We start from the raw sequence: 57,671 nt of genomic DNA, 5'->3' as shown, positions 1-57,671 counted from the left end.
TTTCGTGGAAGAAGCCCCAGGCGTCGTTTTCGTCCTGCTTGACCAGGGCGTCCACGCCCCGGTCCCGGGCACGGGCCAGGGTGTCCGGGGTGACGACGGCGCCGGCGTTGTCCTCGGAACCGTCGATGCCGTCCGTATCGCCGGCCAGGGCCCAGATGCCCTCGGCGCCTTGCAGGGCGATGGCCAGGCCGAGCAGGAACTCGGTGTTGCGCCCGCCCCGTCCGTTGGGATTCTTGAGGGTGACGGTGGTCTCGCCGCCGGACAGCAGCACGCAGGGCGGCTGCACCGGCAGGCCGTGCAGGCGGCTGGAGACGGCCAAGCCGGCGAAGGCCCGGGCCACCTCCCGGGATTCGCCGGCAATGGCGTCGCCCAGGATCAGTGGCGTGACCCCGGCGGCCCGGGCCACGTTGGCGGCGGCGTGCAGACTCAGCATGGGCGCCGCCACCAGGTGGTAGTCGTGGCGGGCCAGGCGGGGGTCGCCGGGCTTGACTGACTCCGACTCGCCCTCGCCGGATTCGAGCAGGGCGCGCACCGCGTCGGGCACGTCGATCTCGTAGCGGCACAGGATGGCCAGGGCATCGGCGCAGGTGGAAGGGTCCGGCACCGTGGGGCCGGAGGCGATCACCGAGGGGTCGTCGCCGACCACGTCGGAAATGGCCAGGGTCAGCCCCGGTGCCAGCGATGCGGCGGCCAGCCGGCCGCCCTTGACCGCCGAAAGGTGCTTGCGCACGCAGTTGATCTCGTCGATGGCGGCGCCGCAGGCGAGCAGTTCCTTGGTGAGGGCCCGCTTGGTGGCCAGGTCGATGCCCGGCAGGGGCGCCGCCAGCAGGGCCGAACCGCCGCCGGAAAGGAGCACCAGCAGCCGGTCGTTCGGGGTGAGGGTCCGCACCAGGGCCAGCATCTCGGCGGCGGCGGCTTCGCCGGCGGCGTCCGGCACCGGGTGGGCGGCTTCCACCACGCGGATGCGGCGGGTCGGCGCACCGTGGCCGTAGCGGGTCACCACCATGCCGGAGAGGCCGGACAGATCGCCGTGCCAGTGCTTTTCCGCCCAGGCTTCGACGGCGGCGGCCATGGCGGCGGCGGCCTTGCCCGCGCCCACCACCACCAGCCGCCCCGAGGCGTGGGCCAGGGCGGTGGGATCGGGCAGGAAGCGATCGAGGAAGGGCGGCAGCACCACCGCCGGGTCGGCGGCGGCCACGGCGGCGTCGAACAGCTCGCGCAGCAGGTCGCGGGGAGAGGTCATGGCAAGGCTCCGGGAAATCGGGTCGGTGGCGGCGCCGGGAGGCATCCGGTTGGAGGGCGGAAGGTGCGGGGAATTCATTGGAATGATGCGGGAAAGCGGACCACCAAAGCACCAAGGACACCAAGGGGCACCACGCAACGACACGGCGACATCGCTTTGCCTTGGTGAAGCGTGGTGCCCCTTGGTGCCTTGGTGGTTCGCCTTGCTTTTACCATGCAGCGGGCAAGGCACGGATGCGGCACCCTCCCCGTTACGCTGTCGGCAACGGGCGATCCCGACGGCGGTAGGGGGCGAACCAGCCCAGGCCGGCCTCGGTGCTGGCAGCCGGCTTGTATTCGCAGCCGATCCAGCCGTCGTAGCCGAGGCGCTCCAGGGTGGCGAAGAGGAAGGGGTAGGCGATCTCGCCGCTGCCCGGCTCGCCCCGGCCCGGGTTGTCGGCCACTTGCAGGTGGCCGATGCGCGGCGCGGCGCCGGCCAGGCCGTATTCCAGGGTGCGGGCCAGGCCATATTCCAGCGTGCGGGCCAGGTTGCCCTCCATGATCTGGGCGTGGTACAGGTCGTACTGGACGCGGACGTTGGCCTCGCCGATCGAATCGAGCAGGGCGAAGGCGGCCCGGGGCGAGTCGAGCCAGTAGCCGGGCATGTCGATGCGGCTGTTGATCGGCTCGATCATCAGGGTGATGCCGTCCGCCGCCAGGACGCGGGCGGCGTGGCGGATGTTGGCCAGGTAGGTGGCGCGCACCGCCGCCGGATCGGCGCCGGCCGGAGGAATGCCGGCCATGGCGTGGAGCCGAGTACAGCCGAGGACTGCGGCGTAGCGCCGGGCCAGGTCCAGGCCGGCGCGAAAATCCGCCTCCCGCCCGGGCAGGGCCGCCAGGCCCCGCTCGCCGCCGGCCCAGTCGCCGGCGGGCAGGTTGAAGAGGGCCTGGGTGAGATCGTGGGCCGTCAGCCGGGCGCGGATTTCCTCGGCGGCGACGTCGTAGGGGAACAGGTACTCGACCCCGGCGAAACCCGCTTGGGCGGCAGCGGCGAAACGGTCGAGAAAGGGCCGGTCGGCGAACAGGAAGGTCAGGTTGGCGGCGAACTTGAGCATGGCGGCTGGCGTGGTCTGAGCGGGCGGCCGCGCCGCCCCCGGCCGGCACGGCAACAGCCGCGGGCGGCACCGGGCGGCGCGAGTCGCTATAATCCCGAGTGTTTTCGTCAACCATCAACGAAGGTCAGGATTAGATCATGGGCAACCGTCTTTCGAAAATCGTCACCCGCACCGGCGATGCCGGTACCACCGGCCTGGGCGATGGCTCCCGGGTGGACAAGGACAGCCCGCGCATCGACGCCCTGGGCGAGGTGGACGAGCTCAATTCCCTGGTTGGCGTGCTGCGCGCCAGCGCCCTGCCCGCCGCCATCGAGGCCCGGGTGCAAGAAGTGCTGTCGGTGGTCCAGCACGACCTGTTCGACCTGGGCGGCGAGCTGTGCATCCCCGGCGCCACCGCCGTGAAGACCGAGCAGGTGGCCCAGCTCGAAGCCTGGGCCGAGGAGTTCAACGCCAGCCTCACCCCGCTCAAGGAATTCATCCTGCCCGGCGGCACCCTCGCCGCCGCCCACGCCCACCTGGCCCGCACCGTGTGCCGCCGCGCCGAGCGCAGCGTGGTCCGCCTGGCCCACCACGAAGCGGTGTCCGACCAGGCCCGCCAGTACCTGAACCGTCTCTCCGACCTGCTCTTCATCCTCGGCCGCAGCCTGAACAAGGAGGCCGGCGGCAGCGACGTGCTGTGGCGCCACAACCGGGGGCATCAGGGCTGACGCGCCCTGGGCGCCGTTCGCTGGCGGCACGGCGCCCGATTTTCCCTGCCCGAGGCGTCGCCGGGAAACGCCCGCTGTGCCCCTGGATGGAGGTCATGTGGGCCCCGATCGAATACTTCCGCGTCCCGCCTCCCGCCTCCCGCTTTCCTTCCTGCTTCCTGCTTCCCGCCTCACCGTTGCCTGCGCCGGACATTGAGTGCCGGCGCCGCCTCTGTCTCTTCTGGCCGAGGCGCGGCATGACCAGCGGGGCGCTCCGCCGTCCGGCGGCGCCATCCCCAAGCCTTCCCGCTTTCCCGACACTCAGGGCAACTCCCCGCAAAGCGGCGCCAATCCCGCATTCCGGCACCCCTGGCCGGAGATCGGCGCGTGGCGCGGCATTCCACGCCCCCTATCCGGAAACCCAATAGGGGCGCGGGGTTTGTACAATGCGCCGCCGCCGTGGGGGCATGGGGAAGTGTTCGGATCGGCACTGCGCCCGCCCTCCCCCCTGCCTCCCTGCCACTCCCGCACCGCCATTCCCGCGCACGGCCGGAATGGGGGCAATTGCCCACCCCAGGAAACCGCCTTGTTCGAACTCCTCAACGTCCTGTACCTCGGCGCCACCGTCGCCGCCCAGAGCCTGACCATCGTCGCCAATGCCACCAGCGACATCCCGTTCCAGGAGGGCGTGCGGGTCTACGCGGTGCGAATGAAGCAGCAGGCGCCGCTGTGGGCCGACCACTGCCTCTACGACGGGGTGATGGTCGAGTTCGCCCGGGACTGGGAAGAGGTGCAGCCCATCACCGGCGTGGTCCAGCCCCCGGCGCCGGACAAGCCCGTGGGCTACGCCCTGATCCTCACCGCGGAAAATTGCCCGGACAAGCCGGAGCACAAGATCTTCAGCACCGGCGAGCGCTTCTTTCCCCTCTTCGGCAGGCGCTACGTGATCCGCGACGGCAACCGCATGGACACCCTGGACTACGCCACGGCCCGGGAGGAGCTGCGCCCGAAATGGATGCCCCAGGTGCTTCGGACCCTGGCCGCCGACGCCGGGAACAACCCGGTCGCCCGGGACTTCCTGGCCGAGATGGAACGGCGCGAACAAGCGGCCGCACCGCGCCAGCAAGGCAGCGCGGCGCCGGAGGCCGCGGCGGACCAGGCGCAGTAAGGGGAACGGAAGAACAGAAGGGGAGAAAGCAGCAGGCGCCCGCCAGGGCGCCTAGAAAGCCGACGACGTCGGCAGTACCGCTGCAATTGGTACGGCCTCGGCGCGAACCACGCCGGCGCCGGGCCGGTTCAGCCGGCGACTTGGGCCAGTACGCCGGGCAGGCTGTTCAGGTAGCCCGGCAGGTCGGCGGCGGCCAGGGGCTTGCTGAAGAAGTGGCCCTGGATTTCCTGGCAGGCCCGGTCGCGAAAGAAACCGGCCTGGTCGGCGGTTTCCACCCCTTCGGCCACCACCTTCAGGTCCATGCGCTGGGCCATGGAGATGATGGCGTCCACGATCACCGCGTCGTCCTTGTTCTCGGTGACCTCGGAGACCAGGGAGCGGTCGATCTTGAGGGTGTCCACCGGCAGGCGGCGCAGCACGTTGAGGTTGGAATAGCCGACGCCGAAGTCGTCCAGGGTGATGCCGACGCCGAGCTTCTTCAGGTCGGAGAGCACCAGCAGGTTGCGTTCCCCGTCCTGCATCAGCACCTGCTCGGTGAATTCCAGCTCGAAGTATTCGCCGGACACGCCGGCCTCGGCCAGGATGCGGGCGAAGTTGGCGGCAAAATCCGGCTGCTTGAGCTGGGCGGCGCACAGGTTGATCGACACCCGCACCGGGGGCAGCCCGGTGCCGCTCCAGACGGACACTTGCCGGGCGGCCTCGGCCAGCACCCACAGGGACAGGGGCACGATGAAGCCGCTTTCCTCCGCCAGGGGGATGAAGTCCCGGGGCAGCAGCAGGCCCCGCTCCGGGTGGTGCCAGCGAATCAGGGCCTCGACGCCGAGCAGGCGGCCGGTGGGGTTGTCCACCTGGGGCTGGTAGAGCAGTTCGAATTCGCCCCGCTCCAGGCCCTGGCGCATGTCATGCTCCAGGGACAGGCGCGACAGGGCGCCGGACTCCAGCTCGGGGCTGAAGAACTGGAAGTTGTTGCGCCCCACGCTCTTGGCCCGGTACATGGCCAGGTCGGCGTGGGTGAGCAGGGTGTCGGCCAGTTCGCCGTCGTTGGGGAAGCAGGCGATGCCCACGCTGGCGGAAATGGACAGGTCGTCGCCCTTGTGGCGGAACGGGCGGGCCAAGGCGGCCACCACCTTTTCCGCCACCCGGCCGGCGTCCTGAGGCGTGCGCAGGGCGGGCAGGAGGATGACGAACTCGTCGCCGCCGAGGCGGGACACGGTGTCCTCGGCGCGCACGCAGGACAAGAGGCGCCGCGACGCTTCCTGGAGCACCTGGTCGCCGACCTTGTGGCCCAGGGAATCGTTCACCAGCTTGAAGCGGTCCAGGTCCGTGAACAGCACGCCCACGGTCTCGCCGGCGCGGCGGGCGTGGATCAGGGCCTGCTCGAAGCGGTCGGAGAAAAGCACCCGGTTGGGCAGGTCGGTCAGGGCGTCGTAGTGGGCCAGGTACTGGATGCGGGCCTCGGCCTCCTTGCGCTCGGAGATGTCGGTCCAGGCCACCACGTAGTTGCTGATGCGACCGTCGGCGTCGCGCACCACGTCCACGCTGCGCCATTCCGGATACAGTTCGCCACTTTTGCGCCGGCTCCACAGTTCGCCGCGCCAGTGGCCGGTGTCGCGCACGGTGCGCCACAGGGCTTCGAGAAAGGCTTCGCCCTCGATGGCGCCGTCCAGGTCGAGCACGTGCAGGCCCAGGACTTCGCTACGCTCGTAGCCGCTGATGCGGGTGAAGGCGTCGTTGGCGTCCACCACGGTCAGGTCGGCATCGGCGATGAGAATCGCCTCGCTGCTGGCGGCGAACACCTGGGCGGCCAGTTTCTGGCGGGATTCGAGGGCGGCGGTATAGGCCAGGGGGCCGAGCACACCGAGCAGGCAGTCGACCTGCACCGGCTTCAACACGTAGCGGTCCACGCCGATCTCGATGGCCGCGATCAGGGCGTCGGCCTCGGAATGGCCGGTGGCGATCACCACCGGCGTGGCCGGGCTTTCGGCCTTGATCGCCCGGGTCAGGGCCAGGCCGTCCAGGCCGGGCATCACCAAGTCGGTGATGACCACGTGGGGGCGATGCTCGCGGAAGCGGGCCAGCCCCTCTTCCCCGTTGCCGGCCTCGATCACCGCGCCGACCCGCTTGGCCAGCGGCAGGGCCAGGGAAGCGCGGATCACCGGATCATCCTCCACCAGCAGCACGGTCAGGGACTGCAATGGGTCGGCCACCGGCGCGATGGCCAGGGGGACCTCGTCGGGGGAGGGTGGGGGCTGGGGAACGGCGTTCATCGCATCAGGAGTGCAGCCGGGCCGGATATAAAGGGCATGATTTTATCCTTTCGACATGTCGCCCGCCAGTCACCCCTGACGAACGGCATAGCCAGCCCGGAATCGTATTCACGCCAGCAGCCAGACCACCGCCGCCAGCCACAGGGCGCCGGTGACCAGCAGGTGGGGGTCGAGGATCTCGGTGGTCGGGTCGCCGCCGCCACCGCGCCGGTGCAGCAGGAACAGGTAGCGGAAGATGCCGTACACCACGAAAGGCACCGTGTAGACCAGGTAGCGGGTGCCGTGCAGGGCCACGGTCTCGGCGCTGACGGTGTACAGGCTGTAACTGACGATGGTAGCGGCGGCGCAGATGGCGATGAGCTGGTCGAGCAGCACCGTGTCGTAGTCGTTGAGCACCTTGCGGTGGCTGCCGGCCTCGTCCTCCAGGGCGTTCAACTCGGCCCGGCGCTTGGCGAAGCCGAGGAACAGGGTGACCATCAGCCCGCACAGCAGCAGCCAGTAGGACGGCACGATGCCGATGCCCTTGGTGCCGGCCAGGATGCGCAGCATGAAGCCGGCGGCGATGATCGACACGTCCAGCACCGGCACGTGCTTCCAGCCCAGGGAATAGCCCAGGTTGAGCCCCAGGTAGGCGGCGATGACCAGGAACAGGGGGCCCGACACGCTGGCGGCCAGGGCCAGGCCGGCGACGGCGCAGGCCAGCCCCAGGGCCAGGGCGGCGCCCGGCTGCACAGTGCCGGCGGCCAGGGGGCGGCGGCGCTTGCGCGGGTGAAGCCGGTCCTGCTCCCGGTCCATGTAGTCGTTGCCCACGTAGATGCTGGACGCCGCCAGGGAGAAGGCGGCGAAGGCCAGCAGGGCGGCGCGCAGCAGGTCCGGCTGGCCCCAGCTGTGGGAGAACAGCACGCCGACGAAGACGAAGCCGTTCTTCACCCATTGCTGGGGGCGCAGCAGTTGCAGGTAGGGGCGGAACATGGTCGGCGCCCGGTCAGCGGCAGGTTTCGCCGGGGAAGTACTTGTCGGCGAAGTAGCAGGCGCTCATCGGCAGATAGGCCGGCACCCGGTACCAGCGGTCCTTGACCTGGCGCAGCACCGTGTCCCGGTAGGGCTCGTAGCGGAAGCCCTGGCCGAGCACCAGATAGAAGGTCACCCCGTCCAGATCGAACTGCTTGAGCTCGACGCGGCGGAAATAGGGGCGGTAGTCGTCCAGGTTGGGCTCGGACTTGCGCACGGTGAGGATGTTCTTGCCGTCCAGCTCGCGGAAGTCGGTGTAAATGTCGTCGTGGCGGGCGTGGGACGAGCCCGGGCCGAAGACGATGAAGTAGCGCTGGGCGTCGTAGCCCAGGGTCACGGCGTTGGAATAGCCATCGCTGGCGAAGACGTAGTCGGCCTCGTAGGGCTTGAGCTCGGCCAGCAGTTCCTGGGACTTCACCGTCAGCACCACCCCGTCGTACCACTTGGTGGACTTCCACCAGCTGATCGGCGCCTCCACCACCACCCCCAGCACCACCATATGCACCAGGGCAAAACCGGCCAGCCAGCGCGACAGCCGGGGCAGGCGCCCGTCGGGCAGGCCGCAGGCGGCGGCCACGGCGAGCAGCGGGGCGAAGGACAGCAGCCAGTGCAGACCGATGGTCTTGCCCACCGACATCAGGCCGAACAGGACGAAGGGAATCAGGGCCAGCCAGTACAGGGCGCGCACCCCGGCGTCGCGCCGCCCGGCCTCCAGCACCGCCCGGGTGTCGCGCCACAGGAAGGCCACCAGGAAGGGGGTGAGCACGTAGAGCAGGGTCACCGCGTAGGTCACCGGGTGCTGCCAGCTGATGCCCGAATTATTGCCCTCGTGGCGGTTGAAGGCGTTGAACATCACGTTGGCCCAGCCGTGGCCCTGGTTGTACCAGATGTTGAGGATCGGCCCGGGCAGGGCGAACAGCACCAGCAGGAACAGGCCGGCCCAGCGCTTCTCGTCGCGGCGCACCGCCACGGTGTGGATCACGTAAGCCACCCCGAGCAGCACGGCGAAGTATTTGGAGAGGAAGGCCAGGGCAAGGAACAGGCCGGCGGCGGCATGGCTCGCCAGGCATTGGCGGCGCAGGCCGGTGACGTAAGCGGTGACCGACAGCACCGACCAGAAGATCAGGGGGATATCGGTGGTGATCAGCACGTTCACCACCGAGGCCGGCATCAGCAGGGTGAACAGGGCGGCGTAGCCGGCCCGCTCCTCCCCCGCCGGCCGGGCCAGGGTCCAGGCGCAGGCCGCCACCGGGATGGGCAGCAGCAAGGCCGGCAGGCGGATGGCCCACTCCGCGTGGGAAATCTTGAGCAGCAGGGCGATCCACCACCCGACCATGGGCGGGTGGTCGTAGAAGCCCCAGTCCGGGCGCACGCCCCACCAGTAGAAATAGGCTTCGTCGCCGGTGATCGGCAGTTTCCACGACAAAAAGCCACGGAATACGTAGAGCAGGACCAGCCCCAGCCAGACGGCCGGAGATGCCAGGGGGTTGGCGGTACGGAATGGAGTGGTCACGGGCGAGGAAGACAGAAACGGGTTCGGACGGGATTCGGATAAACGAAACCGGACCGGGGCGGCCTGCGGTGCAGGTCCGGCCGGTCCGGTCCGCGCTCGCCGCTCCCGGCCGGGCCGGGGAACGGAAAAACTGCGGGATACAGTGCGATGCGGGGTGCTACGGGGTACTGCGCCCCGCCAGCCGGGCGAAACGCCGGACGGCGGAGCCCGTGGGGCAAGATCAGGCGCTCGCCTCCACCAGGCGGCGGGCGCGCACGGCGGCGGCCAGCTGCTCCAGGATGGCGGCGCTGTCGTCCCAGCCGACGCAGGCGTCGGTGACGCTCTGGCCGTAGGTCAGGGCCTGGCCCGGCACGTGGTCCTGGCGCCCCTCGACGATGTTCGACTCGACCATCACGCCGATGATGCGCTCCTCGCCGCCGGCCAGCTGGGCGGCCACGTCGGTGCTGACGTCCATCTGGCGCTTGTACTGCTTGCTGCTGTTGCCGTGGGAAAAATCGACCATCACCCGGGCAGCCATGCCGGCGGCGGCGATGTCCTTGCAGGCCACGTCCACGCTGGCGGCGTCGTAGTTGGGCGCCTTGCCGCCACGCAGGATGACGTGGCAGTCCTCGTTGCCCAGGGTGGAGACGATGGCGGTGTGGCCGGACTTGGTCACCGACAGGAAATGGTGCGGGCTCTGGGCGGCGCGGATGGCGTCCACGGCGATCCGGACGTTGCCGTCGGTGCCGTTCTTGAAGCCCACCGGGCACGACAGGCCGGAGGCCAGCTCGCGGTGCACCTGGGATTCGGTGGTGCGGGCGCCGATGGCGCCCCAGGCGATCAGGTCGGCGGTGTATTGCGGGGTGATGGTGTCGAGGAACTCGGTGGCGCAGGGCAGGCCCAGTTCATTGACGTCGAGCAGCAGCTTGCGCGCCAGGCGCAGGCCCTCGTTGATGCGGAAGCTGCCGTCCATGCGCGGATCGTTGATCAGGCCCTTCCAACCCACGGTGGTGCGCGGCTTCTCGAAATAGACGCGCATCACCACCAAGAGGTCGTCCTGGTGCTGGCGGGCCAGGGGTTCCAGGCGGCGGGCATAGTCCAGGGCGGCGTCGGTGTCGTGGATCGAACAGGGGCCGACCACCACCACCAGCCGGTCGTCGGCGCCGTGCAGGATGCGGTGGATGCCCTGGCGGGCCTGGTAGGTGATCTGGGCCGCCCGGTTGCTCAGGGGGTATTCGCGAAACACGTGGGCCGGCGGTACCAGTTCCTTGATCTCCTTGATGCGGACATCGTCGGTGACCGGCTTGGACGCGTTGCCGGCGGAGGTGTGGGCAAGGGCGGCGGAGTGGAGCGACATGGCGGTGATCCCGGAAAAAAGCGCGTTCTTAGCGAGAACGGCGCGGCGCGAACGGCGGGGAAACGTTCGATTCTACCGGAGCCGGGCGGCCTCGGGGCAGCCCCCCGGCATCGCCGGCCGCCCGGTTCTATACTGCCTCCATGGATCGCCCCGACCGCCGTCCCCCGCCACCGCCTGCCCAAGACCCCGCGGCACCGGCCCGCCCCGCCCCCCGGGGCCGGGGCAGCGCGGCCAACGTCGCCGGCCGTTTCGACGCCTGGCAGCGGGACCGGCCGGACGAGGTGGTGGAAGCCGATCGGGTGGGCCGGGAGCAGGCGCCGGACGAGGCGCCCCTGCTGCCCGACCCGCGCACCCGGCTGCTGATCGACACGGCCCGCACCGTGATTGCCCGCAACGAGTCGCCGGACCTGCCCTTCGACCGATCCATCAATCCCTACCGGGGCTGCGAGCACGGCTGCATCTACTGCTACGCCCGGCCCAGCCACAACTACCTGGGGCTTTCGCCGGGCCTCGACTTCGAGACCCAGATTTTCCACAAGCCGGACGCCCCGGAGCTGCTCGCCGCCGAGCTGGCCCGGCCCGGCTACGCCTGCGCGCCGATCGCCCTGGGGGTCAATACGGACGCCTACCAGCCGGTGGAACGCCAGACCCGGCTGACCCGGCGCATCCTGGAAGTGCTGCTGGCCTGCCGCCACCCGGTGTCCCTCATCACCAAGAGCGCCCTGATCGAACGGGACATCGACCTGCTCGCCGCCCTGGCGGCGGAAAACCAGGTGACCGCCGCCGTCTCCCTGACCGGCCTATCGGCCGAACTGGCGCGCCATCTCGAACCCCGAGCCGCCTCGCCCCAGCGGCGCCTGGCGGCGATCCGCGCCCTGGCCGAAGCCGGCGTACCGGTGGGGGTGTCCTTCGCCCCCCTGATCCCCGGGCTCAACGACCACGAACTGGAAAAGGGCCTGGAGGCGGCCCGCCAGGCCGGCGCCGCCTGGGCCCACTACGGCGTGCTGCGCCTGCCCCATGAGGTGGCGCCCCTGTTCGAGGACTGGCTGGCGCGCCATGCCCCGGGCAAGGCCGCCCGGGTGATGGCGGTGCTCTACGACATGCGCGGCGGCCGGCGCAACGACCCGCGCTTCGGCCACCGCCTACGCGGCCTGGGCCATTACGCCGAGCTGATGGGGCAGCGCTTCCGCCTCGCCCGCAGGCGGCTCGGCTTCACCAGCCCGCCGCCCCTGGATTGCAGCCGCTTCATCCCGCCGCCCCAGCCTCCCCAGGCTGCTGTGCCGCCCCGTTCCGCCGCCAAGCGCCGCCGGGCGAATGGGGAAGATTCGCAACTTTCCCTGTTCTGATGCCGCGAGCATCGCCCCAACCGGTTCCCCTCGGCCGGCTTTCATGCCAGCATGGCCGCCCACCATCACGCGGGGTACGGCCGGCCATGGCGAGCGACGACAGGAAAGCAGCGGGACAGGAACGCCTCCAAGAGGCCAGCCAAGACCGCTTCCGCCTGAGCGAAGGGGAAAAGGAACGGCGCCTGCAAACGGTGCGCGGCGCCCTGGCCCGCAACACGCCGCACACGCCAAACACTGGGGCACGGGCAGGAAGGCCGCCCGGGACCTCGACCCTGGCGGCCCTGTGTTTCGTCCTCGGCCTGGGCGCCCTGCTCTTCGCCTTCTTCCTCTGGCTGGGCAGCCCGGCCGTGCGCCAGGCCGGCGGGCAGATCGAGATCACCGTTCCCGCCGCCCCGGACGGGCACCACTACATCGACGGCCGGATCAACGGCCGGCCGGTCAGCTTTCTCATCGACAGCGGCGCCAGCGTCGTCTCGGTCAGCCAATCCCTGGCCGACCAGCTGGACCTCGGCCCCGGACGCAGCGCCACCTTCATGACCGCTGCCGGGCCGGCGGCCGGCCGCATGGTGGCGAGCCAGCAGGTGTCCGCCGGCGGCATCGGCCCCCTGCCCCTATCGGTCGGCGTCATGCCCGGCAGCCAGCCCATGGCCCTGCTCGGCCAGAATTTCCTGCGCCACGTGGAAGTCGTCCAGGCAAACCGGCGGCTGATCCTGCGCGGCCCTGGCCAGGCCCCGGCCGTATCCCCGGCCCGGGCCCAGTCCACCTGGGTCGCCCTGGGCGGCGTGGCGTTGCTCGCCATCGGCCTGGTGCTGCGGCATCGCGCCGCCTGAGCCTGGGCCGGTTGCCGGGCCAGGCGGCCAGCGGCGATGGGGTCAGCCGAAGGCCCAGCGCCAGGCCCCAGCGACGGACCGCCCGACCCAATTCGCCGCCCGGCGCACCATGGTCCCGGCCCGGTTGGCGAAATAGGCGGCCAGCTTGCCCAGCAGCCAGCCGCGCAGGCCCCAGCCCGTGGCATTCCCGGCCAGAAACGGCAGCCATGGATGGGCCGCGGCATGGCGGGCGACGAGCACGTTCTCGTACCAGTTCATGACGTCGGCGATAAAGCCGGCATCCCTGAACGTCGCCCAGGCGCCCCCTTCGTCCGTCACCAGGATTCGCGCGTAATCGAAGAGGAAGGTCTGGACCAGGTCCCGCAACTTCTGTTGCCGCGCGGCAATCGCCGCGGGCCCGACCGCAGGCACGGCGTTGATCTGGTCCCCCAGGCTCAGCATGGTGTCCACGTAGGCCCGCGTTCTCGCCGAGGCATTGCCCGCGACGCCGCCGGCATCCCGCACCACATTGACATGGTCGCGCTGCCGGCCCTGGGCATCCCAGTTGTGGGCAACGGGGGCGTTCCAGCCAGCCACGCCATGGACCCGGCCATTGACGTTCACCTGGAAGCCGGTGCCCGCCGCATTGCGACGCCGCTCGCGCCGCCTGGCCCGCCGCGAGATCATCGTGTCAGCTAGGTCGTGAACGCCCAGCTCGTGCGCCACCAGGGCGACGATTTCCCCGACGGAGGTGATGTCCAGGTACCACTTCCGGAGGGTGATTTCGATGTCAACACCGATCAGGTTGCTCCGCCTAGTCTCTGCCGGGTTGGGCACATGCTGGTCATCGACATGAACCATCACGTCGACACCTGCGGCGGGGCCCAAGGGCAACCCGGTCATCGCATTGATTAGTTCGTTGAATTTGGTTGCTGTATTTCCGGCCAAGGGCACGAGAGGGTTGGGCCAAGGCATCACCACGCGCTGCGCGACGTGTTGTATCCCATCTACCGACATTGCCTTCAGCATGCCCGGCAAGCCGGCGCGGGGAGTCATCGCCCGATGCTCCCCCGCTTCCGGCCCGAGCCGCTGCGCCACCCGCAGGCCCGCGGCAAGCGCGGCGTCGCCCATGGCATCCGCCTCCCGCTCCAGCCCCGGATCATCGTTCACACGGGCCCCGCCCTTCATCTGGAACGTGGGCTTCACCCGCCCCTGGGCCTGCTGCACCACGTGCCACGCCTCGTGGGGCAGATGCCTTTCCTGCCCCGGCGCCACATGGATGTCGGAACCTTGGGCAAAGGCCAGGGCGCTGAGCTGGGCGGGCTTGTCGGAGTTGTAATGCACCCGCACGCCGCCCATGGAGATTCCGGAAAGGGCCTCGATGCCGGCCTTGAGGGGGTCGGGCAAGCCGGTACGGTTGGGGCTGGCCGCCTCGCTCAAGGGGCTGGAACTGCGTACTTCGCCCCCGACTGCCCCCTCGGCCGTGAAGCGCCTCTGGAGAGGCACTTCCTCGTCGCCTTCGCCCACCCGTTGCGCCGGGAGCGCCTTGGGTTGCAGCGTCTCCTCCTCATCAGCCCCCTGGCGCTGCGCGACGGCCAGCCGTTCGAGGCGGCGGACCTGGGCGCCGGCATCGGCCCTGGCTTGCAAGGCGAGGCCCTGGGGAGATTTCGGGGAAAAGGGGGCGAACTGCGCATCCCCGGCCTGGCCGGCGGCTTGGAGTCTCCGAGCCATGTGGGACTCGGCATCGCTGGAACGACGGTCGGCAAAAGCGCTCATGACAACTCCTTTTGCAGGGTAAGCCAGCCGGACGAGGGCACGCTGCCATTCCGTCGGCAGGCCCGTGGGGCCAATATACCGGCAACATTATGCAAAAAGAGTAATTTTTACTGACTGGCTGTTCCACCGCCGACGAGCATCGCTCGTATCGGCCATCCCGGAATTGCACGGAAAGCCTGCGGCATCGGCGATCGGGGCAGGCACAGCGCAACCCACCCAGGCCGTGCTTATCAAAGCAGACGGAAACGGTGGGGCGAGAAAAGCTCAACGCCCAGGCGGCAAGGCAAACGCTGCATGGGCCACGCCTGCCAGCAAGCAGCCGTGCAGTCCTACCAGCGCCGGTAGGGCCAGCGCGGGAAGGGGGGGCCGTAGAAGGGGTCGCGGCAGACCAGGGTGCCTTGCTGGTAGCCCTGCTGGAAAATCTGCGCCTCGCGCTGCTGGACGTCCCGGCCCAGCTCCTGCTCGCGTTGCAGCAGGCGGCTGGCGCAGTCCGTCTCCCGGGCCGACTGGCGCAGGGCGTAGATGCCCTCCAGCACGGCCACGGGCAGGCCCTGCCGGGTCAGTTCGAGGACCTTGGCCGGGGGCAGGTCCAGGTCGCCGCCGCGCACCCGGGCCTCGCCGACGATCTCGTCCACGCTCTTCTTTTCCTTGACCCGTTGCTTGACCTCGTCCCAGGTCATGGGCGGCTTGGGCGGCACCGGCGGGGGGGCCGGGGCGATCACCGTCTCGGTGCCGGCCCGGGGCAAGGCGGGGGTCGAAGGGGCAGGACTGGCGCAGCCCGCCAGCAGGACCACGCCAAGAACCAGCAGGGGCGCGGCTTTCGCGGCACACCCTCTGGAGATCCCCGACTGGCGCGGGGTTTGGCTGAGCGGGGTGGAATCGGCCATGGCTCAGGCGGTGCCGCCCACGGTCAGGCCGTCGATGCGCACGGTGGGCATGCCGACGCCCACGGGCACGCTCTGGCCTTCCTTGCCGCAGGTGCCGACGCCGGAATCGAGGGCCATGTCGTTGCCCACCATCTTGACGTGGGTGAGCGCGTCGGCGCCGTTGCCGATCAGGGTGGCGCCCTTGATCGGGTACATGATCTTGCCGTTCTCGACCCAGTAGGCTTCGCTCATCGAGAAGACGAACTTGCCGTTGGTGATGTCCACCTGGCCGCCGCCGAAGTTCACCGCGTAGACGCCCTTCTTCACCGACTTGATGATCTCTTCCGGCGACTTGTCGCCGGCCAGCATGTAGGTGTTGGTCATGCGCGGCAGGGGCAGGTGGGCGAAGGATTCGCGCCGGCCGTTGCCGGTGGGGGCGACGCCCATCAGGCGGGCGTTGAGGCTGTCCTGCATGTAGCCCTTGAGGATGCCGTCCTCGATCAGCACGGTGCGCTGGGTCGGGTTGCCCTCGTCGTCGATGTTGAGGGAGCCGCGCCGGTCGGGGATGGTGCCGTCGTCCACCACGGTGACGCCTTTGGACGCCACCCGCTGGCCCAGCTTGCCGGCAAAGGCCGAGCTGCCCTTACGGTTGAAGTCGCCCTCCAGGCCGTGGCCCACCGCCTCGTGCAGCAGAATGCCGGGCCAGCCCGGGCCCAGTACCACGGTCATGGGGCCGGCGGGCGCCGGGCGGGCGTCCAGGTTGGTGACCGCCTGGTGCACCGCCTCCCGGGCGTAGCGGTCGAGCATGGCCTCGTCGAAGTAGCCGTAGTCGAAGCGACCGCCGCCCCCGGCGTGGCCCTGCTCGCGCTTGCCGTTGTCCTCGACGATGACGGTGACGCCGACCCGCACCAGGGGACGCACGTCGGCGGCCAGGCGGCCGTCGGCGCGCATCACCAGCACCACGTCGTATTCGCCGGCCAGGGAGGCCATCACCTGGGTAACCCGGGGATCGCAGGCCCGGGCGAAGGCTTCGAGCCGCTCCAGCAGCTTGACCTTGGCTTCCGCCGGCAGGGAGGCCAGGGGGTCCTGGGCGGCGTACAGGGCGCGGCCGTCCACCAGGTTGCGGCGGCGCTGACCGGCGGCGACCCGCTTGTTCTGGCCGGCGGCGGTGATCGAGCGCACCGCGGCGGCGGCGTCGCTGAGGGCCGCCAGGCCGATGTCGTCGGAGTAGGCGAAGGCGGTCTTTTCGCCGGACACGGCGCGCACGCCGACGCCCTGGTCGATGTTGAAGCTGCCGGATTTGACGATGCCCTCTTCCAGGGCCCAGGACTCGGAGCGGGTGTACTGGAAGTACAGGTCGGCGTCGTCCACGCCCGGCGCGTTGAGCTGGGTGAACACCTTGTCCAGGGTGGATTCGGACAGGTCGAAGGGGGCCAGCAGCAGGCTGTCGGCGACCGCCAGGGGGTTGGCAGCGGCGGTGCGGGTGGCGGTGGCTTTCTTGCTCATGGAAACTCCAGATTCGATTCGGGCGGGATCGCGGATACAGAATCCAGCATCGGGCCCGGAAACAGCTTAGCGCAGGGGCGCGGCCGGCGCGCAACGGTATGTGACGGCGCGACCCGGCAGGCGGCCGCGTGGCGGGAAAAGACTCACAGCACCCGGTGCTTGAGGGCGGGCAGGCTGGCGCGCACCTCGGCCAGATAGGTGGGGTCGAAATCGGCGATCACCACCCCCGGGCCTTTCAGCTTGCGGTCCAGGATGTCGCCCCAGGGGCCCACCACCATGCTGTTGCCGTGGGTCTCCCGGCCGCTTTCGTGGCGGCCGCCCTGGCCCACGGCCAGCAGGTAGCACTGATTTTCGATGGCCCGGGCGCGCAGCAGGATTTCCCAGTGGGCGCGGCCGGTGGTCTCGGTGAAGGCCGCCGGCATGACGATCAGGTCCACCGGCTTGTCGTTGCCATCCACGCCGCCGGCCAGGCGCCGGTACAGCTCGGGAAAGCGCAGGTCGTAGCAGATCGACAGGGCGACCCGGCCGAAGGGCGTATCGAAGGCCACCGGGGTGTCGCCGGCCTCGATGGTGGCGGCCTCGTCGTAGCGCTCGGCGCCCTTCTGGAAGCCGAACAGGTGGATCTTGTCGTAGCGCGCCACCCGCTTGCCGTCCGGGCCGTAGGCGACGCTGCTGTTGCGCATCTTGTCCGGGGCGGAGGCCTCCAGGGGCACCGAGCCGCCGATCAGCCAGATGCCGTGGCGCGCCGCGGTCTCGGCCAGAAAGTCCTGGACCGGCCCGCCGCCGCCCTGCTCGGCGTCCTTCTCCCGGGCCGCCACCTTGTCGGCGTCGGAGGCCCCGATGATTGGGAAGTACTCGGGCAGGGCCACCAGGGTCGCGCCCTGGGCCACGGCCTCGGCCACCAGGCGGCCGGCGGTTTTCAGGTTGTCGGCGACCCGGGGGCCGGACACCATCTGCGCGGCGGCCAGGCGCACCGGCGCGGGGGAAGAAGCGGTGGAAGTCATTTTGCGTCCTTGCTGTCCTTGCTTTCGGCGGAAGGGGCGGCGCCCGGCGCCTCGCCATCGTGGGCGGGGAAGACGGCGGGGCGGCGCCCTTCCTTTTCGACCTTGGGATCAGCCCAGGTTCCGGTCACCCGGTAGTCGAAGGAAAACACCTTTTCGATCGGATTCTGCAACACCTTCTGCGCCAGGTAGGCGGCGGCGCCGATTACCGGGTTGACCACCGCCACCCCCAGGGCCACGGCGTTGGTCAGGGACGGCTGCACCGTCACCTTGAGATTCTGGGTTTCCTTGTCCAGATCCACCTCGCCGCCCAGCTTGATGCGCGCCGCCGGGCCGTCGATGAGCAGGTCGCTGGTGCGCGCCCGGCCCCGGTCCAGGGTCACGTCGCCGCTGATCGACTCGAAGGCGAAGCCCTCAGAGAAGATGTCGCGGAAATCCAGGGTGACGCGCCGCGGCAGGGCTTGCAGCGACAGCAGGCCGAGGAGCTTGCCCGCCCCCGGCTCGATCTTGGCGAACTGGCCCTTCTCCGCCTCCACGTGCAACTGGCCGGACAGGCTGGCCACGTCCAGGTCGGCGGGGCTGCCGACCCAGGACAGGCGCCCGGTCAGCTTGCCCTGGCCGCGCCGCACCGCGTCGGGCTGGCCGAGGCGGGCGAGGAACTTGCCGATGTCGGAGGCTTCCACCGCCACGTCGAGGCGGGTCTCGCCCCGGTCGGCGCCGGCAGGCGGGCGCCAGCGGCCGCTGGCGGCGATCTGGCCGTCGGCGCCGGACAGGGCCAGCCGGTCGATGCGCCAGGGCGGCGCCACGGCGGCGGCCCCGGAGGCGTTTCGGGCCTCGTTGGCGGCGCGCAGGTCGAGGCGGCCGAGGCGCCGGCCTTCATAGACGAAATTCTCGGCGGAAATATCCAGGGCCGGCAGGCGGGTCAGGGCATCTCCCTCGCCGGACAGGGCGCTCTTCACTTCCGACTCGGGCAGGGTGATCTGCTTGAAGCGCCCCACCAGACGGCCGTTGGGCAGATTGGCGCCGGGACCTTCCCAGGACAGCTGGCCGTCCACCTCCTTCGACGACAGCTGGGCGGCGAGGACCGGCGGCCCGTCGCCCCGGCCCGAAACGCCGCCGGCCTGGGGCTGGGCGCGCAGGGTGACGTCGTGGAAGCGCCGGCCGGACAGGATCAGTTCCGGCGTGCGCAGGTTGACCACCGTGGGCAGCGAGGCACCGCCGGCGCCACCATCCTTGTCGTCGTCGGCGAGACGCTTCCACTCGGCCACGTCGAAGCGCGGCACGGCGATCGACACCCCCAGCCCCCGGGCCGGCAGGGTCGCCGCCGCCCCTTCACCGATGGTCACCACGCCCCGCTCCAGGGGAGCGTCGGGGCCGGTGCGCTGCTGCAAGGTGACGCTGGCGACGCGGCCGACCTGGATCTTCAACTGGTCCAGGGGCGTGGTGCCGGGAATCCGGGAGCGCTCCACGTGCAAGGCCAGGACATCGGCGGCGGATTTGTTGAGGGGCGCCGGCAAACTGGAAGCGACGCCCTTCAAGTCGCTGTCCACCACCACCTCGGCGCTGCGCTTTTTCACCCGCACCTCCCCCCGGTAGGCGGCCTGGCCCGACAGGGCGTCGAAGAAGGGGCCCGGCAGCACGTCCTGCCACGCCCGCCGCGCCTCGGCCACGGTGGCGCTGCCGCGGAAGCCGACCCGCACCCGTTCCGCCTCGGAGCGGGCCTCCACGGTCACCGGGCCGCCCATGAACTGGCCGGTGATGGCGCGGATGGAAATGCCCTGGTCGGTAAAGGCGAGCTTGCCGTTGACCCGGGTCAGGGGCGGCAGGCCGGACACCACGGCGAGCTGGTTGTCGCGGAATTCGTACTGACCGGCGACGGTGGTGTCCGTCACCTTGCGCAGGGGCATGCGGATGTCCAGGTCCAGGCCGCCGTTGCCCTGGGCGCGCATGTCCTCGGTGAAGTGGTCGATGCGGTTGCCCACCGGGCTCTGCTCGACGAAGTCGAGGAAGGCGGCGGTGGGGCCCTCGGCCCGGCCCTTGATGACGAGCAGCTCTTCCGGCGCCTCCAGGTCGGGGATGGTCGCTTCCACCTGGGGCAGGCGAGCGGCCAGGATGTGGCCGTCCTTGGCGCGGATGGTCATGCGCTCGCCCTCGAAACGCAGGCTGCCTTCGATGCCGTCGATGGCGGGCCAGCCGTCGGCGTACTCCAGGCGGGCCTGGTGAATGTCGCCGGTGACCAGGAACTGGCCGCCGGCGTTGCCGCGGAAGGGGAAGCGGTCCAGGTCGCCCTTGAGCACGAGCCGGCCGTTGGTGGCGTGGCCGGCGGTGATGGCGCGGCGCAGCCAGACCCGGGCATCCTCGCCGACCGTGTTGGGCAGGTAGCGCCACACCGCGTCGCCCCGGGCCCGAGTCAGCTCGGCCCCCAGGTCGATGACGCCGCCGCCCTGGCCGGTGTAACGGTAGGTGCCCCGGGCACTGCCGGCGGCATCGGCGTTGGCGAAGGCCACTTTTTCCAGGGTCACGCCGACCTGGGCCGGCGCCCCGGCCCGGCGCTCCACGGTCCAGCCAATGGCCGCGCTCAACTGGTCGAAGGCCAGATCCGGATCGGGGAAGACCCGGGGCAGCAGCAGGTGGGCGCCATGGGAATCCAGGGTCAGGCGGCCGCTGTCCTGGCGCCCTTCCATCAGGCCGGACAGCCCGCTGGCGCCGGGCACGGCCCCCAGGGGCGCCATGCCGAGCTGCTCGAAGCGCACCCGGTAGCTGTAGTCGGCGGGGGCCTGGCCCTTGCGGTCGAGGCGCACCTGGGCCTCCCGCAGCAGCCCCCGGGGGCGGGCCTCGTCGAGCAGGGCCAGGGCCTGGTCGGGCAGGGGCAGGCGCCGCGCCAGGCGGGCCAGGCCGTCCAGTTCCAGGCGGCTGGCCGAGGCTTCCAGATAGGTGTCCTGGTCGTCCATGCGCCAGGCCAGGGTGAAGTCGGTGGGCGGGATCACCACCCGGCCGGCGGCGCTTTTGGCGGCGTCATGCTTGCCGCTCTCGCCGCGCTCCCCGGCATCCGGCGCGCTGGCGGCCAGGGTCAGGCCCCGGGCACGCACCTCCTGCAAAGGCAGGCCGTCCCCCAAGCGCCGGTAGCCGATCCGGCCGGCCAGGGCGTCCACGTCCAGGGCCGGCAGCCGGGGACTGACCCGCAGGTCCACCTCCGCCAGGCGCAGGTCGGCGGCGGCGGAGGCTACCGTGCCCCGGTCGAAGTCCAGCCACAAACGCACCCCGCCCCGGCCCCGGTGCAGTTCCAGGGGCAGGTCGAGCCACAGGTTCCAGGCCGCCAGGTCGGTGTCGTCCAGGTTGGCGTAGAGGGTGCCCTTCCAGGTCGACGGCCGGGTCAGGTCCCGGGTGGACAGGTCGCCGCGCACTTCGATGCGGCTCGCCACCCCGGCCGGCGGATCGGCGCGCAGGCCGAAGCGGTGGCGTCCGAAGGCCGACAGGCTGTTTTGCAGGCGCAGATCCACCCCGGCCAGGGCCAGGACCGGGGCGTTGCGCAGCCGGTCCTCCCAGACCAGGCGGGCCTGGCGGATTTCGATCAGATCCTGGGACAGTACCCAGTCGCTGGCGCCGCCCTCGTCGTTGTCGGCAGACACGGGCATGCCCGCCACCAGCAGCTTGCCGTCGGGGTCGCGCTGGATGTGCAGCTCGGGCGCGTCGATGAGCAACCGGTGCAGGTGCAGGGAAAGCAGGGGCAGGGAACGCCAGGCCACCACCGCCTCGACCCGGGGCAGGGTCAGCACCGGCCGGCCGGATTCGTCGGACAGGGTCAGGTCGGACAAGGTCACGCCGGGGCGCAGCCGCTCCCAGCGGGCTTCGATCTTGCCCAGGGTGACCGGACGCTTGAGGGCGCCGGACAGGGCCTGCTCGATCTGGGGGCGGAATTCCTCCACCCGGGGCAGGGCGTAGTAGCGCAGGAACAAGGCCACCGCCGAGAACAGCAGGATCGCCCCCATCGCCGCCCAGTACAGGGCCGCCAGCACACGGCGCATCGCCGGACGGCGCAACCTGGCGGTGCGCCGGTAGACCAGGCGGCGCAGGGCGGCCGGCTGCGGCGAGGGCGCGGAAGCGTCGGTATCGGGGCGGGGATCGGTCACGGTGGAAAAAGCGGGCGGGCTGGGCGGTGGCGGCGAATATGAAGGGCAGATGCGGAACGATCGGGAGGCTGCAGCAAGGCCAGCGGCAATACAGCCTTGAATCTGCGGGGAGCACGCCCTAGGATGCGGCTTTGCTCCGGCGGCACGACCAGGGGCGCCTTATGGCGCTCTCCGCCCCGCCGGCTGCGGCAGCCCGTCGCGGCCGGAGAAGGTTCCCCCAAGCGCCCCGCACCCCGCATCCTGCCTCGCCCTGATCAGTTCTTCATTTTACATGAACCCCACTCCCCTCCCCGTCTCCGCCTCGCTCCCCACCGCGTCTCCGTTGCCCCTCCCCACCGACTGGGCAAGCGCCCGCACCACCGCCGTCGCCCACAGCCGCTTTCTGGAACGGCTGCTGGGCGCCCGCCCGGGCCTGGAGGAGGCGGTGGCCGCCCGCTGGCAGGCGCCCCTCGACCGGGACGCCCTGGCCGAATGGCTGGCTCCCCGCCTGGCGGCGGCGGACGGCGACGACGCCCTCAAGCGCGAGCTGCGCGCCCTGCGCGCCTTCGCCATGGCCCACCTGGCGGTGCGCGACCTGACCGGCCTGGCGCCCCTGGCCGAGGTGGTGGAAACCATGACCTCCCTGGCCGAGGTGACGGTAAACGCCGCCCTGGCCTTCTTCCACGCCGGCCTGGCCGCCCAGCACGGTGAGCCCCGGGGCGCCGACGGCCAGGCCCTCACCCTGGCGGTGGTGGGCATGGGCAAGCTGGGGGGGAGGGAGCTCAACGTCTCGTCGGACATCGACCTGATCTTCGTCTATCCGGAGGAAGGCCAGACCGACAAGGGCCTCGACAACTACGACTTCTTCTCGCGCCTGGGCAAGCGGCTGATCAACGCCATCGACGATGTCACCGGCGACGGCCGGGTGTTCCGCGTGGACATGCGCCTGCGCCCCAACGGCGATTCCGGCCCCCTGGTGTGCTCACTGGATTCCCTGGAAAACTACTTCATCACCCAGGGGCGGGAGTGGGAGCGCTACGCCTGGATCAAGGGCCGGGTGATGAACGACCTGGGCCAGACCTGCCACGCCCAGGCCCTGGCCCAGGTGGTGCGCCCCTTCGTCTTCCGCAAGTACCTGGACTTCGGCGCCATCAACGCCATGCGCGACCTGCACACCCAGATCCGCCGCGAGGTGGCGCGCAAGGACATGGCCGACCACGTCAAGCTCGGCCCCGGCGGCATCCGCGAGATCGAGTTCATCGCCCAGGTGTTCCAGCTCATCCGCGGCGGCCGCGACTCCCAGTTGCAGGTCAAGCCGACCCTGGAAGTGCTCGCCCGCCTGGCCGAGCGCAACTTCCTCAGCCCCGACGCGGTGGCCGAGCTGACCCGGGCCTACGACTTCCTACGCCGGGTCGAGCACCGCCTGCAATGGTTCGAGGATGCCCAGACCCACCGTCTGCCCGGCATCGAGAGCGGCGGCGGCCAGGATCGGGCCCGCCTCGCCGCCTCCATGGGCTTTGCCGGCTGGGACGATTTCCTCGCCGTGCTCGACGACCACCGCCAGCGCGTCTCGCGCCACTTCGAGGCGGTGTTCGCCGACCCGGAAGGCAAGCGCCCCGAGTGCGAGGGCTCGGCGCCCCTGTGGCAGGGCGGCCTGGACGACGAGGTGGCGGCGGCCAAGCTCACTGCTCTGGGTTACCGGCGCCCGGCCGACACCCTGTCGCTGATCCAGCGCTTCCGCGCCGGCAGCCGCTACCAGCAGCTGCCCACCCAGAACCGGGAACGTCTCGACGCCCTGGCCCCGGGCCTGATCGACGCGGCGGCGGCGGCCAGCCAGGTGACCGGCGCCGAGGCCGACGAGACCCTGGCCCGCTGCCTGGCCTTTCTCGAAACCATCGGCCGGCGCGGCGCTTACCTGGCCCTGTTGCAGCAATACCCCCTGGCGCGGCAGAAGGTGGCCGAGCTGATCGGCGCCTCCCACTGGGCGGCGGACTACCTGAACCACCACCCGATCCTGCTCGACGTGCTGCTCGACCCGCGCCTGACCGAGGTGCGTGAGGATTGGCAGGCCGACTGGACCGCCTTCCGCGCCGAGCTGGCGCGCCATCTGGCCGACACCGCCGGCGACGCCGAGCGGCAGATGGATCTGCTACGCGAGGCCCACCATGCCCAGGTGTTCCGCCTGCTCGCCCAGGATCTGGCCGGCCTGCTCACGGTGGAGCGGCTCTCCGACAACCTCTCGCAACTGGCCGACATCCTGGTCCAGGCGGTGTTGGAACTGTGCTGGGGCTTCCTGCGTCAGCGCCACCGGGACAAACCGGCCTTCGCCGTGATCGGCTACGGCAAGCTGGGGGGCAAGGAACTGGGCTACGCCTCGGACCTGGACATCGTCTTCCTCTACGACGACCCGGCCCAGGAGGCCGAGGAGGTCTACGCCCGCCTCGCCCAGCGCATCAACACCTGGCTGTCGTCGCGCACCCCGGCCGGCATCCTGTTCGAGACCGACCTGCGCCTGCGCCCCAACGGCGACGCCGGCCTGATCGTCACCTCCACCGCCGCCTTCCGCGACTACCAGCTCAAGCACGCCTGGGTGTGGGAGCACCAGGCCCTCACCCGGGCCCGCTTCGTCGCCGGCGACCCGGCCCTGGGCGAAGCCTTCGAGGCCATCCGCGTCGAAGTGCTGCGCCAGCCCCGGGATCTCCAGGCCCTGCGCGACGAGGTGGTGGCGATGCGCCACAAGATGCGCGACAACCTGGCCACCGGCACAGATACCGAGTTCGACATCAAGCACGACGCCGGTGGCATCGTGGACGTGGAATTCATCGTCCAGTACCTGGTGCTCGGCTACGCCCATGCCCATGCCGAACTGACCGGCAACCTGGGCAACATCGCCCTCCTGAAGATATCCGCCGACCTGGGCCTGATCCCCGCCGACCTGGCCGAAGGGGCGCGCCGCGCCTACCGGGAATACCGCCGCCTGCAACACGCCAAGCGCCTCAACAACGCCCCCAAGGCGCGCATCGCCAAGGACTCGGTGGCCAGCCACATCGCCGCCGTGACCGCCCTGTGGCAGCATGTCTTCGCCGCGCAATGAACCGTTGCCGCCCCTGTGCGTCCTAATCGAACCGTCATTAAAACCGCGACAATAACCATGAACGCTCCCGCCCATCCCCACGCCCACACCTGGAAGTTCTTCCGCGCCGGCGGCTTCGATCAGGTCCGCCTCGACGCCGCCGCCGACCTGCTGCACCTGGAACAGCTCGACCAGAAGCTGTGGGTCGCCCTCTCATGCCCGGTCAAGGGCCTGGAGTTCGACGAAAAGACCCTGGCCCTGATCGACACCGACCACGACGGCCACGTGCGTGCGCCGGAGTTGATCGCCGCCCTGCACTGGGCCGGCGAGCGCCTCACCGCCACCCACCGGGAACTGCTCGCCCGGGGCGCCGCCCGGTTGCCCCTGGCGGCCATCGGCGACGACGCGGCCGGCGCCCCCCTGGCCGCCGCCGCCCGGCGCATCCTGGCGGTGCTGGGCAAGGCCGACCAGGAGGACATCGGCCTGGAGGAAACCCAGGGCCACGCCGAACTGGTGGCCGGCGCCCCCCTCAACGGCGACGGCGTGGTCACCGCCGCCTCCACCGACGACGAGGCCCTGAAGGCCCTCATCGCCGAGGTGATCGGCAGCGTCGGCAGCACCCCGGACCTGTCCGGCGAGCCCGGCGTCGCCGCCAACCTGCTCGAACGTTTCGTCGCCGACAGCGACGCCTGGCTGGCCTGGCAGCACACCGCCGACGCCGATCCGGCGGTGCGCCCCCTGGGGGATGCCACCGAGGCCGCCTGGGACGCCCTGGAAGCGGTGCGCGCCAAGATCGACGACTGGTTCGCCCGGGTCCGCCTGGCGGCCTACGACGAAGCCGCCGCCACGGCCCTCAACCCCTCCGGCGACGACTTCCGCCTGCTGTCCGCCACCGTCCTTTCCGCCCAGGCCGAAGGCATCGCCGCCCTGCCCCTGGCCAAGGTGGCCGCCCCCGGCGCCGCCGAGCCGGCCCTGCCCCTGGCCGCCGCCCTCAACCCGGCCTGGGCGGAACGCCTGGCCACCTTCGCCGCCCAGGTGGTGGCGCCCCTGCTCGGCCAGCGCACCGCCCTGTCGGCCAGCGACTGGCAGTCCCTCCAGGACAAGCTCGCCCCCTACGGCGCCTGGCGCGCCCAGGCGGTGGACACCCCGGTGGCTGCCCTGGGCCGGGAACGCCTCACCGAACTGCGCGACAGCGGGCTGCGCGACAAGCTGGCCGAGCTGATCGCCGCCGACGCGGCCCTGGCCCCCGAATTCGCCGCCTTCGCCGACGTGGACCGGCTGGTGCGCTACGTGCGCGATCTGGCCAAGCTGGCCCACAACTTCGTCTCCTTCCGCGACTTCTACACCGCCGTCGGCAACGAACGGGCTGCCGAAGTGGCCAACGGCAACGGCAATGGCAACGGGGTGGGCATCCAGCTCGGCAAGCAGCTGCGCGCCGTGTTCCAGGCCGGCACCCTGTTCCTCGACGGGCGCAGCTGCGACCTGTGCGTCAAGGTGGACAACGCCGACAAGCACGCCGCCACCGCCACCCTGTCGCGCCTGTGCCTGGTCTATTGCGAGTGCGTGCGCAACGGCGAAAGGATGACCATCGCCGCCGCCTTCACCTCGGGGGATTCGGACCAGCTGATGGTGGGCCGCAACGGCGTGTTCTACGACCGCAAGGGCCGGGACTGGGACGCCGTGGTGGTGAAGATCCTCGACCACCCGATCAGCCTGCGCCAGGCCTTCTGGCAGCCCTACCGCAAGGCCGCCAAGGCGGTCAGCGACGCCGCCCAGAAATTTGCCGCCACCCGTGCCCAGGCCCGGGACAATCAGATGGCCGCCACCGCCGTGGCCAACACCACCAAGACCCTGGAAGGCGGCGCCCCGCCGGCTCCGCCGCCGCCCCCGGCCTTCGACGCCGCCAAGTTCGCCGGCATCTTCGCCGCCATCGGCCTGGCCATCGGCGCCGTGGGCACGGCCATCGCCACGGTAATCACCGGCTTCCTCGGCCTCAAGTGGTGGCAAATGCCCCTGGCCGTCGGCGGCATCGTCCTGCTCATCTCCGGCCCGGCGGTGCTGCTGGCCTGGTTCAAGCTGCGCTCCCGCACCCTGGGGCCGATCCTGGATGCCAACGGCTGGGCGGTGAACGCCCGGGCCAAGATCAATATCCCCTTCGGCACCTCCCTCACCCAGCTGGCCAAGCTGCCCGAGGGCGCGGAACGCAGCCTGTCCGACCCCTACGCCGAAAAGAAGCAGCCCTGGGGCTTCTACCTGTTCATGCTGATCGTCGCCGGCGCCCTGCTCTTCTGGGTGGCGCGCAGCCTGAGCGGCGGCTGATCGACGCCGCGACAAACGAAGAGGCCGCTGGGAACACCAGCGGCCTCTTTGCTTTGGCGGCGGCACCGGCCACCGGGCGGGCGCCTACAACCGGCGCAGCCGCTCCCCGGCCGCGGCCAGGGTTTCTTCCTTCTTGGCGAAGCAGAAGCGCACCACGCCGTCGTTGCGGCCGTTGGCGTAGAAGGCCGAGACCGGGATCGCCGCCACCCCGGCCTCCCGGGTCAGCCATTCGGCGAACTGGGCTTCGGGCAGGTCGGAAATTTTGTCGTAGCGGGCCAGTTGGAAGTAGGTGCCGCGGCAGGGCAAGAGTTCGAAGCGGCTGCCGTCGAGCTGGGCGCGGAAGAAGTCGCGCTTCTGCTCGTAGAAGTCGGCCAGGCCCAGGTGGCGGCGCGGCTCCTGCATGTATTCGGCGATGCCGTACTGGGACGGGCCGTGCACGGTGAACACGTTGAACTGGTGCACCTTGCGGAACTCAGCCATGAGGGCCGCCGGGCCGTAGCAGTAGGCGATCTTCCAGCCGGTGATGTGGTAGGTCTTGCCGAAGCTGGAGACGATCAGGGTGCGCGCCGCCAGGGCGTCGTGGCGGGCCAGGCTCTCGTGGCGCACGCCGTCGAAGGTGATGTGCTCGTAGACCTCGTCGGACAGCACCACGATGTCGCTGCCATCCACCAGGGCCGACAGCTCGGCCAGGTCCGCCGGGCCCATCAGCGAGCCGGTGGGGTTGTGGGGCGAGTTGACGATGATCATGCGGGTCTTGGCGGTGATCGCCTGCTTCACCGCCGCCCAGTCGTAGCTGAACTCGGGAAAGGTCAGGGGCACGGCCACGGCCTTGCCGCCCACGGTCTCGATGGCCGGCACGTAGGAGTCGTACACCGGCTCGAAGACGATCACCTCATCCCCTGGCCTGACGAAGGCGGCGATGGCGGTGAACAGGGACTGGGTACCCCCGGCGGTGACGGTGATCTCGCTGTCCGGATCGTAGGCCCGGCCATAGAGGGCCTGGACCTTGGCGGCGATGGCCTGGCGCAGCGCCGGCAGGCCGGCCATGGGCGGGTACTGGTTGTGGCCCTCGCGCATGGCTCGCTCCACCGCCTCGAACAGGGCCGGCTCGGCCTGGAAGTCGGGAAAGCCCTGGGACAGGTTGATGGCCCCCACGTCCGCGGCCAGCTTGGACATGACGGTGAAGATGGTGGTGCCCACCTGGGGCAGCTTGGAGGTAAAGGAAACCGGAGTGGCGATCATGGTCGGTGGTCGGCGGCGACACAGGACGGACGAAGGCTTGGACTATGCCACAATCGCCCCCCGGGAGTCCCGCCGCGGGGCCCGGCGCCATTCCGCTGCCATGCCCTGGTGCGACGGCCCGCCCTTCCCGCGTCCCGGGCCGCCGGCACGGCTACTGCCGTGATGCGCCGGCGAACCCCCTGGTTCATTGCGCCACCCGCCGCCGCTTTCCCGCCCCGTTTTCCAGTTTTCGCAGCCCGTCACCGATGCCCGCCACTGCCGCCCCCGCCACGTTCTCCTCCCTGCGCCCTGCCCCCGCCGGCCGGGCCGTGGAGATTCTCGACCAGACCCGCCTGCCCTTCGCCAAGGCGTGGATTCCCCTGGCCCACCGTGACGATGCGGCCCACGCCATCGCCGCCATGCAGACCCGGGGGGCCCCCCTGATTGGCGCCGTGGCCGCCTTCGGCCTGGCCCTGGCGATGGCCGAGGACGCCTCCGACGCGGCCCTCACGGCCTCCACCGCCCTGCTCGCCGCCACCCGGCCCACGGCGGTGAACCTGGCCTGGGCCCTGGCCCGGCTGGAAGCCCTGTTGCGCCCCCTGCCCCCGGCCGCCCGGGCCGAGGCGGCCTGGGTGGAAGCCTGGGCCATCGCCCACGAGGACGCCGCCCAGTGCGCCGCCATCGGCACCCACGGCGCGGCGCGGCTGCTCGCTGAAATCAGCGGAATCGACGCCTCCTCCGGAAACCCAATAGGGGCGCGGACCTTGGCCCAGGCCGGCAGCGCCGCTACCGCCACGGCAGCGCCCCGCCCCCTCAACATCATGACCCACTGCAACGCCGGCTGGCTGGCCACGGTGGACCACGGCACGGCCCTGGCCCCCATCTACCGGCTCCACGCCGACGGGGTGCCGGTGCACGTCTGGGTGTCGGAAACCCGGCCGCGCAACCAGGGCCTGCTCACCGCCTGGGAACTGGCCGAGCGGGGCGTGCCCCACACGGTGATCGCCGACAACGCCGCCGGCCTGTTGATGATGCAAGGCCGGGTGGACGCGGTGATCGTTGGCGCCGACCGCATCGCCGCCAACGGCGACGTGGCCAACAAGGTCGGCACCTACCTCAAGGCCCTGGCCTCCCGGGCCCACGGCGTGCCCTTCTTCGTCGCCGCCCCGGTGTCCACCCTGGACTTTGCCTGCCCGGCGGGCAGCGCCATCCCCATCGAGGAACGGGCCGGCGACGAGCTGCGCCAGGTGCCGGGCCGGGACGATGCGGACCGGCCGGCCACGGTGCGCCAGCTGCCGGCGGAGCGGCCGGTGGCCAATCCGGCTTTCGACGTCACCCCGGCGGCCCTGGTGACGGCCCTGATCACCGAGCGGGGCGTCTGCCCGGCCAGCGGTGCCGGGCTGGCCACCCTGTACCCGGAGCGGGCCGGCGCCCTGCCCCGCTGAACCCCGCGCCAGCAAAGGATCTTCAGGCAGCCACCCTGAAACCCCGCGCCAGATAAGGACTTCCAGCCATGCCCCACCAAGACCCGCGCCCCGCCTTGCTTTGCGCCATCCAGTGTTTGGTCGGGATGCGCCTGACCCCGGGCACCTCGGGCAACCTGTCGGTGCGCGGCACCTGGCGGGATGACCTCGGCAGCGCCCCCCGGCCCGGCTTCTACATCACCCCCACCGGCATGGCCTACGAGGGGCTGACGGTGGACGACCTGCCCTTCGTCGGCCTGGACGGCACGGTGCGCGGCCGGCGCAAGCCCAGTTCGGAATGGCGCCTGCACCGGGACCTCTACGCCGCCCGGCCCGAAGCCCACGCGGTGCTGCACGCCCACTCCACCGCGGCAGTGGCCCTGGCCTGCCTGCGCCGGGAGATTCCGCCCTTCCATTACATGATCGCCCGCTTCGGCGGCGACACGGTGCGCTGCGCGCCCTACGCCACCTTCGGCACCCAGGCCCTGTCCGACGGGGTGGTGGCGGCCATGGCCGGCCGGCGTGGTTGCCTGATGGCCAACCACGGCATGGCGGTGATCGGGGAAAGCCTGGACCAAGCCCTGGACCTGGGGCTGGAACTGGAAGTGCTGTGCGAGCAGTACGCCCGGGCCTGCCAGCTGGCCGCCGCCCTGGGGGCCGCCGGCCCGGTGCTGCTCGGGGCGGAGGCGATGGCCGAGGCCCTGGCCGCCTTCGGCGACTACGGCAAGCAGGCGTGAAGGGAGAACGGGGTAGGCAGGCCGCATCCTGCGTTTCCGGAGACCCAGCTTGCATCCCCCCTCCGGGCCTAGGCGGAGGCCGAGCGGCTTAGGCTAGGCCGGCGCGATGTCGGCCACGACGTAGCCGTTGCGCCCCGCTGCCTTGGCCCGGTACATGGCCTGGTCGGCGATGTGCAGCAGGGTATCCACGTCCCGGCCGTGGTCGGGGAAGAAGACCACCCCGACGCTGGCGGAGATTTCCAGGTGCAGGCCGTTCACGTCGAAGGGACGCGCAATCTCGGCCACCACCCCATCGGCGACGCGGCGCACGTCCGCCGCCCCGGCCACCCCGGCCAGCAGCACGACGAATTCATCCCCCGCCAGGCGCGCCACCGTATCCGAGCCGCGCACCAGGGCGTTGAGGCGCTGTGCCACCAGGACCAGCAAGGCATCCCCCACGGCGTGGCCGTAGGTGTCGTTGACCGGCTTGAACCGGTCCAGGTCGACGAATAGCAGCCCCACCTTTTCCGCGCTCCGCTCGGCCACCGCCAGGGCCTTGTCCAGGCGGTCCTGGAACAGGCGCCGGTTGGGCAGTCGGGTCAGGGCGTCGTGGTTGGCGCCGAACCACATTTCGTTTTCGGCGTGCTTCTTCTCGGTGATGTCCTGGTAAAGGGCCACGTAGTGGGCCACCTGGCCGTTCTCGTCGCGCACCGCGTCGATGGAGGCCCACACCAGCAGCGCCCGGCCGTCCCGGTGCCGGTTCCACACCTCGCCCTGCCAGTGGCCCCGCTCCGCCAGGTCGCGCCACATGGCGCGGTAGAACTCCCGGTCGTGACGGTCGGAACGGTAGAAGCCGGCGCGCCGCCCCAGGGCGTCGCGCTCGCCGTAGCCGTAGAGCTCCTCGAAGGCCGGGTTGATGCGCACGATGGTGCCGACCTGGTTGGTGACCACCACCGCCTGGGCCATGGACTGGACCACGGCGCTGCCCAGGCGCGCCTCCAGGGCCCGGTCCATGAGGGCGGTGACATCGGCGAAGGAGGCCAGCACGCCGCCCCCCGCCTCCCGGGGCAGCAGCCGGGTGGACAGGTTGAGCCAGACCCGGCTGCCGTCGGCCCGGACGAACCCCAGGGTGGCGTTGGCCTGGGGGGCGCCGGTACGCAGGGCGATGGTGGTGGGCAGCTCGTCCACGCGGCACTCGCGGCCGTCGGGGTGGATCACCTGCCAGTCCTCGCTCAGGGCCGACAGCCCCACCAGGCGGTCCTCGTCCATGGCCAGGATGCGGCAGGCGGCCCCGTTGGCGGCGCGGATGACGCCCGCGGGGTCGATGCGCATCACTCCCTCGGCCATGGCGTCCACCACGCTGGCGGCCATCAGTTCGCTGCGCACCAGCTCGCGCAGCATCCGGGAACGGCGCCTCACGTCGCGCAGCAGGAAGCCCACCCCGGCGAACATGCCCAGCAGGGGCAGCCCGGCGATGAGGACGTAGGAGCGCTCCAGGGCGCCCTGGTGGCGCCGCAGTTCGTGGCCATCGTTTTGCAGCAGGATGGTGAAGGGGTAGTCGCGCAGGGTGCGCCAGGCCAGCACGCCGTCCCCCCGCAGTTCGGCGCCGGTGGGGCGGCCGGCGGCCGGCCGCATGATCTCGGGCGGAAGCTGTCCTGGCGGCTGGCCGGCGTTGCCGTTGGCCACCCGTCCGTAGCGGTCGAGCACCACCAGCCGGTCCGCCGGGTCCAGATCCACGAAGCCCCCCAGCTTGTTCAGGTAGTCGGGATAGACGATCAGGCAGATCACGCCCAGCAGCGTGCCCCGGCCGTCGAGCAGGGGCCGGGCGAAGGGCAGCACCATGCGCCCGGTCAGGCGGCTGGGGGCGACGCCGCCGACGTAGAGCAGGTTGGCGGGGGTCTGCTGGAAGAAGCGGAAGTAGTCCCGGTCCTCGACATTCAGGGGAGCCTGGCGGGAGCGGGCGGCAAACCCGGGGGCGTCGTAGAACGCCACCACGCCATGGGCGTCCACCACCGCCACGCTCACCTCGTAGCCGCGCAGGCTGCCGTAGCGCAGCCGGGCGATGCTGGCGGGAAAGCCGGCCCGGTCGTCCTGCCACTCGTGCTGAAGTATCTGCAACTGGGCGTCGAACAGCTCCACCTGGCGGGCCATGGCCTGTTCATAAGCCCGGGCCTTGGCCGCCGTGGCCGCCGCCAGGGTGTGAGCCTGTTCCTGCCGGTTGAAATGGATCTGGGCCGCCAGGGCGCCCATCACCACGGCCAGGAACAGCAGGGCCGTGCCGTGGATCAGACGGCGCGAGCGGGTTTCTTGTGCGGCGATGTCCTCTTCACCACCCACCGAACTCGGCATGGCGTCCGGGGCGGACCGGGGCCGCCCCGCCTCCTTTGGCGTTAGTTGCTGCCGGAGAGCGTCTCCAGCAGGGTCAGGGCACGCACCGAATCGTCCTCACCGTAACCGGCCCCCACCAGGGCGTTGAACATCTGGGCGGTGGCGGCGGTGCTTGGCAGGCACAGACCCAGTTCGTGGGCGCTCTTCATGACAATGTTCAGGTCCTTCTGGTGCATCCAGGCCTTGAAGCCGGGCTTGAAATTGCCGTCGAGCATGCGCTTGCCGTGGTTTTCCAGAATCCGGCTGTAGGCCGAGCCGCCCATCAGGGCCTCGCGCACCTTGTAGGGATCGACGCCGGCACGGCGGGCCAGGGAAAAGGCCTCGGCGGTGGCCATGACGTGGACGCCGGTGAGTATCTGGTTGCAGGCTTTGGTGATCTGCCCGGCGCCGGACGCCCCCACATGCACCACGGTCTTGCCCATGGCCTCGAAGGCCGGCCTGGCCTTGGCAAAACCGGCTTCGGAGCCGCCCACCATGATCGACAGGGTGCCGGCAATGGCCCCCACATCGCCGCCGGACACCGGGGCATCGAGGAAATCCACGCCCCGGGCGGCCAGCTTCTCGCCGATGGCCTTGGCAGCGGAAGGGGCGATGGTGCTCATGTCCACCGCCACCAGGTCGCGCCGTCCGGCGGCCTCGGCCCCGGCGGCGACGCCGTTTTCGCCGAGCATCACCTGTTCCACATCGGGGGCATCGGCCACCATCGAGATGGCCACCTCGGCGCCACCCACGGCCTCGGCCGCGCTGGCGGCGATCTTGGCGCCTGCCTCGGCGAGGGGCGCCATGGATTCGGCGCGGCGCGCCCACACGGTGACGTCGTGGCCGGCCTTGAGCAGATTGAGTGCCATGGGGCGGCCCATGATGCCCAGACCGATGAATGCGATTTTCATTGTTCTACTCCGTTGGGTGGAAAACCCAGTTTATCAATCAGCGTAGACATTTCTCCACTGTTTTAGGTCATTCGGACCACCGCCATTCCCCGCACCGCCTCCACTCCTGGCGTTCCCGCCCCTTCGTCCGCGAAAAAACCCACACACGCCACGGCCAACAGATTTAGTTTACCCATCTGAAATAACCATTCGCAATGAATGCAATCCAACGAATGAAAAGCAATCGTTAAATCAGTAGAAATAGAAAAAATGACCTATTAAATGAGTAAAATAGAATATCAATGTCAGATACCTGACAAAAACAAAAACAGAACCAACGGATTCACCATCCCATAAACAACAAGGAAACCGCAATGCAGAACCTCTCGGTAAAAGCCCGCCTCATCGGCGGTTTTTCCCTGATCATCTTGCTGCTGGCCGCCGCCAGCACCTTCGCCATCCTCAACATGCGCGCCCTGGCCAACGACATCCACACCATCGTCGGCGAGTACCAGGTGAAAACGGCGATCGCCAACGAGATCATCACCGACCTACTGCAGCGCGCCCGCCACACCCGTTCGATCCTGGTGTTCACGCAAAAAGAAGAAATCGACAGCGAGATCGCCCAGGTCGAGAAATACCGGGATTCCACCGCCGGCCAGATCGCCAGGCTGGAAGCGGCCATCGGCAGCGACGAAGAACGGACCCTGTTCGCGGCCCTCCAGGCCGCCCGCCAGCCCTATATGGATTCCGAGGGCCGCTACCTCGGCCTGGTCCGCAGCGGCAAGCGCGAGGAAGCCTACGACCTGCTCTTCAAGGAAACCCGCTTCCTTCAGGAGGCCTACGTGGCCAAGACCCGCGACCTGGTGAACTACGAGGAAGCCCAGGCCACCCGCTTCGGCAGCGACGCCGAAACCGCCGTCCGGCACCAGATCGCCGTGCTCGTGGCCATCAGCGCCCTGGGGGCGCTGGTGGCCGCCGCCGTCGCCACCCTGATCATCCGCCAACTGCTCGCCAACCTGGGCGCCGAGCCGGCCGAGGTGCGCCAGGTGGTGGGACGCATCGCCGACGGCGACCTGACCCAGCCCCTGGCCCTGCGCAATGGCGACCGTTCCAGCCTGCTGGCGTCGGTGAAGGTGATGCAGGAACGGCTGCGCGAACTGGTGGGCCGCATCCACGGCGATGCCGACGCGGTGAGCGGCGCCGCCGGCCAGGTGACCCTGGCGGCGGGCGAAGTGTCCACCGGGGCCGCCAAGCAAAGCGAAGCCTCGTCGGCCATCGCCGCCTCGGTGGAGGAAATGACCGTGAGCGTGCGCACCCTGGCCGACAACGCCGGCGAGGCCCGGGAGCTGGCCGAGGAATCGCGCCGCCTGGCGGACGAGGGCAGCCAGGTGATCGAGGCCGCCTTGGGCGACATCGTGCGCGTGGCCGACACGGTGAAGAACGCCGCGACCATCGTGCAGCAGCTCGGCGAGCAGTCTCAGGAAGTGTCCCAGGTGGTGACGGTGATCCGCGACATCGCCGACCAGACCAACCTGCTGGCCCTGAACGCCGCCATTGAGGCGGCCCGGGCCGGCGAGGCCGGCCGGGGCTTCGCCGTGGTGGCCGACGAAGTGCGCAAGCTGGCCGAGCGCACCAGCCAATCCACCAGCCAGATCGCCGACACCGTGACCCGCATCCAGGACGGCACCCGGGACGCGGTGGCCAGCATCGAGGTGGGCGTCAGCCAGGTCGAGGAAGGGGTGGTGGAAGCCCGTCAGGCCGGCGATGCCATCGGCCAGATCCGCGCCGGGTCGGACCGGGTGCTGGCGGTGATCGGCGAGATTTCCTCGGCCCTGGCCGAGCAGAGCACCGCCGCCAGCGAGATCGCCCGCAACGTGGAGGCCATCGCCCAGATGGCCGAGGAAAACGCCGCAATGGTGAAGAGCGCCGAAGATTCGGCCAGTGCCCTGGGGCAACTGGCCGGTTCCCTGCGCCAGACGGTGGGCGCCTTCCGGGCTTGACCGACCCAGGGCCGAGAAAGGGCGCGGGCCTCCCGGGAGACCCGCGCCCTTGTTGCGTCTACGCCGCCTGCGCCGGGTTTGCGGCCGACAGCCTAAGCGTCGTGGGACTCAAGCCGCCTCCACGCTGCGCGCCAGTTCCGGCGCCCGTTCGTTGAGAAAGTCCAGGAAGGCCCGGGCCAGGGGCGAGAGCTGCTTGCCCTCGGGGTAGACCACGTGCCAGCGGCTGGGGATGGGCAGTTCCGCCACGTCCAGCACCGCCACCCCGGATTCGTCCGGCCGGGGGCCCAGGGCGTGGCGCGATAGGATGGCCAGCCCCAGGCGGCCGGCCACCGCCTGCTTGATGGCCTCGTTGCTGCCCAGTTCGAGCCGGGCGTCGAGGCGCACGCCCCGCTCGGCGAGAAACGAATCCACCGCCAGCCGGGTGCCGGAGCCGGCCTCGCGCTGGATGAATTCCTCTTCCGCCAGATCGGCCAGGGTGAGGCGCCGCCCCACCCAGGGGTGGGCCCGGGGCGCCAGGGCTACCAGGGGATTGGCCAGGAAAGGCTGGCGCCGCACCGGCGGCTGCTCCGGGGGCGAACTCATCACGTACAGGTCGTCGGCGTTGTCCTTCAAGCGCTCGATCAACGCCGCCCGGTTCTGCACCGCCAATGCCACTTCCACCCGGGGGTGGCGCTGGCGGAATTCGCCCAGCAGGCGTGGCATGAAGTACTCGGCGGTACTCACCACCGCCAGTTTCAGGCGCCCCTGGGTCAAACCGCGCCGGGCGGCGATCTCTTCTTCCAGGCGCTCCAGGGTGCCGGCCACTTCGTCGGCGCTGGCCAGCAGCACCTCGCCGGCCTCGGTGAGATGAAGGCGGCGCCCGATCACCTCGTAGAGGGGCAGCCCCACCTGGTCGGTGAGCTGGCGCAGCTGGGCCGACAGGGTGGGCTGGGTCAGGCAGAGCCGCTCCGCCGCCCGGGAGATGCTGCCCTCCTGGGCCACGGCGGCGAAGAGGCGGAGTTGGTGCAAGGTCAGACGCATGGCAGGGCAGATGGAAAAGTTCGGCGAATCCCCGGATTCTACGCAAGGCAATACGCGCCCGCCGGCCCGCACCCCGCTGCGGAGCCGCAACGCGGCTAGCTACCGATCAACCGGCGGCCAGCTGCTTTTCCAGGCGCAGCAGGGCCTCCGGCGGGCCTGACAGGAGCAGCACGTCGCCCCCTTCCAGGGCCAGGTCGGCGGCCGGGTTGTCGATGCGCACCTCGCCGCGCTTGACCCGCTCGACCCGCACCGGGCTGCCGGCGGGCATCACCTCGCCCAGGGCGCGGCCCACGGTAGCGCTGCCGGCCTCCACCACGAACACGCTCTTTTCCTCGGCCAAGCGCTTCATGCGGTCCTTCTCGCCCCGGTAGTAGCTCTTCAGCTTGCCGTAGCGCTCGGCCCGGGCGGCGCGCACCTGGCCCACCGCCCGCTCCACCGGCACCCCCAGCTCGGCCAGGGTCTGGGCGGCCATCATCAACCCGCCTTCGAGCACTTCCGGGATCACCTCGGTGGCCCCCAGGGACTTCAGGTGGTCGATGTGGGAATCGTCGGCGGAGCGCACCACCACCGGCATGTCGGGACGGGCGTCCCGGGTGTGGAAGAGGACCTTCTCGGTGGCGGACAAGTCGTTGTAGGTGATCACCACCGCCCGGGCCCGTTGCAGGCCGGCGGCCATCAGCACTTCGAGCCGGTCGGCGTTGCCGAACACCACCCGCTCGCCGGCCTTCTGGGCCTGCTCGATGCACACCGGGTCCACGTCCAGGGCGATGAAGGGAATGTCCTCGGCCTCAAGGAAGCGGGCGATGGTCTGGCCGCTGCGGCCGAAGCCGCAGACGATGACGTGGTTCTCCACGTCCATGGCCCGGGCCGCCACGTCCTGGACCATCTTGGCGCGCTGGGCGAAGTCCTTGGCCGACAGGCGCTTGCCCAGCCGGCCCGCCCGGGCGATCAGGAAGGGGGCGAGGAACATGGAGAGCAACAGGGCCGCCGTGGTCACCTGGAAGACGTCACCGGGCACCAGGTGCAGGTCGAGGCCCAGGGTGAGCAGCACGAAGCCGAACTCGCCGCCCTGGGCGAGCTGAATGGCGGTGCGCACCGCCGTATCGGTGGAGTTGCGCATCGTCGCGCAGAGCAGCAGCACCACCCCGCCCTTGCCGAGGATCAGCAGGGCCAGGGCGATCACCACACTGCCGATGGACTGGGCGACGAAGGCCAGGTCGAGCTGCATGCCCAGGGTGATGAAGAACAGGCCGAGCAGCACGTCGCGGAAGGGCCGGATGTCGGCTTCCACCTGGTGCCGGTACATGGTCTCCGAAATCAGCATGCCACCGACGAAGGCGCCCAGGGCCAGGGACAGGCCGGCGGCGGCGGTGAGAAAGGACAGGCCGACGACGATCCACAGCACGTTGAGCATGAACAGCTCGGGAGAGCGCTGGCGCACCACGGCGTCGAACCAGCGGTGCATCAGCTTCTGGCCGAGAAAGATCATCGCCACCAGCACCAGCCCGGCCTGGAGCATGGCCAGGGAGAGGGAGGCGATCAGGCCGGAAGTCTTGGTGGCCAGGGCCGGCAGGGTGATCAGCAGGGGCACCACCGCCAGGTCCTGGAAGAGCAGCACCGCCATGGTCTGGCGGCCGGCGTCGGAGTGCAGCTCCAGCCGCTCGGACAGCAGCTTGCTGACGATGGCGGTGGACGACATGGCCACCGCCGCCCCCACGGCCACGCCCTCGCGCCAGCCCTGGTGGTAGAAGAAGCGGGCCACCGCCACGGTGCCAACCAGGGTCAGGATGACCTGGCCGCCGCCCAGGCCGAACACCAGCCGGTGCATGGCCTTGAGCTTGCCCAGGCTGAATTCCAGCCCGATCGAGAACATCAGGAACACCACCCCCAGCTCGGCCAGCACGTCGATCTGGTGGTTTTCCGGAATCAGGGCAAGGCCGTGGGGGCCGACCAGGATGCCGGCCGCCAGGTAGGCGAGCAGGGGCGGCAAGCGCAGCCGCAGGGTGAAGGTAACGAACAGCACCCCCACCGATAGAAGGATCAGGGCGCCGCGCAGGCTTTCCACCGCCGTTCCTTACAGCAGCTGGAAGGCGACGATGGCGACGAGGGTCGGCGGCAGCGCGGCCAGGAACAGGCCGAGGGGGTGCACCGACTCATCGTGGAAGTGGCCCTTGAGGATCGAGAACCCCGCCGGGTTGGGCGCGTTGGCGATGATGGTCAGGCCGCCGCCAGTGACCGCACCGGCCACCAGGGCGTACTTGTAGGCATCGTTCACCCCATCCACCAGGGAGCCCAGGTAAGTCAGGGCGGCGTTATCGGTGATGGCGGTCAGGGCGGTGGAGCCGTAGTACAGGGCCACCGGCGAAAGTCCGGCAAGCACTTCCTGGAGCCACCACTTCTGCATGCCCCCCAGGGCCACCAGGCCAGCCAGGAAGAAGGCCACCATCAGGCCCTCGCGCAGGATCAGCCGGTCGTGGTGGCGCTTGTAGGCCTGGGCGATGCCGAGGAAGAACAGGAACAGGCCCATGAACACCTTGGGGTGGTGGGCGGTCAGCACCACGCCGGCGAGGAACAGGAGGTGCAGGACGACCATCGCCAGGGGCATCGGCTCGTCGCTGTCCTTCTGGACCGGCGCCGCCACCTTGCGCAGTTCGCCGGCGAACAGCAGGGTCGCCGCCAGGGCGTTGACCACCACCGCCAGCCAGGCCTTCCAGCCGAAGTGAATGAACATGTGGGCCAGGTCCCAGTTCCACTTGGAGGCCACCATCAGCACCGGCGGCGCAGCGTAGGGCGTGAGGGTGCCGCCGATGGAAACGTTGACGAACAGCACGCCGATGGTGGCGTACTTGAGCCGGTTGGAGATGCCTTGGGCGTAGAAGCGGTCACGCAGCATGAAGGCCGCCAGGGTCATGGCCGCCGGTTCGGTGATGAAGGAGCCGAGCAACGGCACCAGGGACAGCACCACGAAATAGAAGGCCATCTGCCGCGGCATGGGCAGCAGGCTGGCGTTGATCTTCACGCACCAGGAGGCGAAGCGCAGGATCGGCCGGCTGGCGGCGATCACCATGATGACGAAGACGAACAGGGGCTCGGTGAAGTCCTGGCCGTCCAGGTAGGCCACCGCCTCGTGCCAGCCTTCGTGGAAGGCCAGCACCACCACCAGCACCATGGCCCAGAAGCCGAACACCGCCTCCACCTCGCCGAGCAGGTGCCAGATGCCGGCATGGCGCGGCTGGGCGTGGGCCAGCCGCTCGAAGAACTTGGTGGAGAAGGTATGGATGACCGCAATCGCGAACAGGGCGGCGGCGATGATCTCGAGAGTCGTCGGCACGGTGGTCATGGGGAAGCGCTGGGGAAGGACGGGGCGGGACGGGCAAGCGCCCGAGGAACGGCCCCCTGCCGCGGCGGACGGAGGCGCTCCCTCTATTTACGGGATTTTTACACAAAGTCCCGGCCGCGCCCCCATGACGGGGTGAAAAACGATGACAAAAAAATAGGCCGGCCCGGTATGGCACCGGCCGGCCTGGCGGGATGCAGGGCGCAGGACCTTACAGGTCGTCGCCGTTCCCGGCCAATGTGACGGCGGAGGTGAGGTCCTGGCCCGACTGGCTCTGCATCAGGCCGGTCAGTTCGGACAGCAGCAGGGACAATTGCAGGCGCTTGGCCGGCGTGAGCGCGGCCAGGGCATCGGGCAGCACGCCGCGCAGCGGCTCGGGGGCCCTGCCCAGGGCGGTGGTGCCGGCGTGGGACGGGTACAACTCCACCACCCGCTGGTCCCGGGTGGAACGGCGCCGCTCGATGAAACCGGCGCGGCTCAGGCGATCCACCAGGTTGCTGGCGGTGGTCTGGTGCACCGCCAGGGCCTTGGCCAGCTCGCCGACCTTGATGCCGGGCTGGCCGGCGATCTGGGCCAGGGCCCACAACTGGGCGCCGGACACGCCACAGGCTTCCTCGACGCTCTGGAAATGGCGCTTCACGGCGCGGAAGATCAGCCGAAACTGCTGCAGCACCTCGACTTCGGACGGAACACCGTCAGGGCTCAGCGCTTCGGGCAAGGGAACGGGGAGCGGCGAATTCACGGACGACACCTGGTTGTTTTTAGGAGAGTTTTGGAACTTAGCACCGCCTTAATATTTGCCACCATGGCAAATCTCACGGTCAGCTGAAAGTCATAGACGTTTCAGGAAAAAGACATGCGGGATTTGCTCCAGATCAAAAACGGCGATCAACCGGAACCGTGGCGAACTTGTCTTCCGGCGGCCAGTCTGAATGGGAGAAAGAATCGGAAAAGGCCGCAAGCCGAAAGCCAACGCCACGGCCCATTTCCGACCGCACATCCCCTTTATCCGCTCTCCCCTATCCCGGTACCGTCCCGGTGGAGTCGACCATGTCCGCCCCCTTCGTCAGTCACGCCCCCTACCCCAGCGCCGCGCCCATGCCCGCGGCGGTGCGCTGGCTGGGATTCGGCGGGCTGTTCCCCTTTTTCGCCATGCTGATGGGGCTGGCCCTGCTCGGCGACCAGTTCCGCGGCATCCTGCTGTTCGCCCTGGTGGGCTACGGCGCCGTGGTGCTGACCTTCGCCGGCGCCCTGCACTGGGCCTTCGCCCTGACCGCCACCGACCAGCCCCAGGCCCGCACCCGCCTGCTGGTGTGGAGCGTGGTGCCCGCCCTGTGCGCCTGGGTCGCCCTGGTGCTGCCCGCCGGCTTCGATCTGATCCTGCTGGTGGTGATGTTCTGGGTACACTTCATCGTGGACCTGATCTGGGCCCGCCGCCTGGGGTTGCCCGCCTGGTACCTCACCCTGCGTACCGCCCTGACCATCGGTGCCACCCTGGCCCTCACCCTGGCGATCGCCCTGATGCTGCTCAACCCGGGATCGGCGCCGGACCTGGTGCCGGCCCAGACCACCTGCCCGGCACCGGCCAACGGCACGATCATCTGACCCTGGCCGCGCGGCCTCTGGAAACGAAAAGCCCCGGCGGGCAACCACCCGCCGGGGCTTTTCGTTGGCGGCCTGCCGAAGCATGCCGCGTCGGGATCAGGTAGCGGGATCAGGCGCCGCGGATCAGCACCAGATGCACCCGGTAGGGGCCGTGGGCGCCCAGCACCAGGGTCTGCTCGATGTCGCCGGTGCGGGACGGGCCGGAAATGAAATTGACGGCCCGGGGCGGCTGGCCGCCGGGGGCCTGCTCGCCCATGCGGGCAAAGGCGGCCTCCATGGTCGGCACCAGGCGCGAGGCGGGCACCAGGGCCACGTGGGTTTCCGGCAGCAGGCTGACGGTGGCCGGGGAGCCCGGGGCCGAAAGCAGCATCAGGGTGCCGGTCTCGGCGATGGCGCAGAAGCAGCCGGTGATGCCGAGCAGGTCGGCGTCCCGGGCCTCCCGGGGCTCCACCGCCAGGCCGGCGGTACTCCACGGCAGGGCCGCCAGTTCGGGTGCGATCACCCCGCGCGTGCCCAGCCCCTTCTCCGCCAGATAGGCTGCCACGGCGGCCGGCACCTCGCCCCAGCCGCCCACCTCGACGACGGTGGAGGCCATCTGCTCGGCCTCGCTGCGGAAGCGGGCCAGCATACCCGCCGTGTCATCGGCCAGGGGCGGTGCCGTGGGCGCCACCACCTTGCCGAGGCGGGCATCGACCGCCTCGCGGCGGCGGGCCACGGCGGCGGAATCGGCACCCAGGGTGTCGCGCAGGCGGGAAAGAATGGAGTCCCGGGCAGCAGCGCGGGCGGTGGGATCGGTAAGGCTCATGAAGACAGGATCACGGAAAGGAAATGGCCCGGCAGGCGAAATAGGCAAAATCGGCAGAATCGGTGACGGAGGCGGAACAAGCGGGGCGGCCCCTCGGCTCAGGCGACCCGGTTGCGTGGCTCGCCCCGGGCGAAGGCCTCGACGTTGTCGATCAGCTGATCGGCCAGGGCCTGCATGGCCGGGGCGCTGGCCCAGGCCACGTGGGGCGTGAGGATGAAGTTGGGCAGGGCCAGGACGTCCGGTGCCAGCAGCGGGTTGTCGTCCTTGGGCGGCTCCTCGGTGAGCACGTCGAAACCGGCGCCACCGATGGTGCCGGCGCGCAGGGCGGCAGCCAGGGCGGCCTCGTCCACCAGCCCGCCCCGGGCGGTGTTGATGAGCAGGGCCGTGGGCTTCATCGCCGCCAGTTCGGCCGCGCCGATCAGGTGACGGGTGTCCGGCGTCAGGGGGCAGTGCAGGGAAATGGCGTCGCTCTCGGCGATCACCCGGTCGAAGGCGGTGTAGCCGGGACGCACCGTGGCCGCGCACTTGCGCTCGGCCTTGAGCACGGTCATGCCCAGGGCCTCGGCCAGGCGGGCGAAGCCATCACCCAAGTCGCCCGAGCCGATCACGCCCAGGGTCTGGCCGTGCAGGTCGCGGATCGGGTGGTCGAAGAAGCAGAACTGGTCGGAACGCTGCCAGCGCCCGTCCTGCACGCTGGCCCGGTAGGCCACCAGGTTGCGCGACAGGGCCATGAGCAGGGCCAGGGCGTGCTCGGGCACGGTCTGGCGGGCGTAGCCGCGGATGTTGGAAACGACGATGCCGCGGGCCTGGCAGGCGGCCAGGTCCACGTTGTTGGTGCCGGTGGCGGCCACGGCGATCATCTTCAGGTCCGGCAGCCGGCCGATCAGCTCGGCGGTGAACGGCAGCTTGTTGACGATGGCGATGGTCACGCCGGCCAGCCGGGCGTCGAGCTCGGCGGGCACGGTGCGGGGATATTCCACCCAGTCGTGGGGAAACGCCGGGCGGCGCACGTCCGCCCGGATCGATTCCCGCTCGAGATACGCGATGCGGTGCATGGCGGCGAGCCCGGGATTACTTTTCGAGCAGGCTGCGCAGCATCCACGCGGTCTTTTCGTGGAGCTGGATGCGCTGGGTGAGCAGGTCGGCGGTGGCTTCGTCGCTGGCCTTGTCGACCACCGGGAAGATCGCCCGGGCAGTGCGCACCACGGCTTCCTGGCCGGCCACCAGCTCCTCGATCATCTTCTCGGCCTTGGGCACGCCCTTGGGCTCGGGGATGGAGGACAGCTTGGCGTACTCGGAGTAGGTGCCCGGGGCGGGGAAGCCCAGAGAGCGGATGCGCTCGGCCACCAGGTCCACGGCCAGAGCCAGTTCGTTGTACTGCGCCTCGAACATCAGGTGCAGGGTGTTGAACATGGGGCCGGTGACGTTCCAGTGGAAGTTGTGGGTCTTCAGGTAGAGCGTGTAGGTGTCGGCGAGGAGCTTGGAAAGGCCCTCGGCGATTTTCTTGCGGTCCTTCTCGGTGATGCCGATATCGATCTGCATGTTCTTCTCCTTGCGTTGGGAACAGTCGGGTACGGACGGACTACTGCATGTGCATCGTGCCCCGGATCGGGCGGGCGGCCAGGCCACCGCGCCGGCCCGGGGCAACGGAATCATCCTGCCACCAAACGGTCGCCGAGTATTTGCCGAAGTTTGACCGCCAGGGCCTCCTCCCCGGCGAACAGCACCCGGCCCACCGCGCCGGAGGCGGCCAGGGCCGCCACCAGGGCGTCGTCGCCGTGGACCAGGTTCACCGCCCCGTCGGGCAGGCCGGCCCGGGTGGACAGCTCGGCCAGGGCCACCGCCGCGGAGGGGCCCCGGGGACTGGGCTTCAAAATCACCACCCCGCCGAAAGCCAATACTGGCGCGGACTTTGCCACCAGCCCCTCGAAACACCGCGTGGAATCTGCCAGTACGGCCACCACCTCTGGAGATTGGCTCTCCGCCTGGGTTTCCAGGGTGCCGGCCGCGGCGCGCAGGGCGGCGACGGCGGCGGCCACTTCGGCCTGGGCAGCCTCCGGAGCGGCACCGGTGTCCTCGGCAATCAGCTTGGCCAGATGTCCGACGTAGGTGGCCACCTGGTCGGCCAGGGCCGTGAGGCGGGCGCCCCGCTCCGCCGGCGCAGTGGCTGCCCAGCCGGGCAGGGCCCGGGCGGACGAGGCCGCCGCTTCGGCCAGCTCGTCGGCGCCGCCCAGGGGCACCCGGTAGCGCACCTGGCCGCTGGCGTCGGCCAGGTCGTAGAAGCCGGGGGTGACGGTAAGGAAGGCGCGTCCGCCGATCCAGAGCGGCAGGGCGGGGGCGTCGGAGGAAATCTTCATGCGAAAGGCCTGTGGTTGGCGCCGGCCGGGCCGGCGGCGGTCGATCGGAATCGTGTCGGTGGCGAGTATCAGCGGCGGCGGGCAGCGCGCTGGGCGTACAGCTCGCGGAAGGTCTTGCCCTCGGGGGCGGGGAAATCGCGGCCCTTGGTCCATTCCGGCACCATGGTGAGCACCTGGATGCGGTCCTTGCCGCCGGCCAGCCACTTCAGGTAGCGGGTGGCGATCCGGGCGCCGAAGGCGTACAGGCGCGGATTGCGCGCGGCGAAGCCCCACAGTTTGAGGGCGCGCCGCTCGGCCTTGGCCGTGGCGGTACCGACACCGGTCTGCACCTGCTTTTCGCGCAGCTTGCGCAGCAGCTCGGGCAGGGGAATCTTCACCGGGCAAACCACGCCGCACTGGTTGCACAAGGTGGCGGCGTGGGGCAGGTCCGGCGCCTTGTCGAGGCCGGTGTACAAGGGCGTCAGCACCGAGCCCATGGGACCGGGGTAGACCCAGCCGTAGGCGTGGCCGCCGATGGTCTGGTACACCGGGCAGTGGTTCATGCAGGCGCCGCAGCGGATGCAGCGCAGCATCTCCTGGAATTCGGAGCCGACCAGGCCGACCCGGCCGTTGTCCACCAGGATGTAGTAGAGGTGCTCCGCCCCGTCCCGGTCGGCCTCGGACTTGACCCCGGTGAGCAGCGACACGTAGTTGGAGATGGTCTGGCCGGTGGCCGAGCGGGGCAGCAGGCGCAGCAGGGCGGCCAGGTCGTTGAGGGTGGGAATGACCTTTTCCACCCCCACCACCGCCACGTGCACCTTGGGCATGGTAGTGACCATGCGGCCGTTGCCCTCGTTGGTCACCAGGGCCACCGAGCCGGTTTCGGCCACCAGGAAGTTGCCGCCGGTAATGCCCATGTCGGCGGAGACGAAGTGGCTGCGCAGCACCTCCCGGGCTTCCCGGGTCATCTCGGCGATCTCGGTCTTGCGCGGCTTGTGGTGGTGCTGCTCGAAGAGGTCGGCGACCTCTTCCTTATTCTTGTGGATGGCCGGGGCGATGATGTGGGAGGGCGGCTCCTTGGCCAGCTGGATGATGTACTCGCCCAGGTCGGTCTCGATCGAGGCGACGCCCACGGCCTCCAGGGCCTCATTCAGCCCGGCTTCTTCCGAGAGCATGGACTTGGACTTGATGGCCTTCTTCACCCCGTGGCGCTGGGCGATCTCCACCACCAGGCGGCTGATCTCGGCGCCGTCCCGGGCCCACAGCACGGTGGCGCCACGGGCGGTAGCGTTTTGCTCGAAGGTTTCCAGCCACACGTCCAGATTGTCGAGCACCTCATCGCGGATGCCGCGGCCGACGTCGCGCAGGGCCTCGAAGTCGCCGCCCTCGGCGTCGAAGCGCGCCACGGCCCGGGCCCGGCCGCCGACGAAGAGGCCCTTGGCGGTCTTCAGCTTGCCTTGCAGGGAACCGTCGATGGCGCGCTCGGAGGCGCGCTGCTTGAATTCGATGGAGCGCACTTCCACGGTCAGTTCTCCCCGCCGTTGCCGGTGCCGGCCAGCACCTCGGCCACATGCAGCACCCGGGTGGTCTCGTCGCCCATGCGGCGCAGCTTGCCCTCGATGTGCAGCAGGCAGCCCAGGTCGCCACCGACCACGGCATCGGTGCCGGCGGCGCGGATGTTGTTGCACTTGCGCTCGCCGATGGCCGCCGAGACGTCGCCGTACTTGATCGAGAAGGTGCCGCCGAAGCCGCAGCACTCCTCGCAGGCCTCCATTTCGCTGAGGGTCAGGCCCGGCACCTTGGCCAGCAGGTCCCGGGGCTGGGACTTGATCTTGAGGCTGCGCAGGCCGGTGCAGGAGTCGTGATAGGTGACGCTGCCGTCGAAGCGGCCGGGCACGGCCTCGACCTTGAGGACGTTGGCGAGGAAGTCGGTCAGCTCGAACACCTTCGGCGCCAGGGCCTCGGCGCGGCGGCGCCACTCGGAGCCTTCGGCAAACAGGCCCGGGTACTCGCTGCGGACCTGGTCGGCGCAGGAGCCGGAGGGGGCGACCACGTAGTCGAAGCCTTCGAACTCGGCGATGGTCTTTTGCGCCAGCTGGGTAGCCAGGGCGCGGTCGCCGGAGTTGAAGGCGGGCTGGCCGCAGCAGGTCTGGGCGGCGGGAACCGTCACCTCGCAGCCGGCGGCTTCGAGCAGGTCCAGGGCGGCAAAGCCGATGCGGGGACGCATCAGGTCCACCAGACAGGTGACGAAGAGGGCAACACGCATGGGGTAGAATATTGCGACGCACAAGCCTGCCCCAGCGGGAGGCCGCGCGCCGATTTGGCAAAAAACCGATTATAGTTCCGCGCGCACTGTTTCGCTCTCCTCGGAAAGCCGCACCAGTGCTTGCAAACGCTTTTTTTGACCCCCCGCAGATTTCACGGAAAGAACATCCATGGCCGAAAGGCAGGAAGGGAAGAATTCGATTCAGGTGATCGAGCGCATGATGGCGCTCCTCGACGCCCTGGCCGATTCTCCCGACGCGGTCAGCCTCAAGCAGCTGGCCCAGACCACCGGGCTGCACCCGTCCACCGCCCACCGCATCCTGGCCGCCATGACCGGCTCCCGCTTCGTCGAGCGCCACGATCCCGGCGCCTACCGGCTGGGCATCCGCCTGCTCGAACTGGGCAACCTGGTCAAATCGCGCCTCAACCTGCGCGAAGTGGCCCAGCCCTTCATGCAGAGCCTGCACGAGCAGGTCGGCGAGAGTATCAACCTGGGCATCCGCCACGAGGATGAAATCGTCTACATCGAGCGGACTTCCAGCGGCCGTTCCCTGATCCGGGTGGTTTACCTGGTCGGCGGCCGGGCGCCCCTGCACCTCACCTCCGCCGGCAAACTGTTCCTCGCCGAGGACGGCCTGCAAAAGGTCAAGGATTACGCCAAGCGCACCGGGCTGCCGGGCAAGACCGCCCACTCCCTCACCTCCCTGCCCGCCCTGGAGAAGGAGCTGGACTGGATCCGCCGCCACGCCGTCTCGTTCGACAACGAGGAGGCCGAGGTCGGCCTGAAGTGCGTGGCCGTGCCGGTGCGCGACGACGAAGGCCACCTGGTGGCCGGCCTGTCCGTCTCGGCCCCCACCGAGCGCCACAACGCCGACTGGATCGACCTGCTGCGCACCACTGCCGACGACATCTCCCACGCCCTGGGCTACGTCAAGCCGCGCAAGTAAGCCGCCGCCAGCACCATGCGAAACGGGCGCCCCAGGGCGCCCGTCGTTTTTTGCGGCCTGGCGCGGCTACTTGTTGTGGCTGTACATGAACTGCTCGATGGCCGCGTCGTTGAGGCTGAACCAGGCCTGCTCGTTGCGGCGGAATTTTTCCCACTCGGCGAAGATCTTCTTGAAGGCCGGGTTACGCGCCGCCTCTTCGTTGTAGAAGTCGAAGGCGGCCTTCTGGGCGGCCACCATGATCTCGGTGGAAAAGCGCTTGAGCTGGACGCCGGCCTTGAGCAGCTTGGCCAGGGCCAGGGGGTTCTTGGCGTCGTACTCGGCCAGCATGTGCATGTTGGCTTCGGCGCAGGCCACGTCCAGGGCGTACTGGTAGGTCTTGGGCAGCTTCTCCCATTCCTTGGCGTTGACGATCAAGGTCACCTGGGCGGACGGCTCCCACCAGCCCGGGGCGTAGTAGTACTTGGCCACCTTGTAGAAGCCGAGCTTCTCGTCGTCGTAGGGGCCGACCCACTCGGTGGCGTCGATGGCCCCCTTCTCCAGGGCGGCGTACACGTCGCCGGCCGGAATGTTCTGGGGCACCGCCCCCAGCCGGGAGAGGACCTCGCCGCCCAGGCCGGGGATGCGCATCTTGAGGCCCTTGAGGTCGGCCAGGGAGTGGATCTCCTTACGGAACCAGCCGCCCATCTGGGCTCCGGTGTTGCCGCAGGGGAAGTTCACCACGCCGTAGTCTTTGAACAGCTCGCGCATCAGTTGCAGCCCGCCGCCGTAGTACATCCAGGCCATCTGCTGACGCGGCGTGAGGCCGAAGGGCACCACGGTGTCGAAGGCGAACGCCCGGTTCTTGCCCACGTAGAAGGAGCTGGTGGTGTGGCCGCACTCCACGGTGCCCTGCTGCACGGCGTCGAGCACCTGCAAGGCCGGCACGATCTCGCCGCCGGCGAAGACCTGGATCTTGAAGCGGCCGTCGGTGAGCTGGGCCACCCGGTTGGCCACCATTTCGCCGGCGCCGTAGATGGTGTCCAGGCTCTTCGGGTAGCTGGAGGCGAGGCGCCACTTGATGGTGGGTGCGCTCTGGGCCAGGACCGGCGCAGAGGCGGAAACGCTGGCCGCCCCGGCGGCCAGGCCGAGGCTGGACTTCTTGAGAAAATCGCGGCGTTGCATGGGGGATGTCTCCTTCTTGGTCTAGAAATGACGAAGCCGCGGCACAAGGCCGCGGCTTCGCTGGAACGGAGTGGCCGGAGCCTGGGCCGGTCAGGCCCGGGTCGCCTTGCCGGCGCTGGATTCCATCCAGCGCTTGATGCGGTTGGCGTCGCCGATGCGGGTGAGCTTGCCGGAAGAATCGAGCAGCACGATGGCCACCGGGCGACCGGCCACGTGGGCCTGCATCACCAGGCACTTGCCCGCTTCCTGGATGAAGCCGGTCTTGGACAGGCCGATTTCCCAGCTGTCGCTCTTCACCAGGGCGTTGGTGTTGTTGAAGGCCATGGGCCGCCCGCCCAGTTCCACGGTGGAACCCGGCGTGGTGGAGAACTCGCGGATCAGGGGGTAGTGGTGGGCCGCCGACACCATCTTGGCCAGATCCCGGGCGGTGGACACGTTGTTGGCGGTGAGACCGGTGGGGTCTTCGAAGCGGGTGTGGGTCATGCCCAGGGCCTGGGCCTTGCGGTTCATGGCCGCAACGAAGGCCGGGGTGCCGCCCGGGTAGTGGCGCGACAGGGAATGGGCGGCGCGGTTTTCCGAGGACATCAGGGCCAGCAGCAGGGCCTGCTCGCGGCTCAACTGGGTGCCGACGTGAAGGCGGGAACGGCTGCCCTTAAGGGTGTCCACATCCTCTTCGCTGATGGTCAGGATTTCATTCAGGTTGGGCTGGGCGTCCAGGGCCACCATGGCGGTCATCAGCTTGGTGATCGAGGCGATCGGCACCACCGTGCCGGCGTTCTTCTCGAATACCAGTTCGCCGGTGGTCAGGTCCTGCACCAGGGCGGCGCTGGACTGGAGGCCCAGGGCGCGGGTGGAGCCGACCCAGTCGTTGGGGTCGGCCATCGAAACCTTATGCACGTGCTTGCGCACCGCCGGCTTGGCGGCGGGGGCTTTGGCGCTGGCCTTGACCGCCTTGGGCTTGGCGGCGGCAGTGCTCTTGGCCGCCGGCTTGGCCTTTTTCTTGGTGGCGTGGGTGGGGGCCTTATCTGCGGCCGCGGCCAGGACAGCCGCAGGGGTCGCCAGGGCGGCGACGGAAACCATCAGGGAGGTGCACAGCCAGGCACGAAGAGAAGGGGCGGGCATCGGTACTCTCCGGGGCGGGACTAGAAGCAATCCCGGGTCGAAACAGGGTGAAAACGGGGGTGAAAAAGTACGTTGTAACGGGGTGCGGTGCGACGGCGCCAACACTACGCCACAACGGCAACAATCTGGCGCAGGATTCTACGCCAGTTTATCAGCCGAACCCGGTAAATCAAGAAAAATAAGGGGATAGGCTATCAACCTAATCCCCTTTCTTGAGTCAGTCTCCCCGCCGTATCAGCGTGTCATGCCCGCATCCACCACCGTCAGGGCGGTCATGTTGACGATGCGCCGCACCGTGGCCGTGGGGGTCAGGATGTGCACCGGCTTGGCGGTGCCGAGCATGATGGGACCCACCGTGAGGTTGTCGCCGGCCGCCACCTTGAGCAGGTTGAAGGCGATGTTGGCGGCGTCCAGGGTCGGCATCACCAGCAGGTTAGCCGAGCCCTTGAGTCGGGAGTTGGGGAACACCCGCTGGCGGATCTGCTCGTCCAGGGCCGCGTCGCCGTGCATTTCGCCTTCCACCTCCAGGTCCGGGGCGCGTTCGCGCAGCCGGCCCAGGGTCTCGCGCATCTTCAGCGAGGTGGGGGAATCCTCGGTGCCGAAGGAGGAATGGGACAGCAGGGCCACCTTGGGCGCCACGCCGAAGCGGCGGATTTCCTCTGCCGCCAGCAGGGTCATGTCGGTGAGCTGTTCGGCGCTGGGGTCGTAGTTCACATAGGTGTCGGCGATGAACACGGTGCTGCTCGGCAGGATCAGCAGGTTCATGGTCGAGTAGCGCTGCACGCCCGGGGCGTAGCCGATGATGTTCTCGACGTAGTAGCGGTGCAGGTCGGGCTTGCCGAAGGTGCCGCAGATCAGGCCGTCGGCCATGCCCAGGCGCACCGCCAGGGAGCCGGCCAGGGTCAGGCGGCGGCGCACCTCGCGCTTGGCGTAGTCCACCGACACGCCCTTGCGCTCCATCAGGCCGTGGTACTCGCGCCAGAAGTCTTCGTAACGGGGGTTGTTGTCCGGATCGAGGATGTCGAAATCGACGCCGGCGCGGATGCGCAGGCCGGCGGCCTCGATACGGGCGTTGATCACCGCCGGGCGGCCGATCAGGAGCGGTTGGGCGATGCCCTCTTCGCGGATCACCTGGACGGCGCGCAGCACGCGCTCGTCCTCGCCCTCTGAGAAGGCGATGCGCTTGGGCTCGCGCTTGGCGGTGGCGAACACCGGCTTCATGATCAGGCCGGAATGCCAGACGAACTCGTTGAGGCTCTGCACGTAGGCGTCGAAGTCCCGGATCGGCCGAGTGGCGACGCCCGAATCCATAGCCGCCTGGGCCACCGCCGGGGCGATCTTGACGATCAGGCGGGGGTCGAAGGGCTTGGGAATCAGGTACTCGGGACCGAAGCCGGAGACCTTTTCGCCGTAGGCGGCGGCAACGATTTCGCTCTGCTCGGCCCGGGCCAGTTCGGCGATGGCTCGCACGGCGGCCAGCTTCATCTCTTCGGTGATGGTGGTGGCGCCCACGTCCAGGGCGCCGCGGAAGATGAAGGGGAAGCACAGGACGTTGTTGACCTGGTTCGGATAGTCGGAACGGCCGGTGGCGATGATGGCGTCGTCCCGCACTTCCTTCACCAGGTCCGGCAGGATTTCCGGAGTCGGGTTGGCCAGGGCCAGGATCAGGGGATTCTTGGCCATCTTGGCCACCATCTCCTGCTTCAGCACGCCGCCGGCGGACAGGCCGAGGAACACGTCGGCGCCTTCGATGACCTCGCCCAGGGTACGGGCATCGGTCTTCTTGGCGTAGCGGGCCTTGATCTCGTCCATCTCTTCGACCCGGCCTTCATAGACCACGCCCTTGATGTCGGTGACCCAGATATTCTCCACCGGCACGCCCAGCATCACCAGCAGGTCCAGGCAGGCCAGGGCGGCGGCGCCGGCGCCGGAGGTGACCAGCTTGATCTGCTTGAGGTCCTTGCCCAGGTAGGTAAGGCCATTGAGGATGGCGGCGCCGACCACGATGGCGGTGCCGTGCTGATCGTCGTGGAAGACGGGAATCTTCATCCGCTCGCGCAGCTTCTTCTCGATGTAGAAGCACTCGGGCGCCTTGATGTCTTCCAGGTTGATGCCGCCGAAGGTGGGCTCCAGGCTGGCGATGGTCTCGATCAGCTGGTCCGGGTCGTTCTGGGCGATTTCCAGGTCGAAAACATCGATGTTGGCGAACTTCTTGAACAGCACGCCCTTGCCTTCCATCACCGGTTTGGCGGCCAGGGGGCCGATGTTGCCCAGGCCGAGCACGGCGGTGCCGTTGGTGATGACCCCGACCAGGTTGGCCCGGGCGGTGACGGTGGACGCTTCGGCCGGGTTGGCGACGATTTCCTCGCAGGCGGCCGCTACTCCCGGGGAGTAGGCCATGGAAAGATCGTACTGGTTGGTCAGCTGCTTGGTCGGCGTGACAGAAATCTTCCCGGGCTTGGGATTGCGGTGGTAATACAGGGCGGCGTCGCGCAGTTGATCCTTATCCATGATCCAGTTCCTCTGGTGCGGTGTGGTGGAAACGAAACGGCGGGCTTTCGTGGCGGGAAAGGCGTTTTCCCCCTGGCCGGGCCCGTCTTTTTATTTCGCCTGATGAATTGTCATTCCGGATTATAGCAATACGATTGCAGAACAAGCGCCCACGCGGCCACCCGCTACGCAGGGCGCCTCACCGGGTGTCTTTCGGGGCGTCTTTCGGTAAAACGGCCGGAATGGCATAATTACGAGCTTTCCCGCTCCGCGCGGCCGTGACGACGGCACCCGCCTGCAGCACGCCAGCGGCGCCGGACTCACTGTCCAGATTCGCCCAAAGCATGTCGTCTCGCAACCACTGCCCGCTTCACCACGCCCCGCTGCCGGGAGCGAGGGAGTGGAACGTGCCGGCCACATGCCTCCCCTGCCCCACGACACACACGCTGGGCACGCCGCACACGCCACAGACCACCGCGACGCCCCGGGCAAAAAACGGGACTCCGGCAGCAGGCCGAAAACCGACCCGTGGCATACCCGCCGCCCGCACGATCCCCTCGCCGTTCCGCCCCCTCTTCTGCTGCACCCCTGGCCGCGCCGCCCCTGACGCAGCCCCCCGCCTCCCGGGCATAAACGCCCACCCCCGCCCTTCCCTCCCGATTCCGCACCAGCCCTGCCGCGCAACGGCATCGCTGCGGAGCCCCGGGGAAATGGCCATAATTATTAATTTTGCCCCCCCCAGCACTTCCGGCTTTCTTCTTTTCATCCTTATAGCCACAGGCACTTTTCCGAGGAGACATTTCCATGGTGCAACTGAACGCCCCCGCCTACGTGAAACACGAGCGGCTCAAGCAGTGGGTCGCCCAGATCGCTGAGCTGACCCAGCCGGAGGCCATCTATTGGGCCGACGGTTCCCAGGAAGAGTACGACCGCCTGTGCGCCCAGATGGTCGAGGCCGGCACCCTGATCAAGCTCAACGAGGCCAAGCGCAAGAATTCCTACCTGGCCTTCTCCGACCCCTCCGACGTGGCCCGGGTCGAGGACCGCACCTACATCTGTTCCGCCAAGAAGGAAGACGCCGGCCCCACCAACAACTGGGAAGACCCGGCCAAGATGCGCGAGACCCTCAACGGCCTGTTCAAGGGCTGCATGAAGGGCCGCACCATGTACGTGGTGCCTTTCTCCATGGGCCCCCTGGGTTCCCCCATCGCCCACATCGGCATCGAGATCACCGATTCCCCCTACGTGGTCGTCAACATGCGCACCATGACCCGCATGGGCAAGCCGGTGTTCGACGTGCTGGGCGGCGACGGCGAGTTCGTGCCCTGCGTCCATACCGTGGGCGCCCCTCTGGAAGCCGGCCAGAAGGACTCCCGCTGGCCCTGCAACCCGGACGTGAAGTACATCGTGCACTACCCGGAAACCCGGGAGATCTGGTCCTACGGTTCCGGCTACGGCGGCAACGCCCTGCTCGGCAAGAAGTGCTTCGCCCTGCGCATCGCCTCCAACATGGCCCGCGACGAAGGCTGGCTGGCCGAGCACATGCTGATCCTGGGCGTGGAATCCCCCAAGGGCGAGAAGACCTACGTGGCCGCCGCCTTCCCCTCCGCCTGCGGCAAGACCAACTTCGCCATGCTGATCCCGCCCAAGTCGTTCAACGGCTGGAAGATCACCACCATCGGCGACGACATCGCCTGGATCAAGCCGGGCAAGGACGGCAAGTTCTACGCCATCAACCCGGAAGCCGGCTTCTTCGGCGTCGCCCCGGGCACCTCGGAAAAGACCAACTACAACGCCCTGGCCACCCTCAAGGAAAACGTCATCTTCACCAACGTGGCCCTGACCGACGACGGTGACGTGTGGTGGGAAGGCCTGACCAAGGAAGCCCCGGCCCACCTGGTCGACTGGCAGGGCAAGGACTGGACCCCGGAAGACGGCAAGGCCGGCCGCAAGGCGGCTCACGCCAACTCCCGCTTTACCGCACCGGCCAGCCAGTGCCCATCCATCGACGCAGCCTGGGAAGACCCTGCCGGTGTGCCCATCTCCGCCTTCATCTTCGGGGGCCGCCGCGCCACCACCGTGCCGCTCGTCTATGAAGCCTTCAACTGGGACTTCGGCGTATACCTGGCCTCGACCCTGGGCTCCGAAACCACCGCCGCCGCCTTCGGCGCCCAAGGCGTGGTGCGCCGTGACCCGTTCGCCATGCTGCCCTTCTGCGGCTACAACATGGGCGACTATTTCGCCCACTGGCTGAAGATGGGCCGCAGCATCGAGCACGCCCCGCGCATCTACTGCGTCAACTGGTTCCGCCAGAACGAAAAGGGCGAGTTCCTGTGGCCCGGTTTCGGCGACAACATGCGCGTGCTGGAATGGATCGTGGACCGGGTCCACGGCCGCGTCGGCGCCAAGGAAACCCAGCTCGGCTGGATGCCCAAGTTCGAGGACATCGACTGGAACGGCCTGGAGTTCTCCAAGGACGACTTCGAGGCCCTGACCAAGGTCGATGCCGAGGCCTGGCGCACCGAGGTGGAATCCCACAAGGAATGGTTCGCCAAGTTCGGCGACCGGCTGCCCAAGCAACTGGCTCTCAAGCGCGAACTGCTCGAACTGGCGTTCAAGCCCAAGGCTGCTTAAGCTCGTAGCCATCCCGACAGGCCGCCCCGCTCCGGGGCGGCCTTTTTCTTTCCATGCACGGAACGTCCATGACCGCCCCCCGCCCAAGCACCGCCCCGCGTCCCTCCCGGCGCGCCGAGGAGATCGCCCCCTTCCACGTCATGGAGCTGATGGCCCGCGCCAACGCCCTGGAAGCCGCCGGCCGCGACATCGTGCACATGGAGGTGGGGGAGCCGGACTTTCCCACCCCGGCCCCGGTGGTCGATGCCGCCCGCGATTTCCTCGCCGGCGGCCACGTGCACTACACCTCGGCCCTGGGCCTGCCCCAACTGCGTGAAGCCATCGCCGGCTTCTACCGGGAGCACTATGGCATCGCCCTGCCCGCTTCCCGGGTGGTGGTCACTTCCGGCGGCTCCGGCGCCCTGCTGCTGGCCCTGGGCGCCCTGGTCGATCCCGGCGACGAATGGCTGGTGACCGACCCGGGCTATCCCTGCAACCGCCACTTCATCCGCAGCTTCGAAGGTCAGGCCACGTCCATCGTGGTGGGGCCGGAAAGCCGCTTCCAGCCCACGCCGGAGCAGGTGGCCGCCCACTGGGGCGAGCGCACCCGGGGCGCCCTGTTCGGCTCCCCGGCCAACCCCACCGGCACCGTGCTGCGCGGCGACGAACTGGCCGGACTGACCCGAGCGGTGGAATCCCGGGGCGGCACCCTGATCCTCGACGAGATCTACCACGGCCTAACCTACGGCGTTGCCGAGGAAAGCGTGCTCGCCTACTCGGACCAGGCGTTCGTCGTGCAGAGCTTTTCCAAGTACTTCAACATGACCGGCTGGCGGCTCGGCTGGCTGGTAGTGCCGGATGCCTTCGTACGGCCGGTGGAAAAGCTCGCCCAGAACCTCTTCATTTCGCCGTCGACGCCGGCCCAGCACGCCGCCCTGGCCGCCTTCCTGCCGGAAACCCGGGCCATTCTGGAAGAGCGCCGCGGCGAGTTCGCCCGACGCCGCGACTTCCTCCTCGGCGAGCTGCAACGTCTCGGCTTCACCGTACCCGCCCAGCCGGAAGGAGCGTTCTACATCTACGCCGACATCTCGGCCTTCAGCGACGACAGCTTCGCCTTCGCCGGCCGCCTGCTCGACGAAGCCGGCGTGGCCGCCACGCCGGGCATCGACTTCGGCAACGCCGCCCCCCGGCGCTACATGCGCTTCGCCTACACCACCAGCCAGGAGCGCCTGGCCGAGGGCATGGCACGCCTGGAGCGCATGCTCGGCCGCTGACACCGCTGGTCACCGACCGCCAGTCATCACCCGGCGCATCAACGCGCCGACCGGCCCGGACGACCATCGCCCACAGACGCGTACCCGGCGGCAATCGAACGCCCACCGCCGTTGCGGGGCTGCCCCATGCTTGCCAGCCCCCTGGATAAGCAGATGCACCGTGGGCGGTCCTCCATGAGGCGAGCGAGTCTTCGCGCAAAAAAAAGCGCCGCCGACCCGGAGCCCGGGCGGGCGGCGCCGATGCGGGGCACCGGAATTACTTCGGCCGGGAACCGCTCGGGAAGGGCCAGGCCGCCGCCGGATTGAGGGCGGACTTGAGACCCGGCGTGGCCGCAGTCGACGGCGTCGCCGGGGTGGCGGCTACCGGCGTGGTCACCAGCTTGGCGGCAGGCACGGCGGCTGGCTTGGCCGGAGCCTTGGCCGCGGCGGGCTTGACCGCGGGCTTCTTGGCGGCAGCCTTGACCGGAGCCGCAGCCTTTGCGGCAGCGGGCTTCGCCGCGGCCTTAACCGGGGCCTTCGCAGCAGCAGCCTTGGGCGCAGCTGCCTTGGCGGCGGGCTTCGCCGCAGCCTTGGCCGGAGCCTTCGCCGCAGCAGCCTTGGGCGCAGCCACCTTGGCGGCGGGCTTTGCCGCAGCCTTGGCCGGAGCCTTTGCAGCGGCGACCTTGGGCGCAGCCGCCTTGGCGGCGGGCTTCGCCGCAGCCTTGGCCGGAGCCTTCGCAGCGGCGACCTTGGGCGCAGCCGCCTTGGCAGCGGGCTTTGCCGCGGCCTTGGCCGGGGCCTTCGCAGCGGCGACCTTGGGCGCAGCCGCCTTGGCAGCGGGCTTTGCGGCGGCCTTGGTCGGGGCCTTCGCAGCGGCAGCCTTGGGCGCAGCCGCCTTGGCAGCGGGCTTTGCCGCAGCCTTGGCCGGAGCCTTC

40 protein-coding genes and 1 pseudogene (1 of these 41 cut by a window edge) are annotated in these 57,671 nt (G+C 69.6%); 13 read left to right on the top strand and 28 right to left on the bottom strand.

Translation table 11 applies throughout. The annotated features are described in order from the left end of the window. Positions 1-1,243: the 5' portion of a glycerate kinase type-2 family protein gene (locus V7Z98_RS10030; RefSeq protein WP_334157852.1), read on the bottom strand. 71 nt of this gene lie to the left of the window's left edge; the window shows 1,243 of its 1,314 coding nt (coding positions 1-1,243); its start codon is at positions 1,241-1,243; its stop codon lies beyond the left edge, outside the window. Between the two features lie 250 nt (positions 1,244-1,493). After that, positions 1,494-2,336, bottom strand: coding sequence for a 2-oxo-tetronate isomerase (gene otnI, locus V7Z98_RS10025; protein ID WP_334157851.1), 843 nt, complete (start codon positions 2,334-2,336; stop codon positions 1,494-1,496). A gap of 137 nt (positions 2,337-2,473) precedes the next feature. Here otnI and V7Z98_RS10020 point away from each other — a divergent pair, with 137 nt between their 5' ends. Beyond that, positions 2,474-3,043 carry a cob(I)yrinic acid a,c-diamide adenosyltransferase gene (locus V7Z98_RS10020; RefSeq protein ID WP_293265460.1) on the top strand — a complete coding sequence of 190 codons (570 nt, stop codon included), beginning with the start codon at positions 2,474-2,476 and terminating at the stop codon, positions 3,041-3,043. Positions 3,044-3,608: 565 nt separating this feature from the next. Beyond that, positions 3,609-4,190, top strand: a complete 582-nt coding sequence (locus V7Z98_RS10015; protein WP_334157850.1) for a hypothetical protein — start codon at positions 3,609-3,611, stop codon at positions 4,188-4,190. A 128-nt stretch (positions 4,191-4,318) separates the two neighbouring features. Here V7Z98_RS10015 and V7Z98_RS10010 read toward each other — a convergent pair whose 3' ends face one another. From V7Z98_RS10010 to aroG, 4 genes are all read right to left on the bottom strand, one after another. Next, on the bottom strand, positions 4,319-6,457 hold the full coding sequence (locus V7Z98_RS10010) for a putative bifunctional diguanylate cyclase/phosphodiesterase (RefSeq protein WP_334157849.1): 2,139 nt from the start codon (positions 6,455-6,457) through the stop codon (positions 4,319-4,321). A gap of 108 nt (positions 6,458-6,565) precedes the next feature. Beyond that, entirely contained in the window at positions 6,566-7,429 is an 864-nt protein-coding gene (locus V7Z98_RS10005; protein ID WP_334157848.1) for a decaprenyl-phosphate phosphoribosyltransferase, read from the bottom strand. Positions 7,430-7,442: 13 nt separating this feature from the next. Continuing rightward, positions 7,443-8,981, bottom strand: a complete 1,539-nt coding sequence (locus V7Z98_RS10000; protein WP_334157847.1) for an ArnT family glycosyltransferase — start codon at positions 8,979-8,981, stop codon at positions 7,443-7,445. Between the two features lie 220 nt (positions 8,982-9,201). Next, the gene (aroG, locus tag V7Z98_RS09995) at positions 9,202-10,317 is read right to left on the bottom strand and encodes a 3-deoxy-7-phosphoheptulonate synthase AroG (protein WP_334157846.1); all 1,116 of its coding nucleotides are present in this window, start codon (positions 10,315-10,317) and stop codon (positions 9,202-9,204) included. Positions 10,318-10,457: 140 nt separating this feature from the next. Between aroG and V7Z98_RS09990 the strand changes: the two genes are divergently transcribed. Together V7Z98_RS09990 and V7Z98_RS09985 are read left to right on the top strand one after the other, a co-directional pair. Then, positions 10,458-11,663: a PA0069 family radical SAM protein gene (locus tag V7Z98_RS09990; RefSeq protein ID WP_334157845.1), complete on the top strand. Its 1,206-nt coding sequence runs from the start codon at positions 10,458-10,460 to the stop codon at positions 11,661-11,663. 86 nt (positions 11,664-11,749) lie between these two features. Continuing rightward, the gene (locus V7Z98_RS09985) at positions 11,750-12,493 is read left to right on the top strand and encodes a retropepsin-like aspartic protease family protein (RefSeq protein ID WP_334157844.1); all 744 of its coding nucleotides are present in this window, start codon (positions 11,750-11,752) and stop codon (positions 12,491-12,493) included. Positions 12,494-12,535: 42 nt separating this feature from the next. Here the strand turns inward: V7Z98_RS09985 and V7Z98_RS09980 are convergent, their stop codons facing one another. The 5 genes from V7Z98_RS09980 to V7Z98_RS09960 form a co-directional block, all read right to left on the bottom strand. Continuing rightward, the gene (locus V7Z98_RS09980) at positions 12,536-14,248 is read right to left on the bottom strand and encodes an eCIS core domain-containing protein (RefSeq protein WP_334157843.1); all 1,713 of its coding nucleotides are present in this window, start codon (positions 14,246-14,248) and stop codon (positions 12,536-12,538) included. Positions 14,249-14,577: 329 nt separating this feature from the next. Next, complete coding sequence (locus tag V7Z98_RS09975) at positions 14,578-15,135, bottom strand: hypothetical protein (protein WP_334157842.1); 558 nt, start codon at positions 15,133-15,135, stop codon at positions 14,578-14,580. A 3-nt stretch (positions 15,136-15,138) separates the two neighbouring features. Continuing rightward, a complete protein-coding gene (gene tldD / locus V7Z98_RS09970; RefSeq protein WP_334157841.1) occupies positions 15,139-16,620 on the bottom strand; it encodes a metalloprotease TldD in 1,482 nt (493 codons plus the stop codon). Positions 16,621-16,763: 143 nt separating this feature from the next. Then, a complete protein-coding gene (locus tag V7Z98_RS09965; RefSeq protein WP_334157840.1) occupies positions 16,764-17,624 on the bottom strand; it encodes a carbon-nitrogen hydrolase family protein in 861 nt (286 codons plus the stop codon). Further along, positions 17,621-21,751 carry a YhdP family protein gene (locus V7Z98_RS09960; protein WP_334157839.1) on the bottom strand — a complete coding sequence of 1,377 codons (4,131 nt, stop codon included), beginning with the start codon at positions 21,749-21,751 and terminating at the stop codon, positions 17,621-17,623. Before V7Z98_RS09960 ends, V7Z98_RS09965 begins: the two co-directional genes overlap by 4 nt. Before the next feature lie 271 nt (positions 21,752-22,022). Here V7Z98_RS09960 and glnE point away from each other — a divergent pair, with 271 nt between their 5' ends. Both glnE and V7Z98_RS09950 read left to right on the top strand, forming a co-directional pair. Next, a complete protein-coding gene (glnE, locus tag V7Z98_RS09955) occupies positions 22,023-24,824 on the top strand; it encodes a bifunctional [glutamate--ammonia ligase]-adenylyl-L-tyrosine phosphorylase/[glutamate--ammonia-ligase] adenylyltransferase (RefSeq protein WP_442951828.1) in 2,802 nt (933 codons plus the stop codon). A 57-nt stretch (positions 24,825-24,881) separates the two neighbouring features. After that, positions 24,882-27,122 (top strand): hypothetical protein, encoded by a 2,241-nt coding sequence (locus tag V7Z98_RS09950; RefSeq protein WP_334157837.1) that lies wholly within the window; start codon positions 24,882-24,884, stop codon positions 27,120-27,122. Between the two features lie 84 nt (positions 27,123-27,206). Here V7Z98_RS09950 and V7Z98_RS09945 read toward each other — a convergent pair whose 3' ends face one another. Continuing rightward, positions 27,207-28,364, bottom strand: coding sequence for a pyridoxal phosphate-dependent aminotransferase (locus V7Z98_RS09945; protein WP_293265437.1), 1,158 nt, complete (start codon positions 28,362-28,364; stop codon positions 27,207-27,209). Positions 28,365-28,609: 245 nt separating this feature from the next. Between V7Z98_RS09945 and mtnA the strand changes: the two genes are divergently transcribed. Further along, positions 28,610-29,788, top strand: coding sequence for an S-methyl-5-thioribose-1-phosphate isomerase (mtnA, locus tag V7Z98_RS09940; RefSeq protein WP_334157836.1), 1,179 nt, complete (start codon positions 28,610-28,612; stop codon positions 29,786-29,788). Positions 29,789-29,856: 68 nt separating this feature from the next. After that, entirely contained in the window at positions 29,857-30,543 is a 687-nt protein-coding gene (locus V7Z98_RS09935) for a class II aldolase/adducin family protein (protein WP_334157835.1), read from the top strand. A 93-nt stretch (positions 30,544-30,636) separates the two neighbouring features. Here V7Z98_RS09935 and V7Z98_RS09930 read toward each other — a convergent pair whose 3' ends face one another. Further along, positions 30,637-32,871 carry a sensor domain-containing diguanylate cyclase gene (locus V7Z98_RS09930; protein WP_293265431.1) on the bottom strand — a complete coding sequence of 745 codons (2,235 nt, stop codon included), beginning with the start codon at positions 32,869-32,871 and terminating at the stop codon, positions 30,637-30,639. Positions 32,872-32,912: 41 nt separating this feature from the next. After that, positions 32,913-33,800, bottom strand: a complete 888-nt coding sequence (locus tag V7Z98_RS09925) for an NAD(P)-dependent oxidoreductase (RefSeq protein ID WP_293265429.1) — start codon at positions 33,798-33,800, stop codon at positions 32,913-32,915. 353 nt (positions 33,801-34,153) lie between these two features. On the opposite strand from V7Z98_RS09925, the gene V7Z98_RS09920 reads away from it, so the two are divergent. Next, positions 34,154-35,782, top strand: coding sequence for a methyl-accepting chemotaxis protein (locus V7Z98_RS09920; protein WP_334157834.1), 1,629 nt, complete (start codon positions 34,154-34,156; stop codon positions 35,780-35,782). A 108-nt stretch (positions 35,783-35,890) separates the two neighbouring features. Here the strand turns inward: V7Z98_RS09920 and V7Z98_RS09915 are convergent, their stop codons facing one another. The 4 genes from V7Z98_RS09915 to V7Z98_RS09900 all read right to left on the bottom strand — a co-directional run bounded on the left by V7Z98_RS09915 (position 35,891) and on the right by V7Z98_RS09900 (position 40,881). Continuing rightward, complete coding sequence (locus tag V7Z98_RS09915; RefSeq protein WP_334157833.1) at positions 35,891-36,790, bottom strand: LysR family transcriptional regulator; 900 nt, start codon at positions 36,788-36,790, stop codon at positions 35,891-35,893. A gap of 118 nt (positions 36,791-36,908) precedes the next feature. Then, positions 36,909-38,867 carry a cation:proton antiporter domain-containing protein gene (locus V7Z98_RS09910; protein WP_293265423.1) on the bottom strand — a complete coding sequence of 653 codons (1,959 nt, stop codon included), beginning with the start codon at positions 38,865-38,867 and terminating at the stop codon, positions 36,909-36,911. A gap of 9 nt (positions 38,868-38,876) precedes the next feature. Beyond that, a complete protein-coding gene (locus V7Z98_RS09905; protein WP_334157832.1) occupies positions 38,877-40,142 on the bottom strand; it encodes a putative Na+/H+ antiporter in 1,266 nt (421 codons plus the stop codon). A gap of 208 nt (positions 40,143-40,350) precedes the next feature. Beyond that, a complete protein-coding gene (locus tag V7Z98_RS09900; RefSeq protein WP_293265419.1) occupies positions 40,351-40,881 on the bottom strand; it encodes a MarR family winged helix-turn-helix transcriptional regulator in 531 nt (176 codons plus the stop codon). A gap of 308 nt (positions 40,882-41,189) precedes the next feature. Here V7Z98_RS09900 and V7Z98_RS09895 point away from each other — a divergent pair, with 308 nt between their 5' ends. Further along, positions 41,190-41,744, top strand: coding sequence for a DUF3429 domain-containing protein (locus tag V7Z98_RS09895; RefSeq protein ID WP_293265417.1), 555 nt, complete (start codon positions 41,190-41,192; stop codon positions 41,742-41,744). A 109-nt stretch (positions 41,745-41,853) separates the two neighbouring features. Here the strand turns inward: V7Z98_RS09895 and V7Z98_RS09890 are convergent, their stop codons facing one another. From V7Z98_RS09890 to V7Z98_RS09865, 6 genes are all read right to left on the bottom strand, one after another. Beyond that, positions 41,854-42,549 carry a LutC/YkgG family protein gene (locus tag V7Z98_RS09890; RefSeq protein WP_334157831.1) on the bottom strand — a complete coding sequence of 232 codons (696 nt, stop codon included), beginning with the start codon at positions 42,547-42,549 and terminating at the stop codon, positions 41,854-41,856. A gap of 98 nt (positions 42,550-42,647) precedes the next feature. After that, on the bottom strand, positions 42,648-43,604 hold the full coding sequence (locus tag V7Z98_RS09885) for a D-2-hydroxyacid dehydrogenase (RefSeq protein WP_334157830.1): 957 nt from the start codon (positions 43,602-43,604) through the stop codon (positions 42,648-42,650). A gap of 16 nt (positions 43,605-43,620) precedes the next feature. Then, complete coding sequence (locus tag V7Z98_RS09880) at positions 43,621-44,091, bottom strand: Dps family protein (RefSeq protein WP_293265411.1); 471 nt, start codon at positions 44,089-44,091, stop codon at positions 43,621-43,623. 110 nt (positions 44,092-44,201) lie between these two features. Next, on the bottom strand, positions 44,202-44,906 hold the full coding sequence (locus tag V7Z98_RS09875) for an aldehyde dehydrogenase family protein (protein ID WP_334157829.1): 705 nt from the start codon (positions 44,904-44,906) through the stop codon (positions 44,202-44,204). Positions 44,907-44,974: 68 nt separating this feature from the next. Continuing rightward, positions 44,975-46,408 carry a LutB/LldF family L-lactate oxidation iron-sulfur protein gene (locus tag V7Z98_RS09870; protein WP_334157828.1) on the bottom strand — a complete coding sequence of 478 codons (1,434 nt, stop codon included), beginning with the start codon at positions 46,406-46,408 and terminating at the stop codon, positions 44,975-44,977. A gap of 2 nt (positions 46,409-46,410) precedes the next feature. Next, the gene (locus V7Z98_RS09865; RefSeq protein ID WP_293265405.1) at positions 46,411-47,151 is read right to left on the bottom strand and encodes a (Fe-S)-binding protein; all 741 of its coding nucleotides are present in this window, start codon (positions 47,149-47,151) and stop codon (positions 46,411-46,413) included. Between the two features lie 169 nt (positions 47,152-47,320). On the opposite strand from V7Z98_RS09865, the gene V7Z98_RS09860 reads away from it, so the two are divergent. Next, complete coding sequence (locus tag V7Z98_RS09860; protein ID WP_293265403.1) at positions 47,321-48,097, top strand: IclR family transcriptional regulator; 777 nt, start codon at positions 47,321-47,323, stop codon at positions 48,095-48,097. 66 nt (positions 48,098-48,163) lie between these two features. Here V7Z98_RS09860 and V7Z98_RS09855 read toward each other — a convergent pair whose 3' ends face one another. From V7Z98_RS09855 to V7Z98_RS09845, 3 genes are all read right to left on the bottom strand, one after another. After that, positions 48,164-49,258, bottom strand: coding sequence for a TRAP transporter substrate-binding protein (locus tag V7Z98_RS09855; RefSeq protein ID WP_334157827.1), 1,095 nt, complete (start codon positions 49,256-49,258; stop codon positions 48,164-48,166). A 90-nt stretch (positions 49,259-49,348) separates the two neighbouring features. Beyond that, positions 49,349-50,380 carry a D-alanyl-D-alanine endopeptidase gene (gene pbpG, locus V7Z98_RS09850; RefSeq protein ID WP_293265399.1) on the bottom strand — a complete coding sequence of 344 codons (1,032 nt, stop codon included), beginning with the start codon at positions 50,378-50,380 and terminating at the stop codon, positions 49,349-49,351. A gap of 234 nt (positions 50,381-50,614) precedes the next feature. Continuing rightward, entirely contained in the window at positions 50,615-52,891 is a 2,277-nt protein-coding gene (locus tag V7Z98_RS09845; protein ID WP_293265397.1) for an NADP-dependent malic enzyme, read from the bottom strand. Between the two features lie 783 nt (positions 52,892-53,674). Here V7Z98_RS09845 and V7Z98_RS09840 point away from each other — a divergent pair. Both V7Z98_RS09840 and V7Z98_RS09835 read left to right on the top strand, forming a co-directional pair. Beyond that, on the top strand, positions 53,675-55,504 hold the full coding sequence (locus tag V7Z98_RS09840) for a phosphoenolpyruvate carboxykinase (GTP) (RefSeq protein WP_334157826.1): 1,830 nt from the start codon (positions 53,675-53,677) through the stop codon (positions 55,502-55,504). A 68-nt stretch (positions 55,505-55,572) separates the two neighbouring features. Beyond that, positions 55,573-56,757, top strand: coding sequence for a pyridoxal phosphate-dependent aminotransferase (locus tag V7Z98_RS09835; RefSeq protein WP_334157825.1), 1,185 nt, complete (start codon positions 55,573-55,575; stop codon positions 56,755-56,757). 256 nt (positions 56,758-57,013) lie between these two features. Here the strand turns inward: V7Z98_RS09835 and V7Z98_RS09830 are convergent. Further along, positions 57,014-57,671 (bottom strand): annotated as a pseudogene (locus V7Z98_RS09830) (hypothetical protein); the annotation flags it as partial.

The sequence above is a fragment of the Oryzomicrobium sp. genome (genome assembly GCF_036820405.1).
GTDB lineage: Bacteria > Pseudomonadota > Gammaproteobacteria > Burkholderiales > Rhodocyclaceae > Oryzomicrobium.
Note: the sequence above shows the minus strand (reverse complement) of the source record. Positions and strands in the feature narration are given on the sequence as shown.

Coding starts and splice junctions, on each gene's coding strand:
- mtnA (WP_334157836.1), top strand. CDS start 28,610: ATGCCCGCCACTGCCGCCCCCGCCACGTTCTCCTCCCTGCGCCCTGCC.
- V7Z98_RS09865 (WP_293265405.1), bottom strand. CDS start 47,151: ATGCGTGTTGCCCTCTTCGTCACCTGTCTGGTGGACCTGATGCGTCCC.
- V7Z98_RS10005 (WP_334157848.1), bottom strand. CDS start 7,429: ATGTTCCGCCCCTACCTGCAACTGCTGCGCCCCCAGCAATGGGTGAAG.
- V7Z98_RS09945 (WP_293265437.1), bottom strand. CDS start 28,364: ATGATCGCCACTCCGGTTTCCTTTACCTCCAAGCTGCCCCAGGTGGGC.
- V7Z98_RS09925 (WP_293265429.1), bottom strand. CDS start 33,800: ATGAAAATCGCATTCATCGGTCTGGGCATCATGGGCCGCCCCATGGCA.
- V7Z98_RS09890 (WP_334157831.1), bottom strand. CDS start 42,549: ATGAGCCTTACCGATCCCACCGCCCGCGCTGCTGCCCGGGACTCCATT.
- V7Z98_RS09840 (WP_334157826.1), top strand. CDS start 53,675: ATGGTGCAACTGAACGCCCCCGCCTACGTGAAACACGAGCGGCTCAAG.
- V7Z98_RS09855 (WP_334157827.1), bottom strand. CDS start 49,258: ATGCAACGCCGCGATTTTCTCAAGAAGTCCAGCCTCGGCCTGGCCGCC.
- V7Z98_RS10010 (WP_334157849.1), bottom strand. CDS start 6,457: ATGAACGCCGTTCCCCAGCCCCCACCCTCCCCCGACGAGGTCCCCCTG.
- V7Z98_RS09860 (WP_293265403.1), top strand. CDS start 47,321: ATGGCCGAAAGGCAGGAAGGGAAGAATTCGATTCAGGTGATCGAGCGC.
- glnE (WP_442951828.1), top strand. CDS start 22,023: ATGAACCCCACTCCCCTCCCCGTCTCCGCCTCGCTCCCCACCGCGTCT.
- V7Z98_RS09950 (WP_334157837.1), top strand. CDS start 24,882: ATGAACGCTCCCGCCCATCCCCACGCCCACACCTGGAAGTTCTTCCGC.
- V7Z98_RS09965 (WP_334157840.1), bottom strand. CDS start 17,624: ATGACTTCCACCGCTTCTTCCCCCGCGCCGGTGCGCCTGGCCGCCGCG.
- V7Z98_RS09980 (WP_334157843.1), bottom strand. CDS start 14,248: ATGAGCGCTTTTGCCGACCGTCGTTCCAGCGATGCCGAGTCCCACATG.
- V7Z98_RS09930 (WP_293265431.1), bottom strand. CDS start 32,871: ATGCCGAGTTCGGTGGGTGGTGAAGAGGACATCGCCGCACAAGAAACC.
- V7Z98_RS10020 (WP_293265460.1), top strand. CDS start 2,474: ATGGGCAACCGTCTTTCGAAAATCGTCACCCGCACCGGCGATGCCGGT.
- V7Z98_RS09935 (WP_334157835.1), top strand. CDS start 29,857: ATGCCCCACCAAGACCCGCGCCCCGCCTTGCTTTGCGCCATCCAGTGT.
- otnI (WP_334157851.1), bottom strand. CDS start 2,336: ATGCTCAAGTTCGCCGCCAACCTGACCTTCCTGTTCGCCGACCGGCCC.
- aroG (WP_334157846.1), bottom strand. CDS start 10,317: ATGTCGCTCCACTCCGCCGCCCTTGCCCACACCTCCGCCGGCAACGCG.
- V7Z98_RS09895 (WP_293265417.1), top strand. CDS start 41,190: ATGTCCGCCCCCTTCGTCAGTCACGCCCCCTACCCCAGCGCCGCGCCC.
- V7Z98_RS09975 (WP_334157842.1), bottom strand. CDS start 15,135: ATGGCCGATTCCACCCCGCTCAGCCAAACCCCGCGCCAGTCGGGGATC.
- V7Z98_RS09905 (WP_334157832.1), bottom strand. CDS start 40,142: ATGACCACCGTGCCGACGACTCTCGAGATCATCGCCGCCGCCCTGTTC.
- V7Z98_RS09835 (WP_334157825.1), top strand. CDS start 55,573: ATGACCGCCCCCCGCCCAAGCACCGCCCCGCGTCCCTCCCGGCGCGCC.
- tldD (WP_334157841.1), bottom strand. CDS start 16,620: ATGAGCAAGAAAGCCACCGCCACCCGCACCGCCGCTGCCAACCCCCTG.
- V7Z98_RS09920 (WP_334157834.1), top strand. CDS start 34,154: ATGCAGAACCTCTCGGTAAAAGCCCGCCTCATCGGCGGTTTTTCCCTG.
- V7Z98_RS09845 (WP_293265397.1), bottom strand. CDS start 52,891: ATGGATAAGGATCAACTGCGCGACGCCGCCCTGTATTACCACCGCAAT.
- V7Z98_RS09875 (WP_334157829.1), bottom strand. CDS start 44,906: ATGAAGATTTCCTCCGACGCCCCCGCCCTGCCGCTCTGGATCGGCGGA.
- V7Z98_RS09985 (WP_334157844.1), top strand. CDS start 11,750: ATGGCGAGCGACGACAGGAAAGCAGCGGGACAGGAACGCCTCCAAGAG.
- pbpG (WP_293265399.1), bottom strand. CDS start 50,380: ATGCCCGCCCCTTCTCTTCGTGCCTGGCTGTGCACCTCCCTGATGGTT.
- V7Z98_RS09885 (WP_334157830.1), bottom strand. CDS start 43,604: ATGCACCGCATCGCGTATCTCGAGCGGGAATCGATCCGGGCGGACGTG.
- V7Z98_RS09880 (WP_293265411.1), bottom strand. CDS start 44,091: ATGCAGATCGATATCGGCATCACCGAGAAGGACCGCAAGAAAATCGCC.
- V7Z98_RS09990 (WP_334157845.1), top strand. CDS start 10,458: ATGGATCGCCCCGACCGCCGTCCCCCGCCACCGCCTGCCCAAGACCCC.